At 38.1% G+C, this 57,382-nt stretch carries 59 protein-coding genes and 1 tRNA gene (2 of these 60 only partly in view); 29 read left to right on the forward strand and 31 right to left on the reverse strand.

The window, feature by feature from the left end; genetic code table 11:
• Window positions 1-6,221: the 3' portion of an Ig-like domain-containing protein gene (locus AsFPU1_RS16175; RefSeq protein WP_125061137.1), read on the forward strand. Its footprint begins 1,627 nt before the window's first position; the window shows 6,221 of its 7,848 coding nt (coding positions 1,628-7,848); the start codon falls outside the window, past its left edge; its stop codon occupies window positions 6,219-6,221.
• A gap of 332 nt (window positions 6,222-6,553) precedes the next feature.
• Here the strand turns inward: AsFPU1_RS16175 and AsFPU1_RS16180 are convergent, their stop codons facing one another.
• From AsFPU1_RS16180 to petC, 9 genes are all read right to left on the reverse strand, one after another.
• Window positions 6,554-7,216: a Na(+)/H(+) antiporter subunit B gene (locus tag AsFPU1_RS16180; RefSeq protein WP_124977035.1), complete on the reverse strand. Its 663-nt coding sequence runs from the start codon at window positions 7,214-7,216 to the stop codon at window positions 6,554-6,556.
• Complete coding sequence (locus tag AsFPU1_RS16185) at window positions 7,213-7,773, reverse strand: DUF4040 domain-containing protein (RefSeq protein ID WP_124977033.1); 561 nt, start codon at window positions 7,771-7,773, stop codon at window positions 7,213-7,215. The genes AsFPU1_RS16180 and AsFPU1_RS16185 overlap by 4 nt, the downstream gene beginning before the upstream one ends.
• Window positions 7,766-8,044, reverse strand: a complete 279-nt coding sequence (locus AsFPU1_RS16190; RefSeq protein ID WP_124977031.1) for a monovalent cation/H(+) antiporter subunit G — start codon at window positions 8,042-8,044, stop codon at window positions 7,766-7,768. The genes AsFPU1_RS16185 and AsFPU1_RS16190 overlap by 8 nt, the downstream gene beginning before the upstream one ends.
• A 205-nt stretch (window positions 8,045-8,249) precedes the next feature.
• Window positions 8,250-8,501, reverse strand: coding sequence for a hypothetical protein (locus AsFPU1_RS16195; RefSeq protein ID WP_124977029.1), 252 nt, complete (start codon window positions 8,499-8,501; stop codon window positions 8,250-8,252).
• Window positions 8,498-8,887, reverse strand: coding sequence for a Na+/H+ antiporter subunit E (locus AsFPU1_RS16200; RefSeq protein ID WP_124977027.1), 390 nt, complete (start codon window positions 8,885-8,887; stop codon window positions 8,498-8,500). The genes AsFPU1_RS16195 and AsFPU1_RS16200 overlap by 4 nt, the downstream gene beginning before the upstream one ends.
• The gene (locus AsFPU1_RS16205) at window positions 8,884-10,320 is read right to left on the reverse strand and encodes a cation:proton antiporter (protein ID WP_124977024.1); all 1,437 of its coding nucleotides are present in this window, start codon (window positions 10,318-10,320) and stop codon (window positions 8,884-8,886) included. Before AsFPU1_RS16205 ends, AsFPU1_RS16200 begins: the two co-directional genes overlap by 4 nt.
• Window positions 10,317-10,652: a cation:proton antiporter subunit C gene (locus tag AsFPU1_RS16210; RefSeq protein WP_124977022.1), complete on the reverse strand. Its 336-nt coding sequence runs from the start codon at window positions 10,650-10,652 to the stop codon at window positions 10,317-10,319. The genes AsFPU1_RS16205 and AsFPU1_RS16210 overlap by 4 nt, the downstream gene beginning before the upstream one ends.
• 316 nt (window positions 10,653-10,968) lie before the next feature.
• Window positions 10,969-11,958 carry a cytochrome f gene (gene petA, locus AsFPU1_RS16215; RefSeq protein WP_124977020.1) on the reverse strand — a complete coding sequence of 330 codons (990 nt, stop codon included), beginning with the start codon at window positions 11,956-11,958 and terminating at the stop codon, window positions 10,969-10,971.
• 120 nt (window positions 11,959-12,078) lie between these two features.
• Window positions 12,079-12,618, reverse strand: coding sequence for a cytochrome b6-f complex iron-sulfur subunit (petC, locus tag AsFPU1_RS16220; protein ID WP_124977018.1), 540 nt, complete (start codon window positions 12,616-12,618; stop codon window positions 12,079-12,081).
• 260 nt (window positions 12,619-12,878) lie between these two features.
• On the opposite strand from petC, the gene AsFPU1_RS16225 reads away from it, so the two are divergent.
• Window positions 12,879-12,995, forward strand: a complete 117-nt coding sequence (locus AsFPU1_RS16225; RefSeq protein WP_124977015.1) for a photosystem II reaction center protein I — start codon at window positions 12,879-12,881, stop codon at window positions 12,993-12,995.
• Window positions 12,996-13,125: 130 nt separating this feature from the next.
• Window positions 13,126-15,693, forward strand: a complete 2,568-nt coding sequence (locus AsFPU1_RS16230) for a DUF3769 domain-containing protein (RefSeq protein ID WP_125061138.1) — start codon at window positions 13,126-13,128, stop codon at window positions 15,691-15,693.
• Window positions 15,694-15,900: 207 nt separating this feature from the next.
• Here the strand turns inward: AsFPU1_RS16230 and AsFPU1_RS16235 are convergent, their stop codons facing one another.
• Entirely contained in the window at window positions 15,901-16,068 is a 168-nt protein-coding gene (locus AsFPU1_RS16235) for an antitoxin family protein (RefSeq protein ID WP_124972933.1), read from the reverse strand.
• 72 nt (window positions 16,069-16,140) lie between these two features.
• Window positions 16,141-18,411 (reverse strand): hypothetical protein, encoded by a 2,271-nt coding sequence (locus AsFPU1_RS16240; RefSeq protein ID WP_124972935.1) that lies wholly within the window; start codon window positions 18,409-18,411, stop codon window positions 16,141-16,143.
• A 121-nt stretch (window positions 18,412-18,532) separates the two neighbouring features.
• On the opposite strand from AsFPU1_RS16240, the gene AsFPU1_RS16245 reads away from it, so the two are divergent.
• Together AsFPU1_RS16245 and AsFPU1_RS16250 are read left to right on the forward strand one after the other, a co-directional pair.
• On the forward strand, window positions 18,533-18,811 hold the full coding sequence (locus tag AsFPU1_RS16245; protein ID WP_124972937.1) for a BrnT family toxin: 279 nt from the start codon (window positions 18,533-18,535) through the stop codon (window positions 18,809-18,811).
• The gene (locus AsFPU1_RS16250) at window positions 18,792-19,025 is read left to right on the forward strand and encodes a hypothetical protein (RefSeq protein WP_124972939.1); all 234 of its coding nucleotides are present in this window, start codon (window positions 18,792-18,794) and stop codon (window positions 19,023-19,025) included. The genes AsFPU1_RS16245 and AsFPU1_RS16250 overlap by 20 nt, the downstream gene beginning before the upstream one ends.
• Window positions 19,026-19,062: 37 nt before the next feature.
• On the opposite strand, the gene AsFPU1_RS16255 is transcribed toward AsFPU1_RS16250, so the two are convergent.
• Together AsFPU1_RS16255 and AsFPU1_RS16260 are read right to left on the reverse strand one after the other, a co-directional pair.
• The gene (locus tag AsFPU1_RS16255; protein ID WP_124972941.1) at window positions 19,063-19,287 is read right to left on the reverse strand and encodes a hypothetical protein; all 225 of its coding nucleotides are present in this window, start codon (window positions 19,285-19,287) and stop codon (window positions 19,063-19,065) included.
• Between the two features lie 23 nt (window positions 19,288-19,310).
• Window positions 19,311-19,874, reverse strand: coding sequence for an NUDIX hydrolase (locus AsFPU1_RS16260; RefSeq protein WP_124972943.1), 564 nt, complete (start codon window positions 19,872-19,874; stop codon window positions 19,311-19,313).
• Window positions 19,875-20,031: 157 nt separating this feature from the next.
• On the opposite strand from AsFPU1_RS16260, the gene argZ reads away from it, so the two are divergent.
• The 4 genes from argZ to arsC all read left to right on the forward strand — a co-directional run bounded on the left by argZ (window position 20,032) and on the right by arsC (window position 24,564).
• Window positions 20,032-22,143 (forward strand): bifunctional arginine dihydrolase/ornithine cyclodeaminase, encoded by a 2,112-nt coding sequence (gene argZ / locus AsFPU1_RS16265; RefSeq protein ID WP_124972945.1) that lies wholly within the window; start codon window positions 20,032-20,034, stop codon window positions 22,141-22,143.
• A 147-nt stretch (window positions 22,144-22,290) separates the two neighbouring features.
• Window positions 22,291-23,442, forward strand: a complete 1,152-nt coding sequence (gene arsB, locus AsFPU1_RS16270; protein ID WP_124972947.1) for an ACR3 family arsenite efflux transporter — start codon at window positions 22,291-22,293, stop codon at window positions 23,440-23,442.
• 12 nt (window positions 23,443-23,454) lie between these two features.
• The gene (gene arsH, locus AsFPU1_RS16275) at window positions 23,455-24,090 is read left to right on the forward strand and encodes an arsenical resistance protein ArsH (RefSeq protein WP_124972949.1); all 636 of its coding nucleotides are present in this window, start codon (window positions 23,455-23,457) and stop codon (window positions 24,088-24,090) included.
• A gap of 75 nt (window positions 24,091-24,165) precedes the next feature.
• A complete protein-coding gene (gene arsC, locus AsFPU1_RS16280; protein ID WP_124972951.1) occupies window positions 24,166-24,564 on the forward strand; it encodes an arsenate reductase, glutathione/glutaredoxin type in 399 nt (132 codons plus the stop codon).
• A 310-nt stretch (window positions 24,565-24,874) separates the two neighbouring features.
• On the opposite strand, the gene AsFPU1_RS16285 is transcribed toward arsC, so the two are convergent.
• Together AsFPU1_RS16285 and AsFPU1_RS16290 are read right to left on the reverse strand one after the other, a co-directional pair.
• Window positions 24,875-24,948, reverse strand: a tRNA-Pro gene (locus tag AsFPU1_RS16285).
• Window positions 24,949-25,331: 383 nt separating this feature from the next.
• Window positions 25,332-25,853: a GNAT family N-acetyltransferase gene (locus tag AsFPU1_RS16290; protein WP_124972953.1), complete on the reverse strand. Its 522-nt coding sequence runs from the start codon at window positions 25,851-25,853 to the stop codon at window positions 25,332-25,334.
• 123 nt (window positions 25,854-25,976) lie between these two features.
• On the opposite strand from AsFPU1_RS16290, the gene AsFPU1_RS16295 reads away from it, so the two are divergent.
• From AsFPU1_RS16295 to AsFPU1_RS16325, 7 genes are all read left to right on the forward strand, one after another.
• Window positions 25,977-26,900: an alpha/beta fold hydrolase gene (locus AsFPU1_RS16295; RefSeq protein ID WP_124972955.1), complete on the forward strand. Its 924-nt coding sequence runs from the start codon at window positions 25,977-25,979 to the stop codon at window positions 26,898-26,900.
• An 11-nt stretch (window positions 26,901-26,911) separates the two neighbouring features.
• Entirely contained in the window at window positions 26,912-28,120 is a 1,209-nt protein-coding gene (locus tag AsFPU1_RS16300; RefSeq protein ID WP_124972957.1) for a glycosyltransferase family 4 protein, read from the forward strand.
• Between the two features lie 163 nt (window positions 28,121-28,283).
• The gene (rodA, locus tag AsFPU1_RS16305) at window positions 28,284-29,537 is read left to right on the forward strand and encodes a rod shape-determining protein RodA (RefSeq protein WP_124972959.1); all 1,254 of its coding nucleotides are present in this window, start codon (window positions 28,284-28,286) and stop codon (window positions 29,535-29,537) included.
• 155 nt (window positions 29,538-29,692) lie between these two features.
• Window positions 29,693-29,959: a DUF4258 domain-containing protein gene (locus AsFPU1_RS16310; protein ID WP_124972961.1), complete on the forward strand. Its 267-nt coding sequence runs from the start codon at window positions 29,693-29,695 to the stop codon at window positions 29,957-29,959.
• A complete protein-coding gene (locus AsFPU1_RS16315) occupies window positions 29,949-30,152 on the forward strand; it encodes a DUF2283 domain-containing protein (RefSeq protein ID WP_124972963.1) in 204 nt (67 codons plus the stop codon). The genes AsFPU1_RS16310 and AsFPU1_RS16315 overlap by 11 nt, the downstream gene beginning before the upstream one ends.
• 143 nt (window positions 30,153-30,295) lie before the next feature.
• Window positions 30,296-30,532 (forward strand): DUF433 domain-containing protein, encoded by a 237-nt coding sequence (locus AsFPU1_RS16320; protein ID WP_124972965.1) that lies wholly within the window; start codon window positions 30,296-30,298, stop codon window positions 30,530-30,532.
• Window positions 30,529-30,882, forward strand: a complete 354-nt coding sequence (locus AsFPU1_RS16325; protein WP_124972967.1) for a DUF5615 family PIN-like protein — start codon at window positions 30,529-30,531, stop codon at window positions 30,880-30,882. Before AsFPU1_RS16320 ends, AsFPU1_RS16325 begins: the two co-directional genes overlap by 4 nt.
• 244 nt (window positions 30,883-31,126) lie before the next feature.
• Here the strand turns inward: AsFPU1_RS16325 and AsFPU1_RS16330 are convergent, their stop codons facing one another.
• The 5 genes from AsFPU1_RS16330 to AsFPU1_RS16350 form a co-directional block, all read right to left on the reverse strand.
• Window positions 31,127-31,921 (reverse strand): MlaE family lipid ABC transporter permease subunit, encoded by a 795-nt coding sequence (locus tag AsFPU1_RS16330; protein ID WP_124972969.1) that lies wholly within the window; start codon window positions 31,919-31,921, stop codon window positions 31,127-31,129.
• 60 nt (window positions 31,922-31,981) lie between these two features.
• Window positions 31,982-34,726 carry a methyl-accepting chemotaxis protein gene (locus AsFPU1_RS16335; RefSeq protein WP_124972971.1) on the reverse strand — a complete coding sequence of 915 codons (2,745 nt, stop codon included), beginning with the start codon at window positions 34,724-34,726 and terminating at the stop codon, window positions 31,982-31,984.
• Window positions 34,727-34,811: 85 nt separating this feature from the next.
• Window positions 34,812-35,342 (reverse strand): chemotaxis protein CheW, encoded by a 531-nt coding sequence (locus AsFPU1_RS16340; protein WP_124972973.1) that lies wholly within the window; start codon window positions 35,340-35,342, stop codon window positions 34,812-34,814.
• Between the two features lie 32 nt (window positions 35,343-35,374).
• Window positions 35,375-35,740: a response regulator transcription factor gene (locus AsFPU1_RS16345; RefSeq protein WP_124972975.1), complete on the reverse strand. Its 366-nt coding sequence runs from the start codon at window positions 35,738-35,740 to the stop codon at window positions 35,375-35,377.
• Window positions 35,741-36,003: 263 nt separating this feature from the next.
• A complete protein-coding gene (locus AsFPU1_RS16350) occupies window positions 36,004-37,209 on the reverse strand; it encodes a response regulator (protein ID WP_124972977.1) in 1,206 nt (401 codons plus the stop codon).
• 449 nt (window positions 37,210-37,658) lie between these two features.
• On the opposite strand from AsFPU1_RS16350, the gene hmpF reads away from it, so the two are divergent.
• On the forward strand, window positions 37,659-39,263 hold the full coding sequence (hmpF, locus tag AsFPU1_RS16355) for a pilus motility taxis protein HmpF (protein ID WP_124972979.1): 1,605 nt from the start codon (window positions 37,659-37,661) through the stop codon (window positions 39,261-39,263).
• Window positions 39,264-39,577: 314 nt separating this feature from the next.
• On the opposite strand, the gene cbiB is transcribed toward hmpF, so the two are convergent.
• From cbiB to AsFPU1_RS16370, 3 genes are read right to left on the reverse strand one after another with little or no spacing between them, the layout of a single operon-like run.
• Window positions 39,578-40,549, reverse strand: coding sequence for an adenosylcobinamide-phosphate synthase CbiB (gene cbiB / locus AsFPU1_RS16360; protein WP_124972981.1), 972 nt, complete (start codon window positions 40,547-40,549; stop codon window positions 39,578-39,580).
• Window positions 40,550-40,579: 30 nt separating this feature from the next.
• Window positions 40,580-40,978: a GFA family protein gene (locus tag AsFPU1_RS16365; protein WP_227873428.1), complete on the reverse strand. Its 399-nt coding sequence runs from the start codon at window positions 40,976-40,978 to the stop codon at window positions 40,580-40,582.
• A gap of 19 nt (window positions 40,979-40,997) precedes the next feature.
• A complete protein-coding gene (locus tag AsFPU1_RS16370; RefSeq protein WP_124972985.1) occupies window positions 40,998-41,441 on the reverse strand; it encodes an Rrf2 family transcriptional regulator in 444 nt (147 codons plus the stop codon).
• A gap of 312 nt (window positions 41,442-41,753) precedes the next feature.
• Here AsFPU1_RS16370 and AsFPU1_RS16375 point away from each other — a divergent pair, with 312 nt between their 5' ends.
• Entirely contained in the window at window positions 41,754-42,137 is a 384-nt protein-coding gene (locus AsFPU1_RS16375) for an AbrB family transcriptional regulator (protein WP_124972988.1), read from the forward strand.
• A 353-nt stretch (window positions 42,138-42,490) separates the two neighbouring features.
• On the opposite strand, the gene AsFPU1_RS16380 is transcribed toward AsFPU1_RS16375, so the two are convergent.
• Together AsFPU1_RS16380 and AsFPU1_RS16385 are read right to left on the reverse strand one after the other, a co-directional pair.
• A complete protein-coding gene (locus AsFPU1_RS16380; protein WP_124972990.1) occupies window positions 42,491-42,763 on the reverse strand; it encodes a DUF3143 domain-containing protein in 273 nt (90 codons plus the stop codon).
• A 129-nt stretch (window positions 42,764-42,892) separates the two neighbouring features.
• Window positions 42,893-43,432 carry a J domain-containing protein gene (locus AsFPU1_RS16385; RefSeq protein WP_124972992.1) on the reverse strand — a complete coding sequence of 180 codons (540 nt, stop codon included), beginning with the start codon at window positions 43,430-43,432 and terminating at the stop codon, window positions 42,893-42,895.
• Window positions 43,433-43,494: 62 nt separating this feature from the next.
• On the opposite strand from AsFPU1_RS16385, the gene AsFPU1_RS16390 reads away from it, so the two are divergent.
• The 9 genes from AsFPU1_RS16390 to ftsH3 all read left to right on the forward strand — a co-directional run bounded on the left by AsFPU1_RS16390 (window position 43,495) and on the right by ftsH3 (window position 52,765).
• Window positions 43,495-44,091 carry a thylakoid membrane photosystem I accumulation factor gene (locus AsFPU1_RS16390; RefSeq protein ID WP_124972994.1) on the forward strand — a complete coding sequence of 199 codons (597 nt, stop codon included), beginning with the start codon at window positions 43,495-43,497 and terminating at the stop codon, window positions 44,089-44,091.
• A 764-nt stretch (window positions 44,092-44,855) separates the two neighbouring features.
• Window positions 44,856-45,320, forward strand: a complete 465-nt coding sequence (locus AsFPU1_RS16395) for a DNA phosphorothioation-associated protein 4 (RefSeq protein ID WP_124972996.1) — start codon at window positions 44,856-44,858, stop codon at window positions 45,318-45,320.
• 13 nt (window positions 45,321-45,333) lie between these two features.
• On the forward strand, window positions 45,334-45,900 hold the full coding sequence (locus AsFPU1_RS16400) for a 5-formyltetrahydrofolate cyclo-ligase (protein ID WP_124972998.1): 567 nt from the start codon (window positions 45,334-45,336) through the stop codon (window positions 45,898-45,900).
• Between the two features lie 147 nt (window positions 45,901-46,047).
• Complete coding sequence (locus AsFPU1_RS16405) at window positions 46,048-46,368, forward strand: slr1957 family protein (RefSeq protein ID WP_124973000.1); 321 nt, start codon at window positions 46,048-46,050, stop codon at window positions 46,366-46,368.
• Between the two features lie 341 nt (window positions 46,369-46,709).
• The gene (locus AsFPU1_RS16410; protein WP_124973002.1) at window positions 46,710-47,723 is read left to right on the forward strand and encodes an aldo/keto reductase; all 1,014 of its coding nucleotides are present in this window, start codon (window positions 46,710-46,712) and stop codon (window positions 47,721-47,723) included.
• A 102-nt stretch (window positions 47,724-47,825) separates the two neighbouring features.
• A complete protein-coding gene (gene ccmS / locus AsFPU1_RS16415) occupies window positions 47,826-48,254 on the forward strand; it encodes a beta-carboxysome assembly chaperone CcmS (protein WP_172957468.1) in 429 nt (142 codons plus the stop codon).
• A 102-nt stretch (window positions 48,255-48,356) separates the two neighbouring features.
• The gene (locus AsFPU1_RS16420; protein ID WP_124973006.1) at window positions 48,357-49,187 is read left to right on the forward strand and encodes an EI24 domain-containing protein; all 831 of its coding nucleotides are present in this window, start codon (window positions 48,357-48,359) and stop codon (window positions 49,185-49,187) included.
• A gap of 36 nt (window positions 49,188-49,223) precedes the next feature.
• Window positions 49,224-50,795, forward strand: coding sequence for a bifunctional aminoglycoside phosphotransferase/ATP-binding protein (locus AsFPU1_RS16425; protein ID WP_124973008.1), 1,572 nt, complete (start codon window positions 49,224-49,226; stop codon window positions 50,793-50,795).
• Window positions 50,796-50,917: 122 nt separating this feature from the next.
• Window positions 50,918-52,765 carry an ATP-dependent zinc metalloprotease FtsH3 gene (gene ftsH3 / locus AsFPU1_RS16430; RefSeq protein ID WP_124973010.1) on the forward strand — a complete coding sequence of 616 codons (1,848 nt, stop codon included), beginning with the start codon at window positions 50,918-50,920 and terminating at the stop codon, window positions 52,763-52,765.
• Between the two features lie 88 nt (window positions 52,766-52,853).
• On the opposite strand, the gene AsFPU1_RS23450 is transcribed toward ftsH3, so the two are convergent.
• Together AsFPU1_RS23450 and AsFPU1_RS16440 are read right to left on the reverse strand one after the other, a co-directional pair.
• Window positions 52,854-53,018, reverse strand: coding sequence for a type II toxin-antitoxin system VapC family toxin (locus AsFPU1_RS23450; RefSeq protein ID WP_368665961.1), 165 nt, complete (start codon window positions 53,016-53,018; stop codon window positions 52,854-52,856).
• 218 nt (window positions 53,019-53,236) lie between these two features.
• Window positions 53,237-53,464 (reverse strand): type II toxin-antitoxin system Phd/YefM family antitoxin, encoded by a 228-nt coding sequence (locus AsFPU1_RS16440; RefSeq protein ID WP_124973177.1) that lies wholly within the window; start codon window positions 53,462-53,464, stop codon window positions 53,237-53,239.
• A gap of 147 nt (window positions 53,465-53,611) precedes the next feature.
• Between AsFPU1_RS16440 and AsFPU1_RS16445 the strand changes: the two genes are divergently transcribed.
• Entirely contained in the window at window positions 53,612-53,884 is a 273-nt protein-coding gene (locus AsFPU1_RS16445; RefSeq protein ID WP_227873430.1) for a DUF2442 domain-containing protein, read from the forward strand.
• Between the two features lie 294 nt (window positions 53,885-54,178).
• Here the strand turns inward: AsFPU1_RS16445 and AsFPU1_RS16450 are convergent, their stop codons facing one another.
• The gene (locus AsFPU1_RS16450; RefSeq protein WP_227873431.1) at window positions 54,179-55,297 is read right to left on the reverse strand and encodes an RNA-guided endonuclease InsQ/TnpB family protein; all 1,119 of its coding nucleotides are present in this window, start codon (window positions 55,295-55,297) and stop codon (window positions 54,179-54,181) included.
• A gap of 52 nt (window positions 55,298-55,349) precedes the next feature.
• On the opposite strand from AsFPU1_RS16450, the gene tnpA reads away from it, so the two are divergent.
• Complete coding sequence (gene tnpA, locus AsFPU1_RS16455; protein ID WP_124973012.1) at window positions 55,350-55,766, forward strand: IS200/IS605 family transposase; 417 nt, start codon at window positions 55,350-55,352, stop codon at window positions 55,764-55,766.
• Window positions 55,767-56,253: 487 nt separating this feature from the next.
• Here tnpA and AsFPU1_RS16460 read toward each other — a convergent pair whose 3' ends face one another.
• The 3 genes from AsFPU1_RS16460 to AsFPU1_RS16470 form a co-directional block, all read right to left on the reverse strand.
• A complete protein-coding gene (locus tag AsFPU1_RS16460) occupies window positions 56,254-56,640 on the reverse strand; it encodes a type II toxin-antitoxin system VapC family toxin (protein ID WP_124973014.1) in 387 nt (128 codons plus the stop codon).
• Window positions 56,627-56,872 (reverse strand): AbrB/MazE/SpoVT family DNA-binding domain-containing protein, encoded by a 246-nt coding sequence (locus AsFPU1_RS16465; RefSeq protein ID WP_124973016.1) that lies wholly within the window; start codon window positions 56,870-56,872, stop codon window positions 56,627-56,629. Before AsFPU1_RS16465 ends, AsFPU1_RS16460 begins: the two co-directional genes overlap by 14 nt.
• Before the next feature lie 234 nt (window positions 56,873-57,106).
• A protein-coding gene (locus AsFPU1_RS16470; protein ID WP_124973018.1) for a hypothetical protein crosses the window boundary here: on the reverse strand, window positions 57,107-57,382 show its end. The gene runs 444 nt beyond the window's last position; only the last 276 of its 720 coding nucleotides appear in the window; its start codon lies off the right edge, out of view — the gene reads right to left on this strand; its stop codon occupies window positions 57,107-57,109.

Raw genomic sequence — 57,382 nt, forward strand, 5'->3', positions numbered from 1 at the left:
CAGACCTATACCAGTTTACAGCAACAGCAGGACAACTACTATTTTTCGATGGCTTCGGGATTGAATATAATAGTTCTATCTCTATTTATGGGCCAAGTAATCAACAGATTATTAGAATTGATCTGATTTATAATAACCCTTTGAATGTAAAGGCAACAGGCACTTATTTATTAGCAGTACAGGATTCTGGTTATAATAATACTCCTGTAAATTACAGTTTCCGTATCGTTGATCCTCGAACTATTAAGATTCCCTTAAACTTGGAAGAAGGTGGCTATGGCGGCGAGGTTACTTTCTCTGAACAATCATATGTGAATTTTTATAGCTTTGAAGCAACGGCGAATCAGCGATTATTCTTGGACGTTTCAGAGGATGCTTCCAACATTTACTACACTATATACGGGCCAAATAATCAACAACTTGTCCTTAATAGAAACATTAGCACCTATTTTGACACCAGCACACATGGAATTTATGTACTGACAGCAACAGGTTATGAAACTGATGTAGAGTATTCTTTCGGTATCTACAATCCCGAAACCCTAATCAGGAGTAGCCCCTTAACTTTGGGAGAAACGGTTGATGATAGTTTATATTACCCGATAGATACGAGAATTTACACCTTTACAGGTACGGTAGGACAGCGACTCTACTTTCAGAACTTAGAGAGTTACGTTATCCTTAATGGTAATTTATTGTCTCCCAGTGGTAATGGTGTCTCATTTGATACTTCGACATCTTCTGATATTCCTCCCTTTACTTTAACTGAAGCAGGAACCTATCAACTGAAAATTTCTGTTGTTTATGGTTATGAGTATGATGAGGATGATGAGATGGTGGGTTACCGTTTCCGCTTATTAGATCTCGCAGATGCTGAAGTTCTCACCTTAGATACAACGATTACCCAAACCATTGATTCTGTACAAGACGTAGATGTCTTTACCTTTGAGGGAACGGCTAATCAGCGATTGTTCTTTAATGATCTTTACGAGTCGTTTGACGGCCCTAACTACTATCTCTACGGGCCAAATAATGAATTGGTCAGTTTTTCTGCTTTTGGTGATTACTCTATTACTCTATCTCAAAACGGTACCTATGTTTTGATAGCACAAAATGTTTTGATAGCACAAAATTTGAACGAGTATGGTTTCCGCCTAGAAACGGTCGATATTACCGAGGCAACCCTGACAATAGGTAATACAGTCAATGGTTCAATTGACAACCCAGGGGATCAAATTCGCTATGCTTTCACGGGAACCGCAGGACAAGGATTGATTTTTGACGGACTCGATACTAACGTTAGCTTTAAGGCTACTTTAATTAGTCCCAGTGGTTCAGAAGTTTCTCTGTTTGGCAAATTAACTAATTTTAATAGTAATCCCTTTAGTCTCATAGAAACGGGAACTTACGTGTTAATTATTGATGAAGAATTTAGTAGTACAGGAAATTTCAGTTTCCGACTGTTAGATTTAGCAAACGCAACAGATATCACTTTAGGGTCAACCGTCAACGGTAGTCTCGATCCTAGCAAGGAAACCGACCTCTATCAACTCAATCTACAAGCAGGACAGAAGATTCTGATCGATGGTTTAGGAACAGATTCTAGGGGTTCTTTTATCCTTTATCAACCCAATAATCGGTTCTTTGGTTCTCAACGAATTGACCTTGACCGAGAATACACCATAAACGGGGATGGCATTTATGCCTTATTCGTACAAGGTACTTATTTTGATAACTTCCCTGTTGACTATAGTTTCCAAGTGTCTGAGGTATCGTTTAATATGGTGAATCCTTTAACTATAGGAGAAACCGTTAGCAGTAACTTGAGTGAAGTGGGAGAAACAGACATTTACAGCTTTACAGGAACAGCAAGACAACGATTATTCTTGGATGGTTTAGGCACTCAATTTGGCGGTTCTATTGTCGTTTACGATACGAATAATCAATTCATTACTTCTCAAACTATTGGCTTTGATCGTGATTTCACCCTACCTACAGATGGAACCTATCTATTAGCGGTACAAAGCCGCTCAAGCGTTAATACCATTAACTACAGTTTCCGTCTGATTAATTCTGAGACTATCAGCAATCGACTAACCCTTGGCGAAACCGTCAGCAGTGACTTGAGTGAACTGGGTGAAACAGACATCTACACCTTTACGGGAACAGTGGGTCAACGTCTCTATTTTGATGGCTTAGATAGTAACTTTGCAACTAATGCTCAGTTATTTAGTCCCACTCGTAATAATGTCTTCTTTAACAGTTCGACATCTTCTGATAGCAATCCCTTTACTTTAACTGAAGCAGGAACCTATCAACTACGGCTGACTGGCAATATAGGAGCTTACAATTTCCGTCTGTTAGACTTGAATAGTGCTAGTAATCTGGCATTTGATACTGTCACCAATGGTACGCTCAATCCTGGACAGCAAACCGATGTCTTCAAGTTTACGGGAACTGCGGGACAAAGACTATTCTTTGATGGTTTAGGCACTCAATCTGGCGGTTCTTTCATCGTCTACGGACCTAACAATCAAGTCCTTAACTCCACAAATCTTACGTCCGATAGAGAAATCACCCTGACATCTGATGGTACTTACTTCTTAGTGGCTGCTGGCTCTAATAATACCTCAATCAGTTACAGTTTTGAGATGGTAACACCTGAAACTAGCACAACGGCCATTAACCTAGGAGAAACCGTCAACGGCAATATTAGTGAACCAGGGGAAATTGATATCTTTACCTTCACTGCCAATGCAGGCCAACGTCTCTATTACGATGGATTGACAGGTAACTCCTTTATTGATGCTAGTTTACTCAGTCCTAGTGGTGCATCCCTCTTTAGCTTCCAAGATTCCAATGGTAATCGCGCTCCCATTACTTTAATCGAAAGTGGCACTTATCAAATACGTCTAGACAGCAGTGATGCAACCACAGGGGCTTATAGTTTCCGTTTGTTAGAGGGGGCAACTGCGCAGAATCTCCCCTTCGATACTACCATTACTCAAACTCTCAACCCTGGTACATCAACTGCCTTATACCAATTTACCGGAACCAAGAATCAAACCCTATTCCTGGATAGTTTAGGGACTACCGGAGATGGTTCGATTGTTTTCTACCGTCCTGATGGTAAAATTTTCACCTCTAAGACCCTTGATTTTGACGGGGAGATAATTCTTCCTGGCAATGGTACTTATTTAGTTGCGGTTGAAGGAACTAATGCTAGTAACCCTGTTAACTACCGTTTCCGACTCTTTAATTCAGCAACTGTACCAACGCCACCAGAAGCACCGATTCTAGATTTAGTGGCGAGTAGTGATACAGGGGTCAGTAATACCGATAATTTAACCAAGGATATAACACCGACTCTACAAATAACGGCAGAAGCAGGAAGTACGGTTAAATTATTCCAAAATGGCATAGAAATAAGAGAAACCATAGCAAATGAGCTAGGATTAGCTGAATTTACCTTAGAAACTTTAGCCTATGGCAGTTATCATTTCACAGCAACAGCGACTGATGTGGCAGGAAATACCAGTAGTTTATCTTCCGTTCTAACGGTAAGAATTGATATCACTGAGGCGTTAAACTTTGGTGCTACAGTTAACGGTAATTTGGGTGAACCTGGAGAACAAAACATTTACACCTTTACGGGAACCTCTGGACAACGACTATTTTTTGATGGACTCGATAGTAACTCAGGTATTTCGGCTCGCTTAATCAATCCCTTTGGTAATAATGCCTTGTTTAGCACTTCAACATCTTCTGATAGTAATCCCTTTACTTTAACTGAAGCAGGAACCTATCAACTACGGCTGACTGGCAATATAGGAGCTTACAATTTCCGTCTGTTAGACTTGAATAGTGCTAGTAATCTGGCATTTGATACTGTCACCAATGGTACTCTCAATCCTGGACGGGAAACTGACTTGTTCGAGTTTACCGGAACTGCAGGACAACGATTATTCTTGGATGGTTTAGGCACTCAATCTGGCGGTTCTTTCATCGTCTACGGGCCTAACAATCAATTAATTAACTCCACAAATCTTACGTCGGATATGGACATCACCCTGACATCTGATGGTACTTATTTCTTACTGGCTGCTGGGTCTAATAATACCTCAGTCAGTTACAGTTTCGAGATGGTGACACCTCAAACCAGCACAACGGCCATTAACTTAGGAGAAACCGTCAACGGCAATATTAGTGAACGAGGGGAACTCGATATCTTTACCTTCACTGCTAATGCAGGACAACGTCTCTATTTCAATGGCTTAGATAGTAACTTTACTACTATAGCGAACTTATTGAGTCCCACTGGTAATAATGCCTTCTTTAGAACATCTACATCTTCTGATAGTAGTCCCTTTACCCTAACTGAAGTCGGGAACTATCAATTGAGAATTACTGGTAATACAGGAGACTATAGCTTCCGCTTATTAAATCTTGCGGATGCTGAAGTTCTCACCTTAGATACAACAATTACCAGAACACTTGATCCTAAAAAACAGACAGATATCTTTACCTTTAAAGGAACGGCGAATCAGCGATTATTCTTAGATGTTTTAGGGGATACTTCAGCTTCCTACTCTATATACGAGCCAAATAATCAATTGATTACTTTTAAAACTATTTTTGATAGTGATTTCACCCTACCTACAGATGGAACCTATCTATTAGCGGTACAAGGCTCAAGCGTTGAGACCATTAACTACAGTTTCCGCCTGTTAGACTTGAATGATGTAACTGATCTCGCTGTTGATACTGTCACCAATGGTACTCTCAATCCTGGACGGGAAACTGACTTGTTCGAGTTTACCGGAACTGCAGGACAACGATTATTCTTGGATGGTTTAGGCACTCAATTTGGCGGTTCTATTGTCGTTTACGGACCGAATGGTCAATTCATTGCTTCTCGAACTAGTGGCTTTGATGGTTATTTCACCCTACCTACAGATGGAACCTATCTATTAGCGGTACGAGGCTCAAGCGTTGAGACCATTAACTACAGTTTCCGTCTGACTCATTTTGAGACTATCAACAATCCACTAACCCTTGGCGAAACCGTCAGCAGTAACTTGAGTAAACTGGGTGAAACAGACATTTACACCTTTACGGGAACGGTGGGTCAACGTCTCTATTTCGATGGACTTGATAGTAACTTAGAACATAATATTAAATTATTTAGTCCCACTCGTAATAATGTCTTCTTTAACAGTTCGACATCTTCTGATAGCAATCCCTTTACTTTAACTGAAGCAGGAACCTATCAACTACGGCTGACTGGCAATATAGGAGCTTACAATTTCCGTCTGTTAGACTTGAATAGTGCTAGTAATCTGGCATTTGATACTGTCACCAATGGTACGCTCAATCCTGGACAGCAAACCGATGTCTTCAAGTTTACGGGAACTGCGGGACAAAGACTATTCTTTGATGGTTTAGGCACTCAATCTGGCGGTTCTTTCATCGTCTACGGACCTAACAATCAAGTCCTTAACTCCACAAATCTTACGTCCGATAGAGAAATCACCCTGACATCTGATGGTACTTACTTCTTAGTGGCTGCTGGCTCTAATAATACCTCAATCAGTTACAGTTTTGAGATGGTAACACCTGAAACTAGCACAACGGCCATTAACCTAGGAGAAACCGTCAACGGCAATATTAGTGAACCAGGGGAAATTGATATCTTTACCTTCACTGCCAATGCAGGCCAACGTCTCTATTACGATGGATTGACAGGTAACTCCTTTATTGATGCTAGTTTACTCAGTCCTAGTGGTGCATCCCTCTTTAGCTTCCAAGATTCCAATGGTAATCGCGCTCCCATTACTTTAATCGAAAGTGGCACTTATCAAATACGTCTAGACAGCAGTGATGCAACCACAGGGGCTTATAGTTTCCGTTTGTTAGAGGGGGCAACTGCGCAGAATCTCCCCTTCGATACTACCATTACTCAAACTCTCAACCCTGGTACATCAACTGCCTTATACCAATTTACCGGAACCAAGAATCAAACCCTATTCCTGGATAGTTTAGGGACTACCGGAGATGGTTCGATCGTTTTCTACCGTCCTGATGGTAAAATTTTCACCTCTAAGACCCTTGATTTTGACGGGGAGATAATTCTTCGTCGCAATGGTACTTATTTAGTTACGGTTGAAGGAACTAATGCTAGTAACCCTGTTAACTACAGTTTCCGACTCAATGAGCCATAATTTACCACTATTCCTTTAACTGTCGGAAATACTATCAATGGCAGTATTGCTGAACCTGGAGCGCAAGTCACTTAACTATTCACTATTTATGTCAATTATTTTGATTTGGGCATGGCATTTTGAAAATTTTGGTTTTATCAACAGGTTATCATTGCCATGCCCCTACATTTATTCTCTGATTTGGCCATGGCATGGTGTTGATAATCTATTGTTTTAATTGTCTTTATTTGTGTTTTCTAACAGCACCCTACAGGCGCACATATTCTCCATTATCTATATAATATCATGTCAAGTCAACCTAGTCAAGCAAAATTTTGCTCAAAAATACCGACCTATAATAACCCCCGATAACGAATAAACACTAAAATAACCGCCCAAGATCCCAAGGCGACTTTGATAGCAACTAAGATATTCAGTAAGGGGATCATCCCACCACTGAACAATGCGCCCAATTCTCCATGAGGTAATTCTAATCCAGTTAAAGTAATAACTGATAGTACAATAAAAACCAGCACTGAAATCTTCTCCCAAGCGGCCGCATTCCAACGTTGATAAATGCCTTGCATCCATTCTGAAGGTGAGGTAATGGCAATCAGTCCGATGGCAGTTCCTCCGGCCACTCCGGCCGCGAACCCCCCACCAGGACTAAGATGCCCCCTAATGGCTAGTTCAATACTCACCAAAGCCGAAATGGTCGCCCCTAGTCTTGCTAAGACGATAGAAGGTTGGTCATTAAATTGATAAATCAGAGTTAGGGGTTTATCATTGGCTAATAAAAAACGAGCCCCCATAATAGCAATTGTAAACACAACTACCTCAAAAATTGTGTCATAGAGGCGATTTCTCAAAATAATGCCTGATACTGCATTGGGAATACCAGTCTCTTGCACTATAGTTTCTACAATTGAAAAATCGGGTAACTCCACCCCAGGATTAGGAACTACCAGCATTTTTACATAAAAGGCGATTCCTGCCACAAGATAAACCCATTTCATGACTGTTTCTCCTTAGTATCAAGATAAGTAAAACGAGTTACCGATGAGGAAATTTCCGGTTTCATGATCTCATAAAGACGTTGAACCCTAGTAACAGTGTGATAGGGTTGTTCTGTTAAGTTGCGATCGCTTTCTAAATCGGGTTCACAAGTGCCATGAATTTCCTGATTTAGTAATGCTTGCTGTAAGTCTTGTTGATCAGCATAAGAAACTAATTCTAAGCGTAGATGATGTTTATTTAAGACAGTTCTCAAACCATCGATCAATTTTTGAAAATTGGTTTTATCTGCTTCTGTTGTCTGATTTTCAACTATTCCCAGACGCATAACCATTGATGAACGCACTGCCACTCCGTAAAGAGTAATAGCTAACATGGTTCCCACTAATGCTTCCGTTAAAGCCACATCTGCTGCCCCAAACATAGTATAAGTTAAGGCGGCCAATGCCCCTAAAATGCCACGAATGACTAAAGCATGGTAAGGGTTGACTTGTAAAACCACCAAAGCAGCAGATAACGGTAATAAGGCAGCTATGACATAGACGTAGATATCATTCATGATTGGCCTCACTACTAGAACAATAAGCTAATACGTACCCTAAGACTGTGTTCCAAATGGCTAAGGAAATTAGGGCTAAAATGAGCAAGGGCCATTCACTGGGGATTTTTAGCAGTAATCCCACCATAATACTCATTGAACCCAAGGTATCAGCCACAGAGAGAGTATGGAGTTTAAATAATACTGAGCGATCGCCTATTAGGGGCCAAGTTCCCCAAAACCAGAAGACGATTCCTAAACTAATCAAAGCATAACTTAAAAAATTGATCATATCGTTGTTTTTGTTTTTTATCTGTGTGTAGGGACTTAATATTATTGGCTAAATTAATAATGAATAAAAGGCTAAAGCCTTATGCTATATAAACAAAGTCCGCCTTCGCGGACTAAATTCTAGGTTGCGTAGGCAACCTTTGTTTGTATAGCTTAACTCTTTAGAGTTAAAGTCCATTATTTGTAAAATTAATTTCGTGTACTTACTAGACATTTTTCATCCGTTTTAAAATTTGCGCTAATAACATTAAAGAGGCATTACCTACACTGAGGATAATCACTCCTACCACACCGATCATCCAATCATCTCGTAGGACAGAGATAACCAAAATCAGCACCGATGTTTTTGTGGCAATGCTGGCAAAAGCTAACATTTTTTGCCAAATATCCTCATCTTGCCAAGCTTCATAAATGGGTATAAGTAAAGCGAAAATCATGGTGATTAGTATCCAGTTCATGGCTTTTTCCTCGGTTCAATACGGTGGACTTCATACCATCCTGCTTCGTGATATTTCAAGACAATGGTTTTTGGGGTAAAGGTAATTAAAAAGATATCTAAAAAGATCAAGCCAGGACTTCGTTGAGGTTTAACTCTTTCCATTGTCACTACTTCCTCATCATGGGGACGAAACATGATTTGAAATGCTTCAAAATAGGCTTGAGGAATGGCGATTAAGACTTCAAATAAAGCCTTTAACCAATCTTTTAACCTCCCTGGGGAGGTAAGTTTACGGGGCAACAAAAAGGCGATAATGACCCCAATAATAATATTAGCCAAACTGAGATCAGAGGTTAACAAAAACCAGATAGTCAGGCGTAAAATTAAGTCTAAATAGCCAATCATGAGAACACCATCCAAAAGAGTAGAATTAACATCAGACTCATACCTCCGATCAAATGTTCAAACTGTTCGATCACACGGGGCAACTTGATAATAGATCGTTGAAAAATTAAGAAATAAGCTACCCATCCCAAGAAAATCGTAGCTAAGGGTTTAATGCTATTCGTAACCGTATAAGCTTGGGTATAGAAGACATTAGCCACCACTAAACCACCTAAAAGCAGAGCCATAGCTGCCCAAAATCCTGATTGAACCTTTGCTTTTCCAGTTTGGGAATCATGGGGTAAAAAAAAGAATTTTGCAAAGGAAATAGCTGTGCCAAAAGCTGCTAAGTTCATACCGATCTCTTGCCAAGATAAAATATTTTTCATGGTTAATACTTTGGCACCAAAACCCGATAATAAAGGAAAACCAGAAATGGATAAACTGGCAACTACTAAGGCGATCCAAATCGGGGTATTTATAGGCTGATCTTTGAGTTCCTTTAAGTTACGACTGGGTAATACCCCGGAAATGAGAAATAAAGCCGATTTGACTAACCCGTGAGTCAAGGCATAAAAGCCTCCCACTTTTGGTGCTGCAAGGATAAACCCTAACTGGGAAACGGTGTGAAAGGCTAACATCCGTTTACTATCTTTTTCAAAGATGGCATAACCTACTCCTAAAAGGGCTGTTCCCATGCCAAAAAGACGAATGATCGGGTCAAGTTCTTCTATCATCAAAGCACAACGGACAAGGGGAAATACCCCGGCTTTCACCACCACCCCTGATAACATGGCAGAGACGGGGGTTTCCGCTTCAGAATGGGTTAGAGGTAGCCACAAACCTGATATAAAAATGCCCCCTTTGGTTAAAAGTCCCAAAAAAATGAGCGCGATCGCTTCTGGTGGTGATCCTTTAAGTCCTGCAAACCCAAAGGAATGATGAGTCTGATAGACTAATATTGCTCCCACCAGATAAAATAACATGGCTGTGTTACTAACAAATAAATAACGCAGGGCAACCCAAATAGAGCGATCGCTGCGAGGATAGGCAATAAGCAGAAAAGCCGCAATACCAATCACTTCTAAAGCAACATATAAACTAATGAAATCAGCACAAACAAAAACTGCGTTAACACTGCCATGTAAGATGATCAGTTGAGTATAAAAAAATGCTGTTTTTTCAAGATTCCAACAGTAAAAAATGACGGCTGCTGTGACTATTGAATTGGTTAAAATGAAAAAACTGCTCAGGCGATCAGCAACTAAAATTACCCCAAAATTATCTAATAAATTTAGGTTTATAGGAGATGAATAGTTAAAGATTTGTAAAGCATATACCCCCGAAATAATACATACTCCTAAAGCCAGGTAACGGTCAAATTGTGGGAGTAAATAAATATTAAATCCAATAAAAAAAGGGATTGCTATCCAGATAATAGTTAGGGTATTCATGGTGTGTTATTTTTCTCGATTTCACGGGTTTCTAAAGTAGGATTATTCTTAGCTAATTTCATAGCTCCGACTAACATTAAAGATTGAATCGATAAACCAATAACAATGGCGGTTAAAATGACCGATTGAGGCACAGGATCGGCATAAGAAATATTGTCTTTGTTACCAATAATGGGAGTAAATAAACCATTTTTTGAAGCCAATAACACATAATAGGAAATTACTCCTGTACTCATAACATCCATTGATACAATTTTCATTACCAGATTTTGTTTAAAGATGATGCCGAAAAATCCGATCAATATGGTGGCAAAAATGAATGATTCTAACACGATATTTTTAGTAAATTAAAACTTTAGTTTTCTTGTATGTGTTTGAGGGATTTGATTTCCACAGTGTCCAAGCCATCAATCACATTTTTCACCAGTTGTTCATAGAGTTATATCTATTTTTTTAAATTAAACCATAATTTAATCTCTATACCACTTTACAATTAAAGACTAGGTTTCGTCAACCCCTTTGTGCTAATGGATAATAAATAATTGATAGATGTATAAGTTTTTTTTATCACCACAAGTTTGGTTAAGCATAAAAAAACAGACAGGAAAACACCTGTCTGCAATGTTTTAAATTTAGGGAAAAAGGAACTTAAAAGTTCATTTCAGCCGCTTGAACCCGTTCGATCTGTTTCTTCTTAATAACTAACAGAATTTGGGCTAACATAATACCAGCCAAGAAGACAATTAAGCCCTTGATGCGGCCAGGACTTTGTAAGACAACTTCCGTATCTTTTTGTCCGAAACCGCCCACATTGGGGTTACTGGTGAGGAAATCTCCAGCTTGAACAGATTGACCTTCAGCGATAATTAATTCAGGACCAGGTGGGATTGTGTCGACCACTTCTTGATTATCAGAAGTCGTAATGGTGACAGTATAACCGCCCTCTTCTTGTTCACTAATAGCCGTAATGGTTCCAGGTTGAGACGCTTTGAAAGCATTATTATTGCTTAGTTCTCCAGTAGGATATAGCTGACCACGGCCACGATTAGCCCCTAAATGAACCGAATATTTGCCAAATTTAGCATTTTTATCGGTAGCGGGGTTAGGAGACAAAACTGGAAAAACAATTTCTTGATATTGATCTCCAGGTAAAGGGCCAACAATAACCACATTCTCTTGATCTTCTCGATAGGTTTGGAAATACAGACCTTCGATTTTTTCTTGCAGTTCTTCAGAAATACGCTCAGGAGGGGCAATTTTGAAGCCTTCAGGTAACATGAGGACAGCCCCCACATTCAGACCCCCTTTAGACCCATCTCCTAAAACTTGTTGAGCATTGAGGTCGTAGGGAACTTTAACCACAGCTTCAAACACTGTATCAGGGAGAACCGACTGAGGAATCTCTACTTCAGAAGGTTTAGCCGCTAAATGACAGTTAGCACAAACAATTCTTCCCGTCGCTTCCCGTGGGGTTTCTGGAGCAGTTTGTTGGGCCCAAAAAGGATAAGCGGCTGCGCTTTGAGGGGCAGCAAACCCATTGAAAAGGAAAACAGCAAGCGTGGCAAAACCTATCAAAAGTGTCCGTCCTAGAATTTGCTTTCCTGTTGACCAAATTGCCGAAAAATCGGATGTTCTCATTGCTAAGTCAAACTATGTAAATATTAAAGGTGACAATCACGAAGGATGGAGGAAATTGACTCGCGCAATGCGAGTTACGCCCAGGCACTGCCGTACAACGGCAGTGTACCGCATGACCAATTATGACCACCAGGGGTTTTCATCGGTACGGAAATCGGTTTCTGTCCAGGTAGTAAAAACAACTTTATCACTATCTGTTACCTCAGCATGAGCAAGGGCCAGAGATAAAGGTGCGGGCCCGCGAACCACTTTACCCTCACCGTTATACTGAGAACCGTGACAGGGACAGATAAATTTTTCTTCACTAGCGTTCCAAGGAACCACACAGCCTAAGTGAGTACAAACTGCGTTAATTCCGTAGTTAGACAAGGTTTTATCCCCTTGAACCACTAAGTAGGTGGGATCTCCTTTTAAACCTTGAGCCAGAACGCGATCGCCAGCACTGTGACTATTCAAAAATTCACTGACAATCACATCATTACCGAGAGCATCTTTAGCGGTGACACCACCACCAGCACCCCCACTAGAAGGAGGGATAAAATATTTCACCACGGGATACAAAGCACCGGCCGCTACTCCGGTAATCGTACCAAAGGTGAGTAAATTCATGAATTGGCGACGCCCCATATCAGGAACATCGGAACCAGATACTTGAGTCATAACTAATCGTTTATGGGTCTAGGTTGGTCAATTCTTCTGAAATCACCCCAGAAGTCATTGGTTTATTGGGAATCGAAAGAGTATAATTGCAACGTTTTTCGATTTTTATATTGCGGATCATGTTAAATTATGGCAGAAATTCGTTAACAAAATTCAGTTAAATTTGAGAGATTGGTTTCGATGCCAAAATGCGATAAAGTAAGCAAACGAGAACTTTTAACCTATGACTGGGGTCTACCCTGATAAGGAGATTCAATAAAATGCTAACACTCAAAATCGTTGTCTATATTGTGGTCGGTTTCTTCCTGTCTCTGTTTATTTTTGGCTTACTATCGAGCGATCCTACCCGTAACCCTGGACGGAAAGACTTCGAGTAAGGTCAAATCAGCTTGTGTTAACTTGGGTGAGTAAAACGACCGGAGCGAGATACGGCTCGTCCCCGACTTTATCTACTGAGTCACGCTACAGGTAGCCATTAAACCTTCGAGCCTGATTTTTATCTAAAAGATGCCCCCATTCGTTCCACCACCTAGTCCACCTGCTCAAATTCAACTTGTCGTCTCTAAACTTCCTCAAGATGTTTTAGGGACGTTTATTGGGGGGCCATCATTATGGATGAACCCCTATACTTTGATCTCTCAGATGCCTTCTGGGGTCAAAGAGCCACTTTTACTTAGTCAATCAACGACTCAGGATAATGCTCCTGCACCAGCCGTTGTTGAGTTTTATTTGTCTAATCCTCAAGAAATTCCTAATCCGACTTTATCCCCTCTACCACCATCAGGGGACGGAACGGCTAATTTACTGGGTAATCCTATTTCTGTCGGGGGATCTTCTCAAAATAATTCCCCTGCTATACCTCCTTTGCAGTCAGAGGGGGTTGATCCCTCTCAATCTGTGTCATCAGAAGGGTCAAATTCTGCTTCTGAAGTGATTCTAGGACTAACTCAGGCTAAAATTGCTAATCCTAATCAATCTCATCGTCTTGTTGCCCGAAAACGAGGGGGTAAAGCACGTCAATTTATTCTTTCGGCCCCTCCAACGGATATTAAGTCACCGTCTCAAGTTTCTCAAAGACAGTTTGAGATTTTTCCTGACACTCCCACCCCGTCTGAGGGAACCCCAACCCCTGAACAAAATGTAGGCATTGTGGAATTAATTGCCGACCGTCAAGAGTACGATTCTGTGCAAAAGGTGGTCTATGCTGAGGGAAATGTGGTCATGCGCTTTGCTAATGGGGTACTTTTAGCTGATCGTCTGCGGGTCAATCTTCCGGATCAATTTGCGGTGGCTGAGGGTAAAGTCGTTTTAGAACGAGGGGAGCAAATCCTACGAGGGGAAAGGTTTGAGTATTTTTTTGTGCAAGATAGTGGAGTAATTTTTAATGCTAATGGGGAAATTTATCAACCCACTACGGGCAGAGATTTTGCCCCAATTTTACCCAATGATACGGAAACCGGACGCATTCCTAATTTAACCCTAAACGAACGATTGGCTAATAATCAGCCCCTACAACGCATTGTAACTACTCAAGGGGTAAGTTTTGGCACTTCTTTTGGCATTGGGGAAGACTCTCAACCAGGAGGCCCTATCCCCCAACTTCCAGGTACTTCTGCTCCACCTAAAGGGGGACAAATTAACCGTATTCGCTTCCAAGCGGAACGAATGGAGTTTGATGCAGATGGATGGCGTGCCACTAATGCTCGTTTAACTAATGATCCTTTTTCTCCCCCTGAGTTAGAAATTAAAGCAGAAACGGCCACTTATCGCAATATTGCCCCTTTAGTCGATGAAGTTAAACTAACCAATTCACGAGTGGTACTTGATCAAGAAAATTCTTTTCCCACTCAAGATAGATTGATTTTAGATAGACGCGATCGCCAACCAGGAGTAGTGTCTTTTGGTTATGATGATCGCGATCGCGGGGGATTATTTGTTGAACGGGGTTTTAAGGTTATTGATACGCTTCCAGTCAGTTGGGAAATTAAGCCTCAATATTACATACAAAAAGGCATTTTTCCTGACAGTATAACCACTGATGACTCTAATACTGATTTATTTGAGACAAATAAGGACGATATTGATCCGGTGAGTCCTCCTACTTTTGGATTTACCAGTCAGTTAGAGGCCTCATTTAACGAACGAACTAGCTTTTTTGCTCGTACTTCCTTAAGCACTCTGGAGTTGAGCGATTTTGAAGATGCTTTTCGGGCTAAAACTTTTGTCCAGCATCGCATCGGAGATCTTGACCGTCCCCACGATCTACGGTTTGAATATAACTATCGAGAACGGTTATTTAATGGTTCTTTGGGCTTTCAAACAGTACGAAATAGTGTGGGTGCGATTATAGTTTCTCCCCCTATTTATTTACAAGATTCAGGATTACAATTAAGTTATCAAGCGTCTTTTCAGAATGTGAATGCTGATACAGATCGGGCGAGTTTATTAAGTCCTAATAGAGATAATAATCGTGTTACTTTATTTCGTTCTCAAGGGGCGGCCTCTTTGAGTCGGGGGTTTTGGCTTTGGGTGGGTGAAACCCTTCCCCCAACCCCAGAGGAGGGACTTAAATATACTTCAACTCCTGTCCAACCCTTTTTACAGTTTTCTACTGGTGTCACTGCGGTAGGTAGTATCTATGGCAATGGTAGTTCTCAACCCTCTATCTCAGGCAGTCTTGGCTTATTAGGTCAATTTGGTAATTTTTCCCGTCCATTTTTTGATTATACAGGGTTTAATCTCACTTTTAGCCAAGCTTTACGGGGTGATCCTTCTCCTTTTCTGTTTGATCGTTTTGCCGATCTTAAAGTCATATCTTGGGGATTGACTCAACAACTTTATGGGCCAGTACGATTTGGTGTACAAAGTGCTTATAATATTGATACAGATGAGGAAATTAACACCGATTTATTCTTAGAATATAGTCGTCGTACTTATAGTATTCTCTTGCGTTATAATACGGTTCTCAAAGTAGGATCTATTAGTTTACGCATTAGTGATTTTAACTGGGGTGGTAATCCTGGTCCCTTTGATGGAACTGGTATTCGTCCTGTAATTCAAGGGATTCCTCGATAAATTATGAATTATGAATTATGAATTATGAATTATGAATTATGAATTATGAATTATGAATTATGAATTATGAATTATGAATAGGTTCTAAAGTTCTAAGTAGTCGGACATAAATAAGCAGCACTATGTTAATTTATATTACAAAATTAGAAGCGAACGCCACAAACAGACCCCAAAGTGTGTTAATAGGGTTAGTCGTAAAAACTCTGATTAACTAACAATAACAGTATTTAAGGACATTTGACTGATTTCTGTCCAAAATTCCCTCTCCGATTCCGGTAATAAAGTTACTATAACTTTTGTTCCTTCGGGAAGTTCAATAGGTTCTAAAGGTTCAATTTTTCCTTGTCTTACTGTTGCTAAAATTGTTTGTAACATCTTGTTATTTAAGTTCCAATTACACCTAATTATATTATATAGCATTTATATCTCAATTGTAAATAATATAAACTATTTTTTACTAGATGAAGATTTTGCCCAATCTTTAGCTAAGACTCTTAATAAAGTTTTTAATCCTAAAATAAACGGCGGTTCAAAGCGAATTTCTTCAGATTTTCCTTTCATTTCTTTGATTAAGATATCCTCTAAAGCACGCTGTGTTCTCTTCCACAGTTCAGAATTATCTTTAGTATCTGGACTCGTTTTGTAGTCTTTTAAAGCGGAAATTTCCTCAATATTTAACTCCTTCAATACTTTATGAAATTCATAGAGAAACTCAGGTATTTCTATCAATTTAGGAATTTTAAAGTCATTTATTTCTTGTTCATTCTGTTGTTTAATACGAGAATAAGCATCAATTTTCTGTCCATTAATTAAACAATTTTCTCCTGGAATAAAATAATTTTGTTCTGTTTCACTAATTCCCTTAATACTTGTATCATTTAATACTAATCCACAAGCAATTTCATCGCCAATATATTTACTTAAATGGGTATCTTGAGGATAATCATTAAATCCTGAACTCTTAATTAATAAGCGACTGAATATTTTATTAATTTCCGAATCATGAGAAAATTCTCCTCGGTCATCTAACCAGTTTAATAGATGAGAACCTCTACCACCAATATAGACAGGTGTGGTTTTTCCTCGTTCATATATTCCTTGTTGATGTAGTACCTTAAGCACAATGCCAATATAATAATATAATCCAGCAACTCCAATAGACATTATTGTTATTAATCCTCTCATGTCTTCTTCATCTGCTATTTGTTCTCTTTCTTTTTTTAGCCAATTTTCACTTTCCAGACGTAACCACAAATCTAACTTAGTATTAAATGCGTATGTATGTAAATTGTCCCAACCTCCAAAATTATATTTTAATCTGTCTTTGATAAATCTAGGATTTTCTTGTAAAATCTCATGCAATAAATCTTTTACACCAAAATCTATTGTGTATTGATAAATTTGTTTTCCACTGTCCCAAACAGAAATATCTGAAGTAGACTCTAAGAAATAAATACAGGATGTATAAATCAAATCTTCTCGTTCTCTGCCATTAAAATATTGAGCAAAGGCTACACTTTCTGAGCGATAATGATCAGTATCTTTATAATCAGGACAAATATGTTTAATTCCTGTTGTTACTTTTAATTCTTGAGTAATATCTTGCCATAATTTAGCATATGTTCTTTTAGTTTTCTTGTCAAAAGTTGATGGATAAGATATACACCATTGAATTTCTTCGATTTCTTGTTCTACTACTAAAGCACTAATATGTAAGGCTAAATGTTTAAGAAATAATTCAACATATTCTCTGTTTGATGATGTCCAAGATAGATTAGTTTTTATATGTTCTTCCTGTGGTTTAAATGTTTTATTATTAGGAATATACATTCTTCCATCAAAAATAGGAAGTTTATAGTTATGATTTGGATTAGCTCCTAGAGTGGTTAAAACACTGTCTATTTGTGGTTTATCTTGAGGTATAAAATTTTCAGGTATGAAGTTTTCAAATAAAGCATTTAAGAGCGTAAATGATGCAACCGTTGTTATCTGAAGCTGTAAATTTTTAAGTTTTAAAGGTTCAGGATAACTATTATTATGCTGAATATAAATATTGGTAAATTTTGTATTAAAATCTACCCCTATTTTACACTTTTTATGAGGGCGTATTATGTTAGGAGATTTCAAGAGAATTATTCCTATGGGGTTTCTTTGACTATCAACACAATTAATATGAGTAGGAAAGTCTTCTAAACGGATGATTGTATATTTGCCAAATCCTAACTTAAAGTCGCAAGAATCTTTATCATTATAAACACTTACATCAAAAGTTCTAATTCCTAATTCTGAATCATAATAAAACACATAATAGTCCTGCCATTTGTCGGCTCGAAAATTAGGCCAAAGTTGTAATACAGGTAATTGTTCTCCTAGACAATTTTCTTCTTTTAGGTCATAGTCTTTATACAATGTATAAGATTTTTGTTTTAGATCAACACCAGTCAGAGGTAAATCTAAAATGAGACGAACTTGTCCGCTATTTTGCATTTTAAATTTAATCTGCTTGACTAATACTCCTGGGGTGAAATAGTCAAGCAAAACAGAATTCAGAGGTATTAAAGGAGTGACTGGTTTCTTCTGATACCCGATAAACGTGATAACATCACTTTCTTCTTGATCGGGTAATAATCCTCCAGGTAAACCTTTTTCTAATTCGATAAAGTATAATTTAGGTAAGAATAATGAATTTTTGATACGGGATAAATCATCTAGGTTCATAATTAATAAAATGTTTGATTGTTTAGCTTTAGTTTAAATATTATTATAGTATATGGCTAAGAGCAAGGATTTAAAATTATTGTTAAATGGGCATAAATTATAATTTATATGGTAGAATAATATGAGTATCACTTTCGATTGGGATAGTCAAAGAGAAGCTGACAATAAAGCTAAACATGGCGTGGACTTTGAAACTGCTCAATATGCCTTTTTTGATCCACATCGTTTGATTGTCCATGATGCCAAACATAGCGACTCAGAGGAACGTTGGTTTTGTATTGGCAAAGTAAAAGATCGTGTTTTAACGGTGCGTTTTACTTATCGTGGTGAAGTGATTCGTATATTTGGGGCTTCTCAATGGCGCAAATGGAGGAAATTCTATGAAGAACACAACCCCTGATCCCGCAGAACCGATTGGTAATGTGACAATTGTAGAAGATTTTTTACCACCACCAGAGCAGTTAATTCCCAAAAAGAATACTGTACTGGTAACAATGGAATTTACCAAAGAAAGTATTGAATTTTTTCAACAGGAAGCTAAACTTAATAATGCTTCATATCAAACTATGATTCGTAATTTAGTAGATGCTTATGTTAGACAACAACAGCACTGAATCTAACCAGATGCTTAATATCATTAAGCCCTAATATTTATTGTTGAGGAATAGCAGATATTATCGCTCGGAGTGCTTTGTTCACATCTTCAGAAGTCTTGAAAACTTTGGCCACATCTGATTCTAAAGTAACAGTTATTTTAGTTTCATTTATTTGAGTAGCAAAACGATTAGGATGAGCCTTAGTATAATCAAAATTATATTCAGAAAGTAGGTCTTCTTCTAAGTTTTGGTTAGTTTCAGAATTGGGTGTATTGTTCATAGTCTTGACATTCCACAAATTAATTAACGCTTGCTCAAAAATTCCAACCCCATAAAAATTGTTGCAATAGTTCCCGCCACACAAATTTTACCAGACATAATTTGACTAATAACATCATTTATAGGAACTAAAACTACTTCTATTTCTTCCGTAATATCTAAATGTTTATGACCTGTATTCGTAACATTTAAACCTAAATAAATATGAATCTTATTATCATCTTTGACTGGATTATCATAAATCGTTGTCATAAAAATTAATTCCTGAGCAATATAACCTGTTTCTTCCTCTAACTCTCGTTTAGCTGCACTTAAACTATCCTCAACTTTTGGATCAAAAGTCCCTGCTGGAAGTTCCAATAAAATATCTTGTATTCCATGACGATATTGACAAACAAAAACAATCTCATTATCAGGAGTAATCGGTAAAATTAAAGCAATGTCAGGACGAACATTGACAAAATAATCATCAATAACCGTTCCATCAGGTAACTCAACTTGATCTTGTCGAACTTGACACCATTGATTATTAATGACAAACTTAGACTTAAGAATTTTCCACTTTTTGAGATTAGTTTCAAAGTTCATTGTTAGAAAAGATACAGTATAAGGTAAAATAATAAATCGGTCTAATCAAACCCTGAAGCTTATCAGAAAACGGAGTGAGGCGTTGTCAATTGATCCTAGCTAAAGTAAATTGACCATAAAGTGATGGCGACGTTTAATCTTAACTTTTGTACTTATTATGACTGAAGCAATTCGTATTCTCATGTGCGCCCCTGACCATTATGATGTGGATTATGTTATAAATCCTTGGATGGAGGGGAATATACACAAATCTAGCCGTGATCGCTCTGTAGAGCAATGGCAGAAACTCTATCATATTATTAAAGAATGGGCAATCGTCGATTTAGTTGCCCCCGAAAAAGGATGGCCCGATATGGTATTTACCGCCAATGCTGGGTTAGTCTTAGGAGATAATGTGGTACTCAGTCGCTTCTTTCACAAAGAACGGCAAGGAGAAGAACCTTACTTTAAAAAATGGTTTGAAGATAATGGCTTCACCGTCTACGAATTACCCAAGGATTTGCCCTTTGAAGGGGCAGGAGATGCCCTGTTTGACCGTGAAGGACGCTGGCTATGGGCGGGCTATGGTTTTCGCTCAGAACTCGATTCTCACCCCTATATTGCTAAATGGTTAGATACAGAGGTTTTATCCTTACGTCTAACAGATGAAAGATTTTATCACTTAGACACCTGTTTCTGTCCTTTGACTGGGGGCTATTTACTGTATTATCCTCCCGCCTTCGATTCCTATTCTAACCGTTTGATAGAAATGCGTATTCCGGCGGAAAAACGGATTATTGTTGAAGAACCAGACGCAGTAAAATTCGCCTGTAACGCCGTTAATATCAACCAAATCATCATTATGAATCAGGTGAGTGAAAGTCTGCAACAACGACTTACTCAGGTTGGTTTTGAAGTGGTACAAACTCCTTTATCTGAATTTCTTAAAGCAGGAGGGGCGGCCAAATGTTTAACCCTTCGGGTGACAGAATCAGTTTTAGAAGATGTTCATGCTAATATTGCCCTAGAAAGCCGTATTATGCACTTGCAAGGGCATTTATTAGACGCGGGTATTATGAATAAAGCCCTCGATTTAATTGTGGACAATGGCGGTAGTTTTAAAGTGCTTAACTTCAATTTAGGCACAGAACGTCAAAGTACGTCAGCAGCAGAAGTAAGAGTTTCTGCACCTTCTCCACAAGTGATGGAGGAAATTATTAGTCAGTTGATTGATTTAGGGGCCGTTGCACCCCCTCAAGAAATTTGTGACATCAACGTAGAATTGGTTAATAAAGAGGGAGTAGCCCCCGATGACTTCTACGTTAGCACCATTTATCCTACAGAAGTACGGGTTAATTGTGAATGGGTCAGAGTCAGCAATCAACGCATGGATGCCGCCATTGTGGTTGATCCTCAAACTATGACTGCCGAGTGTAAATTATTACGAGATCTCAAAATTGGCGATCGCGTGATGGTGGGAGTCAACGGCATCCGTAAAATAGGTCAAGTAGACGCTAGAGAACCTCGCAGTGGCAAACAAGAATTCACCTTTATGGGTTCTGGTGTATCCAGTGAACGGCGAGTTGAATTATTAGTAGAACAAATAGCCTGGGAAATGCGCCAAATTAAGGATCAGGGTGGCAAAATCATTGTAACTGCTGGTCCGGTAGTCATTCATACCGGAGGGGCCCAACATTTAGCTAAACTAATTCGGGAAGGCTATGTTCATGGTTTATTAGCTGGCAATGCGATCGCCGTTCATGACATAGAACAAGCGTTAATGGGAACCTCTTTAGGGGTAGATATGCAGCGAGGAGTTCCTGTTAGTGGGGGTCATCGTCATCATCTCAAGGTCATTAATACTATTCGTCGTTATGGTAGCATCGCCGAAGCAGTCCAACAAGGAGTCATTACCAAAGGGGTGATGTATGAATGTGTGAAAAATCAAGTTCCTTTTGTGTTAGCTGGTTCTATTCGAGATGATGGCCCCTTACCTGATACAGAAATGGATTTAATTAAGGCGCAAACTCAATATGGAGAACTGTTACAGGGAACCGATATGATTTTGATGCTTTCTACTATGTTGCACTCTATTGGGGTGGGAAATATGACTCCTGCAGGGGTGAAAATGGTCTGTGTGGACATTAATCCAGCCGTGGTGACGAAATTGAGCGATCGCGGTTCAGTGGAGTCTGTGGGCATTGTCACTGATGTGGGGTTATTCCTCAGTTTATTACTTCAACAGTTAGATAAGCTAACTCATCCTTATCCTGTTCTGGGGACAGTTTAATATTTAGGGGGTAGGAATGCCTACCCCTGATGATTTTTATTAGGCAGAAGAATAATTTTTCGTACTCATACACGGGATTTGCCCCAGGGCTTGACACATCAAGTTTATTTGATATAAACTTAACTCATCAAATAAACTTGATATATTATGACTATTCGTACCAACCCCAAAGCGGTCAAAGCAGGGGGAACCCTCAATGTGTTTGAAAAATACCTGACAATTTGGGTATTTTTATGTATTGTAGTCGGTATTTTCTTAGGTAGAGTGTTTCCTGGAGTAGCACAAACATTAGATGCTATGAGTATCTATAATGTGTCTATTCCCATTGCTATTTGTTTATTTTTTATGATGTATCCCATCATGGTAAAAATAGACTTTTCCCAAGCAATGCAAGCCGCTAAAACCCCCAAGCCTGTTATTTTAACATTAGTGGTTAACTGGCTAATTAAACCCTTTACAATGGTCATATTTGCTCAGTTTTTCTTGGGCTGGTTATTTGCTCCTTTATTAAGTGCAACTGAAGTCATTAGAGGACAAGAAATTACATTAGCTAACTCTTATATTGCCGGATGTATTTTATTAGGAATTGCTCCTTGTACTGCGATGGTTTTAATGTGGGGTTATCTTTCTTATAGTAACCAAGGTCATACTTTAGTTATGGTTGCTGTTAATTCCTTAGCCATGCTTTTTCTTTATGCACCATTAGGAAAATGGTTACTATCAGCTAATAATTTAATTGTTCCTTGGCAAACAATAGTTTTCTCTGTTTTAATTTATGTGGGGCTACCTTTAGCGGCAGGAATTTATAGCCGTTATTGGATTTTTAAACATAAAGGACGGCCCTGGTTTGAAAGAGAATTTATGCAATATTTAAGTCCAGTTGCGGTTAGTGCTTTATTAATAACATTGGTCTTATTATTTGCTTTCAAAGGAGAATTAATTGTTAACAACCCCTTGCATATTTTGTTAATTGCTATTCCTTTATTTATTCAAACTAATTTTATTTTTTTAATTAGTTATGTGATAGGATTGAAACTGAATTTAACCTATGAAGATGCCGCCCCTGCCGCCTTAATTGGTGCTAGTAATCATTTTGAGGTTGCTATTGCTACTGCGGTCATGTTATTTGGCTTAAATTCTGGGGCAGCTTTGGCAACTGTTGTCGGAGTATTAATTGAAGTTCCGGTGATGTTGATGTTAGTAGAAGTTTGCAAAAAAACAGCCCCTTGGTTTCCCCGTGAACCAGAAAAAGCTACTTTACCAGATCCTCGTTGTCTTGATTCTTTGCAGTATAAATAAGCGAAAAATTCAATGAATAATGTTGATCATCCTCCCCGTATTTTATTCCTTTACGGTTCATTAAGAGAGCGTTCTTACAGTCGTTTGGTTGCTGAAGAAGCAGCCAGAATTATTGAACATATGGGGGCAGAAGTTAAATTTTTTCATCCTCATGAATTACCCTTAAGAGGACAAGTAGACGAGTCTCATCCGAAAGTTCAAGAATTACGAGAATTAAGTCAATGGTCAGAAGGACAAGTTTGGTCATCTCCAGAAATGCACGGTAATATTACAGGTATTTTCAAGAATCAAATTGACTGGATACCTTTAAATATTGGGTCAGTTCGTCCCACTCAAGGAAAAACCTTAGCGGTGATGCAAGTAAGTGGAGGTTCTCAGTCTTTTAATGCGGTAAATACCTTACGAATTTTAGGAAGATGGATGCGAATGTTTACTATTCCAAATCAGTCTTCTGTGGCTAAAGCTTATCAAGAATTTCATGAAGATGGAACCATGAAAGACTCAGCTTATCGTGATAGAGTTGTTGATGTTATGGAGGAACTTTATAAGTTTACTTTGTTATTACGGGATAAGGTTGATTATTTAACTGACCGCTATAGTGAACGTAAAGAAAAAGAACAGGAGTTACAAAATATTCCTAAAAATTAACTATATTCGTAGAGTAAATTAATGAATTTACTTTATAAGTAAAGCTACTAAATAACTTAAATTATGGAAAAAATAATGAAAAGAGTAATGTTTGTTTGTCAGAGGAATTCTTGTCGTTCCCAAATGGCAGAAGGGTTTGCCAAAACATTGGGAAAAGGTAAAATTGAAGTCACAAGTTCTGGATTAGAATCTAGTCGTGTTCATCCCACTGCTATACAAGTAATGAAAGAAATTGAAATAGATATTACTGATCAAACTTCTAACCCCTTAAGTGAGTTTAAAGCAGAAGATTATGATGTGGTAATTTCTCTGTGTGGATGTGGAGTTAATTTGCCTCAAGATTGGGTTTTAAGAGAGGTTTTTGAAGATTGGCAATTAGATGATCCCGATGGACAACCTTTAGAAACTTTTCATCGGGTAAGAGATGAAGTTAAAGACAGAGTTGAGTCATTAATTGCAAAATTAGAGGGTTAACTTTAAACCCAAAATTTAGGTATTGAGATAAAATTCCAAGTCCTGAAAGTTGCGATCGCAAACCCTAATTAAGTTTTTAAAAACTGAAAGGGTATTTTATATTTCTCATACCCCCTTTGAAAATGAGAACCCCTTTGCGTTTGGTAGGGGTCAAGGGCCGTTGACCCCTGCATTAACACAAAAACGGCGATCGCAAACCCTGATTAAGATTTTAAAACTTAATATGTTAGTCGTTATAGTTGAGTAAACAGAGCGATTTTAGCGGGATATCAAAGGCATAAATCCAGTCTGATTGATGATATTAATTTAATCGGGATGACAGGATTTGAACCTGCGACCCTCGCATCCCAAATGCGATGCGCTACCAAGCTGCGCTACATCCCGTTGCCGTCGTGTTCTATTCTATGACAATTCGCACATAAAACAACACACTTTTGAATTTCTTTATTAATTCTAGCTAATGATGCGCCTTTAGACACAAAATCTGCCACCGCAAAATCTTTATCATTAGGGTTAAGATGATGAAAATCCAAAGCACAATAATCAGCAAATCCACATCTAAAACAGGATAAAGTCTGTTTATATTGAGCAATCGAGAGATATACTTGCTCTCTACGCTTATTTTGTTGAATTTGCTTACAACTTCGACATTTTAACCGTTTATAAACTTTTCCTTTAACGACACTAGCTACCTCAAAATTTTCTTGGCGGATATTCAGTTTGACAATATTTACAAAACTTTAACATTTGTCCCCATAAAACCAGACTTAATCAGGATACCAAAACATTCCCTTAATACCTTCAGGATCTAGGACAAACCCCAAACGACGGTAAAAATCAATCACATGAGGATCAGCAAAAAGAGTAATGTTACTAATATCCTCATTTCTGAGTTGACGAATCATATACTTGATCATCGATTTTCCGAGGCCCTGACTTTGGAACTTCGGATGAATAACTACATCCCAAATAGTGGCATTAAAAGCGTGATCAGAGGTTGCGCGGGCAAATCCAATCAAACGGCGTTTATTTCCTCGGACTTCCCACATAGAGACGACCAAGAAACTATAACTAAGCGCGCGCTTAACTTTACGTAGAGGACGACGGGCCCAACCTACAGCATCGCACAATTCTTCGAGTTCGTAGAGATCGATTTCTCTTTCGGTACTAAAAAAAATGCGCGAAGGATTTTCGCTTGGGGCCGTAACTTCAACAAGTTCCCCATCGAACTGGGGGATCTCACTAGAGTTAGGTGAATCAGGGTTAAACAATCGTTTCCAAAAAACCATGCCAATCAGGCTCAGCTTTGATGTGCTGTTTAATTTATACTGGACTTAGATAATTTTAGGGGTAAATGTCCATTAAATCATTGTATCGAGCAAATGGTTTTTCCCATCGGCTAGGATAAAAATATGCCCAACATCGATATTTTAGGGGTTCCTCACGCTTACGAGCTAATATCCCCCTCTTCCAAACCATCCACACCTGTTTTAATTTTTATTCATGGCTGGTTATTGAGTCGTCAATATTGGCATCCGTTAATTGAGCAATTATCCCCTGATTATCCTTGTTTGATCTATGATCTTAGAGGGTTTGGGGATTCTCAACCAGTAGGGGAAACCCCCCCTTTAGTCCTGGATGTTCACTCAGACCAACCATCACCAGAAAAAAATTACAAGTTTTGCCGGGAAACTCCTTATAGTTTAGGCAGTTATGCCCAAGATTTAAGTATTTTACTGCAAAAATTAAACATTGAACGAGCTTGGCTCATTGGCCATTCTTTGGGTGGTGGTATTGCCCTTTGGGGGGCGGATATTTGTCCTCAAACTGTTCAAGGGGTTATTTGTCTTAATGCAGGTGGCGGAATTTATTTAAAAGAGGAGTTTGAACGGTTTCGTTCAGCAGGAGAACAGTTAGTTAAACGTCGTCCTGGTTGGTTGTCTTATGTGCCTTTTCTTGATATTCTTTTCTCTAGAATTATGGTAGCCAGTCCCCTAGAAAAACGATGGGGAAGACAACGACTATTAGATTTAATGAGAGCCGATACAAAAGCGGCTTTAGGCTCCTTATTAGATTCTACAACAGAAACAGAAGTTCATTTACTACCTCAAATTGTCTCCCGTTTACAACAACCAGTTTACTTTTTTGCTGGAGAAAAAGATAAAGTTATGGAACCTAAATATGTTTGTTATTTAGCCAGTTTTCATCAACTTTTTGATGCTCAGGGAAACAATGTCATTGAACTGCCGAATTGTGGTCATATGTCTATGGTGGAAAAAACAGAAATTTTAGGAGAAAAAATGTTAACTATTCTCATGAATCATGAATTAATTTAACTCTAAATTCTATGAAAATTCTCTTTTTACATCCTAATTTTCCGGCTCAATTTCGCCATGTGGCTACAGTTTTGGCAAAAAATCCTAAAAATCAAGTTTTCTTTGGCACAAAGCGCAAAGAAGTCGAAATTCCAGGGGTTTCTAAAGTCATATACACCCCCTCCCGTGAAGCCCGTAGGGAAACTCATCATTATGTTCGACCTCTAGAAAACGCTGTTTTACAAGGACAAGCGGTATATCGTATAGCCGAACAACTCAAAGCGCAAGGGGTTGTTCCTGATGTTGTTTATGGACATTCGGGATGGGGGCCTACCCTATTTATTAAAGATATTTTTCCTAAAGCGGAACTTTTATGCTTTTTTGAATGGTTTTATCATGCTCATGGAACTGATGCTGATTTTGATCCTAAAGAACCTTTAAATGCTGATGATGAAGCCCGCATTCGGATTAAAAATAGTCCCATTTTAATTGATTTATATAGTTGCGATCGCGGTTTATCTCCAACTTATTGGCAAAGGCAACAATTTCCATCAGAATATCATGCTAAAATTACGGTACGTCATGATGGTGTAGATACTAACTATTTTCAACCTATACCAGGAGCAAAATTAATCCTGCAAAATATCAATTTAGACTTATCTGAAGTAGATGAAATTGTTACTTATGTAGGGCGAGGAATGGAACCTTATCGGGGCTTTCCTCAGTTTATGGAAGCGGTTTCTATCTTATTAAAAAGACGACCTACTTGTCATGTGGTTGTGGTAGGTGATGATCGGGTAGCTTATGGACGATCTCTCCCTGACGGAAAGACCTATAAACAATTAATGTTAGAGACGTTTTCTTATGATTTATCCCGTCTTCATTTTACCGGATCATTACCTTATTCTGAGTATTTAAAAGTCTTACAAGCTTCTTCTGTTCATGTTTATTTAACTCGTCCTTTTGTGTTATCTTGGTCAATGTTAGAAGCTATGTCTACCGGATGTATTATTTTGGGGTCAAATACGCCTCCGGTTAAGGAAGTTATTGAAGATGGAGTTAATGGATTATTAGTAGATTTTTTTGCTCCAGAATTAATCGCCGAACGCATTGAAGAAGTGTTAAATCATCCGAACAAAATGGCGGATTTACGAATCAAAGCTAGAGAAACTGTCCAAGAAACCTATGATTTAGCTAAATTATTACCAGAACATATTGAATGGATAAATTGTAAATTATAAATTGTAAATTGTAAATTATAATTTATAAACAATAGGAAATAAGGATAAGAATTAGGGAACGGCGTATTTGGCAACAGAGGGTAAATAGGGAATACCTCATGAGTCCAAGAAATACTATATAATCTATAATTCATAATTCATAATTCATAATTCATAATTTATCATGATTTCAAGGGCTATAAAAAGACACCGTTTACCCCTGTGGTTATCCTCCTTACCTCAAGTAGATTGGTTATTACTCATCCTGGTGGTAGGGTTGATGAGTTTAGGGGGTTTGATGATTCGGAGTACAGAACTCCATGAAACTTCGGTTGATTGGTGGCAACATTGGCTATTTGGGGGGATTGGAGTCATTATTGCTGTATTTTTAGCCCGTTTTCGTTATGAAACTTTTTTACAATGGCATTGGGTCACTTATACTATTACCAATCTTTCCCTGATTGCGGTAATTATCATTGGGGTAGCAGCAAACGGGGCCCAAAGTTGGATTGAAATTGGGGGTTTTAATATTCAACCCTCAGAATTTGCCAAAGTTGGTTTGATTATTACTTTAGCTGCCTTATTACATCAAAAAGAAGCCACTACTATTTCCGTTTTATTAAGGGTTTTGGGGATAACGGCTGTTCCTTGGGTATTAATTATGTTACAGCCTGATTTGGGAACGGGGTTAGTTTTTGGGGCGATAACTTTAGGGATGTTGTATTGGGCAAATATGCCGGCCGGATGGTTAGTTTTGTTGATATCTCCTATTATTTCAGCCATTTTGTTTAATATTTTCTTTCCTGGTTGGATTGTTTGGGCGATAATTATGGGAGTTATTGGCTGGTTTACTTTGCCGTTGCGTTTTGTATCAACTATTGGGGCGATGGCGGTCAATTTTGCGGCAGGAAAACTAAGCGGTATTTTGTGGGGATTATTAAAAAGTTATCAAAAAGATCGATTAACTTTATTTTTAGAACCGGAAAAAAATCCTTTGGGTGGGGGTTATCAATTAATTCAATCTCGTATTGCTATTGGTTCAGGAGAATTGTGGGGACGGGGATTATTTGAAGGGACTCAAACTCAACTTAATTTTATTCCTGAACAACATACAGATTTTATTTTTTCGGCAGTAGGCGAGGAGTTTGGTTTTGTTGGTGGAATGTTAGTTTTAATTGCTTTTTGGTTAATTTGTTTTCGCTTAGTCATGATTGCTTGTCAAGCTAAAGAGAATTTTGGTTCTTTATTGGCTATTGGAATGTTGTCAATGGTGGCGTTTCAGGTGGTGGTTAATATTTGTATGACGGTTGGTTTAGCACCAATTACGGGTATTCCTTTACCTTGGTTAAGTTATGGAAGATCTGCTTTATTGACTAACTTTATTGCTTTGGGTTTAGTAGAATCTGTAGCAAATTATCGACCGAAAAAACGATTCTAAGTTATGTTTTAATATAATAGTAGAAAACCATTTTACATTTGTAGGGGCATGGCGTTAACAAATTATGATACATTACATTAAATTATAAAATGCCATGCCCATTAACCAATTATGATACATGCCATCCCATTATTAAACTTGAGGAGAAAGAATGAATGGAAATAGTTTGGACACACCATGCAGAAGAAAGACAAAAGCAGTGGCAATCAAAATTAGGAATTACACGGGAGGAAGTCGAAAATGTATTAAATAATCCGCAACAGATTATAATTGAAAATGAAGTCTTTGTTGCCCAAGCTAAAAAAGGCAACGGTTTATTAAGAATAGTATTTGTAAACATCGGCAACAGTAAGCGAATTTTAACGTTATATTGGACAAATCAAATTAACCGATATTGGCAGGAGAACAACTATGAAAGTTAAATACGATCCAGAATCAGATATTTTAATATTTATCATGAAAGATATTCCCCCATCTAATGCTATTTCAGAAGCAGGAGGAATTATTATTAGTTATGATGAAACAGGAGAACCCATTAGCATTGAATTTCTGAATGCTTCCCAAAGAAAATTAATTAATCCCCAAGAAACAGCCTTAGTCATCGGTAAACAATAAAAAATCCATATTGAAACCTCGGTAGATTTTTTAAAACCCAGTATTGAGATTTAGACTGCGATTGCAACATGATGAATTATGATGAAATGTAGGGTTTTAACAATGTTAAACCCATCCCCTTGTTAAATTTGAGGATTAATAACATGAACAATAATTTATTAGAACGTATTACCCATAATCCTGATATTTGTCATGGGAAACCCTGTATTAGAGGATTACGTTATCCAGTAGAATTCATTTTAGAATTACTTAGTTCAGGAATGACTACAGAAGAAATATTGTTAGATTATGATGACTTAGAAACAGAAGATATACAAGCAGTTTTGCTTTTTGCTGCAAGAATTAGCCAAATTAAAAGTATACATAAAATTGCTTCATGAAGTTTCTAGTTGATGCTCAATTACCCATTCGTTTAGCCAGATTTTTAGAAGCTACTGGCTATGATACTCTACATACTAAGGACTTACCGCAACAAAATGCAACCTCTGATACTGTAATTAATGAGGTTTCAATGCAGCAAAAGCGCATTGTCATTACCAAAGATTCAAATTTTGTAGATTCTTTTATGACAGTTCAAAAACCGTATAAACTGCTTTTGATTACAACAGGTAATATTAAAAATAGCGAACTTGAGAAATTATTTAGCAATAATCTCTTAATGCTTATTGATTTTTTTAAGTATCATGATTATATTGAACTGAGTCGTGATACAATTATTATTCATCAGTAAGAAAAGAAAGAAAAGTTAAATACGATGATCGCAAGAGAAAATTAGGGCTCTCCCGTACCTGTGGTGATAAGTAAAGCTTATAATTCGTAGGGTGGGTTAGATGCGGCTATGATTTTGATCAAAAACTAATAAGTTTTAAGGCGCGTCGTAACCCACCATCTTGAATATTGTAGCTGATTATACATTTTATACCAAGATGTCGGGAGAGCCAATAAGCGTAACCCCAAGTATCTAAAAATTAAAATTATCCAATAGAAGCAGAACCAGTGCCTTGAAACATCAACCAAGAGAGGAAAAAATTAATCACAAAAACAGCTAATAAAGAAGTCACAACTGCAGTTGTAGTAGACTGTCCTACCCCTTTAGCCCCCCCTGATGTTGTCAGTCCCCAACTACAACCAATAATCGCAATTAACGCCCCAAAAGCAATAGATTTAATAACCGAAGTTAAGAGATCCCAAAGTTCCAAAAAATTCTGTGCTGAAGTCAAAAAAACGTGAGGAGAAATACCATAAAATCCATCTGAAATTAACAGTCCCCCGGCCATTCCAGTGAGGAGGGAGAGCAAATTTAAAATAGGTAACATAAAACAACAAGCTAACACACGAGGGACAACTAAATAATCAATCGGATCAGTTTTGAGCATATAAAGTGCATCAATTTGTTCCGTTACCCGCATCGTGCCAATTTCTGCCGCAAATGCCGACCCCACTCGTCCTGCAACTACTACCGCCGTCAGTACAGGAGATAATTCTCTGGTCAAAGCGATCGCCAACACTCCCCCTACGGTAGTTGCTGCCCCAAAATGGATAAATTCTCTAGCAACCTGAATGGTAAAAACCATGCCCACAAACCCTGCTGTGACTAAAGCAATCGTCACAGATTCTGGGCCAACAATACTCATTTGTTCGAGAGTATTACGACGGTGTATTCTCGTTTTTAGGAGATGAAAAAATACCTGACCTCCTAAGAGGACAGCAGCTAACAACCTTTCAAACCAGATACCTAGTCCTCGTCGGTTAGCATTTGAGTTACTCATAATATGGGTTTTTGGTTATAGATAATGTTTCTTCATTATTAACCCAGACACCAAATAAGACTATTTTTCTTCCTTATCGACACGGAATTTTTCCACAGACGTAAGTAAGTCACGGGAAATGCCCACCAGATTTTGTAGGGAACCCGCAACCCGTTGAGATTCTTGAGAAGTTTCTTGGGCCGTTAATTCCACCGACTGCATAACTTGGGCCACAGCGCGGGAATTTTCTCGTTGTTGCACCGTATCTGTACCAATAGATCGCACTAAGCCATTAATCCGGTTAGATACCTCAATAATATCTTCTAAAGAACGTTTAGCCTGTTCTGATTTATCAGCTACGTCAATAACCTGTTGGATACCTTCTTCCATAGCTGTCATAACAGACCCCGTTTCACTTTGAATTTGTAACACAATTTGTTCAATTTCTTTAAGAGACTTGGCCGAACGATCAGCTAACTGACGTACTTCATCTGCGACGATCGCAAATCCTCGGCCCGCTTCTCCTGCCCTTGCTGCTTGAATAGAGGCATTAAGAGCAAGTAAATTGGTACGAGAGGCAATTTGGGAAATTAAAGCCACAATTTTAGAAATTTCTTGGGACGCTTCTGCTAGTCTTTTTACTTTGCGGGCAGTTTCCGATACTGTTTCGCGAATTTGCAGAATACCCGCAACCGTTCGTTCTACCGCTTCACCCCCTTTAAGAGCAGTTACGGAGGAGGTATGAGCCACTTCTTCGGCTTCACGGGCATTTTCTGCCACCCGTTGAATAGATTCGGTCATAACTTGGACTGAGTTAAGGGTAACGGCTAATTCCTCAGCCATACGCAAAGAATCACTCGAATTATTCCGAGCAAATAATTCACTATCTGTCGAGCCTTTATTGACTTGTTTCGCCGTTCTTTTGACTTGTCCGACAATTTCTCGCAAATTTTGAATAGTTAAGTTAAAAGCATCAGCGACTGCCCCTAAAACATCCGCCGTGACTTCGGCTTCAACCGTCAAATCTCCTCTAGCGGCCCCTTCCACATCATCTAAAAGACGAATCACTTGACGTTGTAACTCTTCCCTAGCTTTTTCCATTTCCGCCGCCCGTTGTTGAGCATCTCTAGTAGTCGTTAAAATGACCCGTGACACCTGGTTAAAACTAGCGGATAATTGACCTAATTCATCTTGAGAATAAACCGTCGCTTTGACATTAAAATCCCCCGCGTACATAGCATCAAACTGATTTTGTAGATTTTCTACCGTACGCTTAATTTGTTGGGCCATCAACAAACCGAATAAGAGAGTAGTGCTAAAACTAGCTAACCCAGCAAATAAAGCTAGTAAAAGTACCGGAATTCCTGATTTAACAGGTTTTTGACTATTAGGTTGAGACTGTTGGGAACTAGCCGCTTTATCTGTGGAAGGTTTCTGATAATTTTCTGCTGAAGAAGCCTTAGAGCCAGGTTTTTCAGGATTAGCCACTTGTTCTGAGGTATTAGAAGCAGATGGAGTTGGTTTAGGTTTAGGAGACAATATCGAGGTAAAACCACTGATCAATAACACCGCCAAAAAAGAGGCCATTCCCGTAGTTCCGGCCACTATCCAGGCTTTTGATTTCACCGAAGCATTGAGAAAGACAGCCAAACGTCCTTGAGAGATCTCAACCGTTGGTTTGACTAAAGCACTTGAAGTATCAGGAAGATCACTGATCAGGGAATCATCAGGTTTCATCCAACTGACATTTCCTATTGTGCCAGTGCCAGCCATAAGATCAGAAGTAGATAAACCCAGATTACCCATGAGATGTTCCGAACCCTGAGTAAATAGATCAGCGTCTGGTAACTCATTGCCCATCTCGGTAAAATCTAAATTAGACAAGTTATCTAAATCATGATCATTAAATGCCTCTAAGTTATCTAAGAAACTATCTTCTCCCTCAAGTTGGCTAGAGAGATTAGGATTAACTTGAATAATACTTTCATCCTGTGACGGATCATTAGACCAACTACCCCCAGATTTTTGTCTGTTGGGATTGGTTGAAGGAGTAGAAGTATAAACATCCTCATCAGGAGATCTTACCGAAGGGGCCAAGGAAGAAGAAACAACAAAAGTATTCTCACCTCCAGGAGCAACTGAACTGGTTTCCGTTTTAAGATCATCATCCTCAAAGGAAAAATCACCCAGATCATTATCAAGATCAAGCCAAGATTGTGCATCGTCTAGATCAGCCTCTTGAAACGTCTGGGAACCTAAAAGCGCAGGGTCTCCCATGGGTGTCATACTAAAAGATGTTTGTCCGTTATTGTCGAAGGGATTATCATCAGATAGGGGTTGTCCTAAAGTGGGTTGCTCAAAATCATCCTCATTAAAGACCGCACTATCCCAATCTAGGCCATCCATCCCAAAATCCTTATCCCAGTTTTCCTCCTCAGAATCCTCTTGCCACTGGTCAAATTTTCCATCGTCTTCTACCTGATAAGCAGTGTCTTTTTGCGGGGTCATAAACTGACTTGGGGACTGAGAAACCGTAGGACTTTGACTTTGAGCCAATAATTGTTGAGCTTGCTCTAAACCTTGGCGGGCGCAATCGAGTAAATCTTTGCGATCAGTTAATTCTGATACTGCTTGATATTGTTGACAAGCTCCTTGATACTGCCCCAAACTAAAATAAATATGGCCCCGCAACAGCAGAACGTTGGGATCTTCAGGGAAAGCCTCCGCCATTGGTTCAATAAGGGTAGCTGCTTCCTCATAATTGGCTTGTCCGTAAGCCACATAAGCTTGATTGTATAATTTAGCGTAATCTGTCCCTAATACCATTGCCTATCTCCTAATCTTATCAGTTATTAGCGTTAATTTATGAGTAATGAATGAAATAACTCTTAGAACCTTTTATAAGAAACAATTAAGTAGCCCATCGGGCTGACCGTAAAATAGCGATATGATCAAGTAAACGTAATACTTGTTTAGAATGTTGTGTAAATACCCATTCTCCTTGGACATAAGGAGCGATGTTGTCAGAAACATTACTGGGCATTTGTAATTGTTCGATATCGAGCCATTCCATATCCCCTAACTGATGAATAGCTAACCCTAAAATGGTTTCTTGTTCTTCAATGGCAATGACAGGGATTTCTGAGCGATCAGTTTTTAAGGGAGTGGAATCACCTAAAAACTGTCCTAAATCCGCAACCCAAATGATCTGACCCCGTAAATTAAGGGTTCCCAACAGCAAGGGAGAAGCATTAGGTATGCGGGTAATGCGATCGGGGGTTTGCTGCATCACTTCTCGAATGGCGGTGGCAGGAAGGGCAAATTCGTCATGAGAAGGGAGATTAAAGCGTAAATGCAATTCTCCTTCAGGAGTTTGTAAGGTCTGAATTTCAGACGATATTTCTTGACCGTTTCCCGTTACTAATTCTGGATTTCCAACCATGTTGTTTATTCGTGATCTCAATAATGGTGTATTTATTGGCGTAAAAGTTGTTTAATGGTTCCCACTAGTTCAATATCTTCAAAAGGTTTAGCAATGTAGGCATCTGCTCCCTGTTTCATGCCCCAATAACGATCAAATTCTTCCCCTTTAGAAGAACACATAACAACGGGGACATTTTGCGTTTTTGGGTCAGATTTGAGACGACGACACACTTCATAACCATTTATTCCAGGCATGACAATATCTAAGACAATGAGGTCGGGACTCCCTTTTTGAAGGCTTTCTAGGGCCTCAAACCCATCATTAGCAACAATTACGCGCCATCCATTTTTTTTGAGGATACGTGAAATCATTGCTTGTTGCGCTGGACTGTCTTCTACCAATAAAACGGCTCTCATAACTATTTCCTTAGAGGGTTTTAATAAAATATAAGTTTGAGCTACGCAGCACTTAATAGACTAGGGGTAGTTATAATCATAGGATATCGATATTTAATAGGACTTAGTTTAGGCATTTTGACTACAACTCAATACTTCAAGGTATATATTTAATTTGCCCAAATTTGAAGGTAAAACAACACAGTCCCGCAGAAAAATTTTTCAGTTGTTCTCTTGCTCCCTTTTCTTACCTCTTGCCCCCGAAATACTGCATTATGCCTCTTTCAAGGCTTTCCATATTTTTCTAAGAGCAGGAGTAACTCTTGTTCGCCAAAGGGTTTGGTTAAATAATCTGTAGATCCTACCATTCTTGCTCTAATGCGATCAGTAAATCCCTCTTTCCCTGTCAGCATTATTATCGGTGTATGTCGAAAAGTACTCGAATGCCTCAACATGGTGCAAATTTCGTAACCATCTAATTTTGGCATAGCAATGTCACACAAAATTACATCGGGTTTAAGTTCAAACACTTGACTTAAGGCTTGCAGGGGATCACTGATGATAGAACTACGATAATTGTTATGAGTTAGGATGGATTCGACTTTTTTGCCGATGGTGAGATCGTCATCAATACAGACAATATGAGGGGTTTGTCTGGTTTGAGTCCATTCCCAGGTAGATGTACTTCCTAAAGGCCTATCATCAGAGTTTTCCCCTAAATGTAGCCATCCCCGTTCCACATAAGGATAAATACCTTTAGCTAAGGGAACTAAATCTCGTTGTAGATAGCGTGAGATTTGACGTAGAGAGGTTTTTTTCTTGGCCCAACCTGATAATTGTTCATAAGCTTTTTCGGGTAAGGCTTTTTGCAGTTTTACTCCATCAGTGATCACTAAATATTGGTTGGAACTCTGAATATGAGGATGTAACTGTTTCCACTGTCGTACCTCTTTCATTATCTGAGTTACCAGGGGAGAAATTTCTAGATTAGTTAACAGAGGATCGAAGGCCATACCCATCTCAAAAATAAAAGCACCTTGAGATAAACTCAACACATCAAATAATGTTTCATGTACCATTGAATGAATGAGGTTACGACCCTGATCAGGGGTCAATAAATTGCTTTCTATTAATTGCCACAGATAAGCATATTCAAGATCATTATTGGTTTCGAGAGTAGAATTCCCTAATTTATTTAAAGGTATCTCTGCTCTATAGCGATAGAGATAATCCCGTAAACGACTACCCTGATGACTACTACCCTCGACAGTATAGACGATTTGACCATTGACAAAGAAAATTAACCAAAACTCTCCCGAACTCCCAGAAGCAATAGGAGTAACCGAGTTTCCGCCAGAAGTTTGATCCCCTTGAATATACTCTAAGGGAGAGGTTCCATAAGCTTCTACTAATAGTTCCCCTGTGCGCTGTCCGAGTTCAATCAGTTGCAGGATACTACGAAGATCTATTTCATTTAGGGTTCCCTGCATAATCGGTTAAGCCATTGTTTAAAAATTATTTGCAATTTTTGTTGATTATCTCAGTTAATCTGGAATTCAAGAGGAATAGAGGGTTTTTCTCACATCATACCAAATTCCTAGGGAAAACTCCCTTTAACTCAGGCAAAATTCTCGGTTAGATACAACAAGGATGATGGAGATCGCTATAATTACTGCTAGGATCAAAAAAGATAAATATTAGGGTAAAAGGTTGAGAATGACTTGCTTAATCGCTTTGGCTTTTTCATGGCATCCCAAGGAATCTCTCTATTTTGTCAAATCCAAATCCATAAAATTTGAAATTAAGTGAAATTTGCTCAATTTTTATGAATCCTTTCTTTAGGATTTACTATTATGTCAAAATGATTAATCAAGGCGATGAGACTAGGAAATTAATTTTACTATCACAGGCAACAGCAATATCGAGAGGATTGTAGTTCGTGCTATACCTTGCAGAAGTAAAAAAGCAGACTAGAGCATTTATGAGTAGCTCTCGCACAGAAATCAAACTGTTGGCTTGTCAACACAATGATCAAACGTGGAGTGCTGTCCCAGGAGAGGAAATAGTATCTCTTGAAGAGCTTGACCAACTTGGGGAAGGGGCTTTACTCATGCTCAACTTGGGCAATAATCGACAAATTCAAGGCCGGCCTGAATTGGCTGGCCCTGAATTAGTTCGTCAATTACAAAAATTATCCCGTCTTTCGGAAAAATTAAAGGATCAACAAGAAGAAATTGAACAATGGAAACAATCTCTGACTATCCAAAGTCAGGAGTTGAGCCGTCGAGAAATGGAAATGGAGGCACGCTTTGAACAGTTAGAAGATGTAGAAAAAGATCTAGCCCAAATTGAACGTCGTCGTCAAGAGGCTAACTTGCCTTGGGATAAAATCCAACAAACTCAGCAAGGTGTTCAAGCTTTTCAATCTCGTTTTGGCACAATGCTCAATTTGGCTCCAGAACAGGAGCAAAAACTCGAACAGTTGATGAACCGTTTAGCTGACAGTGGCCAAGGAACAGATGCTTTGGATCAACCCCTAAAACTGACTTTAGAAGCAATTGAGACTCAGCAGCAAATTCTCAATGGGTTTTGGCGACAACTTGAAACTCTCAAAACTCAAGTAGGCCAACAGCAACAACAATTGGCCCATCAAGGAGAACGGCTAAACCAACGTCTTGAGGAATTAGAAGGGACTCGTATTTCTTTAGAACAGTCTAAAATTCAATTTGCCCTAGAACAACATATCCTCAATCATAAGCAGGAACTCCTCGGAAAAATTACCCTAGATTTACAAACTAATCAAGATCTACAAGATACTTTAGAACAGATAACCAGTGGCACAGGAGACGTTCAAGTAGATTTGAAAGTGGATTTAGTGGCTTTGGAGAATATGCCTTTAAGGGAGTTAGAAACTATTATTAATAGTCTGCAAGCGGAGTTAGATAAATTAGTCCAATTTGTCAATGATCAAGAAGAAGAATTAACTGTACAATGTGAAGCGGTTCAAGCCTTAAAAGAAAACTTGGCTAAGGCCGGGGCCTATGATCGGATTACTATTGAAAATGAATTAACTGAAGAACAAGAAAGGAAAGAGTTTTTGGATGAAACTTTAGTCGGTCAACGCCGTAATCTTAAGGAACGGCAAGGAATTCTTTGGGAACACTTACGAGTTTTACGTCGCCGTCAAGGGGTGATAGATTTTGATGGCGGTTCTTCTACGGTTAATGTAGAGCCTGTTTTACTTCAGTTACAGGAAATGCAAGATAATACGAAGCAAGAGCGTCAAAAATTAGAATCAGAAATTCAGCCCTTAAAAGAGAGTCTTCAGCAAATTCAACGGATGATTAATCAGCTTGATGACGAACAAAATCGTAAAACTCAACAACTCAAAACTGAACAAGAAAATTGGCAACAGGCTCAAATTAAGGTTGCTCAAATGCAAATGAGTCTAGGTCTCTATGAGGAAGCTTTACAACCTTTACAAAATCAATTAGATGACATGAAACATCATTTAGGTATCTTAGCTCAATGGCTCAATCCTTAAATTATGAATTATGAATTATGAATTATGAATTATAAATTATGAATTATGAATTATAAATTATGAATTATGAATTATGAATTATGAATTATGACGTTTTAAAATGAGAACAGACACAAAAAAAATGTAGGGACACGACATTAGAAATTAAATAATTGAACCATAATTTTCCTGTCGTCGTGTCCCCTTCCAAATGTATCATGATTGGTTAATGCCATGCCCCTACATTATTCAATTCAATTTGATTATTGAATTCATAATTTATAATTTATAATTCATAATTCATAATTCATAATTCATAATTCATAATTCATAATTCATAATTCATAATTTAGACCCACCATACCTAAAATTAACCACAGTAGAAAACATAGGCGAGTCAATTGTAAAGCTTGCTCAATAGTTTTTATTGTAATGGGATATTGAGGATTTCCCAGTAACGGTTTTTGTTTAATAATCCCTTGATAAGTATTAATACCTCCTAATTGAACTCCCAAAATAGCAGCATAAACACACTCACTCCAACCAGAATTAGGGCTAGGATCTTGAGGAGCATCTCGACGACAAATTGATAAAATAGATCGGGGTCGTCCTGACATTAATGCTAAAGTTAGAACCGTAAGACGACAGGGAAACCAAGTCAAAAAGTCTTCGCATTTGGCACTAAACCATCCCAAATCTGTAAAAGGTTCTTTATAATATCCAATGGTCGAATCTAGGGTACTGGCTGCTTTATAAGCCAAAGCTAACGGTACACTCCCTACTGGCGGAAAAAATGCACCCGCGATCGCATAAAATAAAGGGGCTGTTACCCCATCCGTTGCATTTTCTGACACCGTTTCTAACACCGCTCGCAATATTTCTGTTTCCGAGAGATTTTCTGTATCCCTTCCCACATATTGACTTAATTTAATCTTAGCTTGGTCAATATTTCCCTTTATTAAGGGTTCTAGAACATCTTGAGCAGCTAAGCGTAAACTTTTAAGGGCAAAACAACTAGCCAAGAGGATAGTTTGGGTACCAATACCTAAAATCAGGTGAAAATTCCGGGCTACTTCAACGATTCCCCATCCCACTATTCCACTGCCAATAATTAACCCTAACCCTAGCACAATTCCCGCCCAACGACGTTGCCATTTTCCCTGACAGGTAGATAAAATAAACTGGCTAGATCTAGAGATAACCCAACCCATCACCTGTACAGGGTGTAACCAGCCCCAAGGATCACCAATTATATAGTCAAGAATCGCAGCCAGAGCTAAAATGATTGGGGTAACAATCGTGTTCACACTGCCTCTATTCTCTTGAGAGATTTATTGCTAACTCCCTGACTCAAGAGTTGTAATATTTTCCACATTTTCTTCCCAATGTACCCCATCAAAGGGGATAATTTTAAACTTTGATAACAGATCACCATCTAAACAACGAATATTAACATCAATCCAATCAGGATGGGAACGAGGATGATAAAAAGAATGAATACCACAGACAGAACAAAAAGTATGTTTAGCTATTTTGGTATTAAACGTATAAGTCGTCAACTGATCAGATCCCTGAAGTAAGGTAAATTGTTCCGGCCGAACCAGCAAATGTAAAAACCCTTTTTTTCCGCAAATTGAGCAGTTACAATCCAGGGCTTCATAAATATTAACCTCCAGGCGAAAGCGCACTGCACCGCAATGACAGCCCCCTTCATATGTAATACATTGTTGCATCATTGTCAATAAAATTATCTCCTTAAACAACAAAACTTGTTGCTTCTCCAAGAGAGGCTTGCCAACTGCGAGCATCATAATAAAGATCAGCCAGAGTAATCTTATAAAGAGCTTCTTTTAGTTTCTCATGAAGTCGCTTCCATAAACTAAATGTAACCCAATCTGAGCCTTGATCCCTATTAGGATGATAGTAAGGTAAAGGTTCAATAGTTTCTCCCACTGCCTCCAGAATTTGCCCTAAAGAAATTTGACTAGGTTGACGGGCTAATTGATAGCCTCCTTGGGAACCCCGCAGAGAGTTTACTAACCCAAAGCGACGCATTTCAATCAGTAATTTTTCTAAGTAAGGGGCGGGTAAATCTTGTCGCCTTGCGATCGCTTTTACTGAAGTTGGACCATAGTTAGGCTGTAAACTCAGATCTAGTAAGGCTTTAACACTATAATGACTACGAGTTGTTAACTTCATTTCCTTTATTTTTGAGCCAATTTGTGACAAAAGATTGAGAACTGTTCACAAGTCTCTAGTTAAATTTATAATACTCCCTTCCCTAGTTAAAGCAGAAAATTCAAACATTTGTAAATTCTCTGACCATTCTTTTCTAAAGATCGAGAACAATGAATTAAGATTGATCTAGTCAGAAGGTGGATAAATTTCACTTGTTGTGTGTAAGATAGGGATAGAGACAGTTAGCAAACCGCAAATTTCTTTGTGTTGCTGCTATGCCGACTCAATTCTTAATCCGTCCATCCTTTTATTCATTAGTTACTGTTTAAGTTAATGACACAAAACACTCCCCTAATCGGTACCGCCTTAGTTGATAAAGTCAAAGAGCTAGGAAACCTCAGTAAAGAGGAAAAAGCCAGAGCTTGTGGCTACTATACTCAAACAAAAAATGGGATAGAACGAGTCAACATGATGAAATTCCTCAATGCCTTAATTGATGCTGAAGGAATTGAATTAGATAGCACCTCAGAAGGAATAGGAAGAGGTGGACGTTCCGCTAGCTATCGTATTAGTGTACAGTCTAATGGTAATCTTCTGATTGGCTCTGCTTACACAAAAAAAATGGGCTTAGAATCAGGAGATGAATTTGAAATTACTTTAGGTCGTAAACATATTCATCTCAAACAAGTAGGTGCATTTGATGAGGATGAAGAATAATGCACAGAGTTAATTGTTTAAACTTGAAGGTTCAAAAGCCAAAAAAATGGCGTTGTTTAGGCTCTAACTAAACAACGCTAACTAGATGAGTAAACTTGATAAATCTCCAGTGACGGGCTACTATTCTCCTGAGAATAGTAGCCTCCTTGTACTTTATTGTAGACCCAAACTACTCTTTTCGCCTAGATCCGATCCAATATTCTTCGGTTAAGACAGAAAATTTGATGGGATGGGAGATGTGGGTGTAGGGGCGGGTTTATTTAACATACTGATTAGAAGCTTAAATTTTTGCGAAAAACCCGCCCGTACGGGGAATGTGAGAAGACAATTTTCCCATCACCCCATCACCCCCTCTAGGGTCCCGAAAAAATTGCCGCCTCAATATCCTTACGACTCAAAGAATATTTAAACGAGCGATTAATATTAAGTCCGCCTTCTGCGGCATGGAGATAACATACGGCTAATTCTTCAAATTCTAAGCTCAGTTGAGCGTGCCAACTGGGATATTTAACCATCCAACAGTTAAGATTTTCTGGATCTTGTTGACAACCCAACTCCGATAGCCATTGTTCAATGTCAGGAAGGGGATGGTTATACAGAGGAGTGTCTGAGGGAGGAAGTGTCATTTCAGTTACCAGTTACCAGTTATCAGTTATCAGTTACTACCGCCAACAAGTCGGTAGCTTAAAACAAGCAATATTTTTATTTCTATCCCCTTGAAAGAGGAGGTTTGAAACCTCTTTTTTGGGTAAATTTTACCGAAAAATTAAGGAGGTTTGAATTGATAAATAAGTTTGAGGTAAAGCACTTGGGGGAATAATTTCATCCCCTCGCCAAAGTCCAATGGCGATCGCCAAGAGCAAACATCCCACAAATGTCAGTCCAAGAATAAACAGGGCAAAAATTTCACCGGCCGATAGAGGACGATCATTAGCATCAAGATAAGCTGAATTAGAGGTAGGATACCCAGAAGCAGACGAATCATTCTCCGTAGGAGATTGAATCACATTCCAACGGGAATACCCAATTTTAAGATCATACAGCGATCGCCGCTCTGGATTACTCAGAGTTCCATAAGCTTCATTTAACCGTTGAAATTTAGCGATCGCCAATTCTGAGGGCAAATTAGTCGTATCAGGATGGTAAAGTTTACTTAACTCCCGATAAGCGCGTCGAATTTCCATAACGGAAGCGGACGGATGAAGCCGTAGAATAGCATAGTAGCTACTGGCAAACCGTGTCTGAGCGGGAATCTTCCGTGAGGTTGATTGTGCTGTAGTCTGCTGCTGAGTCACAAGATTTTCTCAACTATCTTTTGTGCTGTCTATTGTAACGAAAGTCCACAACAAAGGTATCAATGTTCATAGATTTAATGCAATCTCACCCCAAATCTGTTTGGAAACCCTTACTTAAAGGATGTATCGCTTGTTTACTAACGCTATGGTTCAGTTTAGGGCTGTGGGGAATGGTTCCTGCTGCGGCTAGTATCGATGATGATCGCCTTGATGGCAATATTTTTGTCGTTTATGCGGGTAACGGTTCTCTGGTTCCGGCTAAATTGACTTTAAGTGATTCTTTGGCACGAAAAATGCCCACTATTCTAGTGTATTATCTTGATGACAGTAGCGATTGTAAGCAATTTGCGATTGTTGTTAATCGATGGCAAGAATTTTACGGCCGTGCGGCGAATATTATTCCTATTAGTGTGGATGGAATTCCTATTAAGGATAATTATACCCCTCAAGAAGCTGGCTACTATTACAAAGGAATTATTCCCCAAACAGTTGTTTTAAATCAAGAGGGCAAAGTTGTCTTTGATGGTCAAGGACAAGTTCAATATGAGGCGGTTGATAAGGTTTTACGAGAAGTGTTTGATTTATTACCCCGTGAGGCATCTGTAGAATTAAAACGCCGTAGCTTTAATGAATTTAACACTGAATTAGTTGAAGAATAAGTTCATTATTGATTAGCCGTAAACCCAACAAATCCGGATCAGGTTGTTGGGTTTTATTCCATCAAACTCAAATAATATGATTCAATTTGGTGCAAAGACCCAAAGAAAAACCCAAAGATAAGTAAAATCATTATTTTATAAAGTAAATCTTAAGATTGAAGCAAAAGTTACCATTACATGACAGACTAAACTCAGGTTAAAACTTAATTTCTACTTAACCCAAGGGCGGTCATTCCTTTTTTGACTTATTTTTGGGGCTTTTAGACTAAATTGTTAACGATAGTTAAGGAACTTATAGTCCGATATTGAACAAATAATATTCTTTGTTCCATTTTAAGTAGGTAGATAAAATTAATTACACAAAATTTGTAGTAGGGGCGGGTTTTTTACATCAATCAATTACTCTGACAAAAAAACTAGATAAACCCGCCCTGGGTTTTTTACATCAATCAATTACTCTGACAAAAAAACCAGATAAACCCGCCCCTACTACCTTTCTTACTCAACCATTACGACTATATCAAAACCCGCGCCGGAGGCTGTGCAATTAATTTTGCTTCGGTACTTATTAGTAAAGAAGAAGTTGTCAGCATTTCCAACACTACCAAAGTTAACGATGATTTATGATTAATTTTTATTGAGTGTATTAAAAAACATGAGTAAAATAAATGCTATTATCTAAAATAATGGAACTTTTTTAAATTCTTTCTCTCTTATTTCTTGAAATTACTCCTAATCAACACACTCAATTATTGAGGATAAATATGGCATTTAATCGTGTTAGAATCGCTAAAGATAAAGCAGAATTAGTTCAATCCTTAGTTGAGGGAAACGGAAATACTGGTGTATTTCAGACCTACGCTGATGTCATGACCTTTGCTGCTACCTTGGGAGCTAAATCCAAAAAGCGTGTTCCCTTAAATATTATATCTAAAGAACCAGCCCCAATCAGTTTAGAAATTTTTGTTTCTAGGGGATATGATCCCGTGATTAAATTATTAGCAGTTTCCGAAACAAACGATCCTAAAATTCTCTCAGTTTATGATGCAGAATCTGAAAGTGAGCGAATTCATATTTTTGAAGAATATGCTAATGGTGGATTAGAAAAACTGCGAGAAGAATTAAGAGGCTCAGTAGATTATACTGAACGATTATTATTAATTCTTAGTGCGGAAAGATTCTCTCATCATTCCTCTGATGAAGAATTTGATCTTAGTAGATTTTTGTAGTTAATAATTCTTAATTACTTTGGTATCTAGTAAAAGACAATTACGTCAAAAAATATTACAACAACGTCAATCTTTAACCCAAGAAACTTGGCAGGAAAAAAGCTTACAACTTTGTCAAGTCCTTGAATCTTGTTCTTATTTTCAAGCAGCTAAAACTATTTTAGCTTACTTTCCTTTTCGTCAAGAACCTGATCTAAATTCTATGTTTAAAAGTGATCATCGTTGGGGTTTTTCTCGTTGTGTTGATGGTTCATTAATTTGGCATCATTGGACACCTGGAAATAGATTAAATGAGGGAACTTATGGCATTTTAGAACCCCATTTTCAGTCTCCTATTTTAACCCCTTCAGAAGTAGATTTAATCCTAGTTCCGGCCGTTGCTTGTGACAAGAGAGGCTATCGTTTAGGATATGGGGGGGGCTTTTATGATCGTCTCTTAAGTTCTCCTCAATGGCAAAATATTCCTACTATTGGCATTATTTTTGACTTTGCTTATCTTCCCATCCTTCCAGTTGATTCTTGGGATAAACCTTTAGAAGCAATTTGTACAGAATCTCAGATTATAAGTATCTATGCTTAAGGCTATAAATGGATTGGTTTGATTATTAAGATTTATGAATTACAGAAGAAAACCTGAAATAGGTTTGTTAGGATGAAATCTCACATGACTTGTATTAAGTGTGAGTTTTTGGTGAAAACCCATCAAGATTAGATTATTGGACGAGCTATGAAACATTTCTGTGATGACTGGATTAGAGAATGGTGTGACGATAATGGATGGACAGATTTAGTTATAGAACGTTACAACAATTATTGGGCATTTCCTCCTGGTGCAGTCATGCCGGAACCGATTCCATCCGATGTGTTACGATTGATTAAGGTCAATAAGGGATTTTGTTCAGAGGAAAAAAGCTGGGTACTTTGGGCGGTAATGGTGTCAACGATCGCGGTGATGCTGAGTTATGTCTTCAAGACTCCTATGCCGATAGTTTTCGCCTTTGCCTTTGATGCTATTACTGCGGCTAAATTGGAAGTAGAAGAAATATAAAATTCCTTCAGAAATATAAAAGTTCCTCCAGAAATATAACAATTCCTTCAGCCTATCAGCCTAAAGGCTGAAGCTATATGAACGAAGCCCGCCTTCGCGGGCTTTGTTTTTCTAACTGCACTTTTCAAGGTGTCAGTTGTTGTGTAAAAAATTCCTTCAGCCTAAAGGCTGAGGCTATATGAACGAACCCTGCCTTCGCGGGCTTTGTTTTTCTAACTGCACTTTTCATGAATTTCCTCTACAGGGGATAATTAATAATCTAAAAAAATTAAGTCAAGATAGAGAAATTATTGTCAAAACAGTTATCATCGAATAACTAAATCTTTAAAATTAGTAACTATATGAATGATTTGACGAGGTTTCAGTTAACATCTGACTTAAATATTTGTCGCGTCTTAAATGGGATGTGGCAAGTTTCTGGGGCGCATGGTACAATTAATCCGACCCAAGCCATCGAGAGTATGTTTGCTTATGTGGATGCGGGGTTTACTACTTGGGATATGGCGGATAATTATGGTCCGGCCGAAGACTTTATCGGACAATTTCGTCGTCAATGGTTAATTCGTCGCGGTGGGGAGGGGTTAGATAACCTACAATGTTTTACTAAATGGGTTCCTCGTCCGATTAAAATAACGCGAGATATTGTTGAAAAAAATATTGATATTTCTTTGACTAGAATGGGGGTAGAAACTCTTGATTTATTACAATTCCATTGGTGGGATTATAGTAATGAAAGTTATTTAGATGCCTTACAATATTTAAGTCAATTACAACAAGCTGGAAAGATTAAACATTTAGGATTAACTAATTTCGATACAGAACATTTAAAAATTATTGTTGAATCTGGTATTAAAATTGTCTCAAACCAAGTTCAGTTTTCTTTAATTGATCGTCGTCCTTTGCTTGAAATGGTTCCTTTTTGTCAACAACATGATATTAAATTGTTGACTTATGGAACCCTTGATGGAGGTTTATTAAGTGAAAAATATTTGAGACATCCTGACCCCATATTATCAAGTTTAAATACTGCTAGTTTACGGAAATATAAAAATATGATTGATATTTGGGGAGGATGGCATTTATTCCAAGAACTTTTAGGGGTTCTAAGAACAATTGGGAATAAACATAAGGTTAGTATTGCTAATGTCGCTGCTGCTTATATTTTAGAACAACCTATGGTAGCGGGGGTAATTATTGGGGTAAGATTGGGCATTTCTGAACATATTGAAGCCACTAAAAAAGTGTTTAATATTCGTTTTAATGCTGAAGATTATCAACAAATTGAAACTGTCTTACAAAAATCTACAAATTTATATCAATTGATCGGAGATTGTGGCGATGAATATAGACGTTAAAGAAGGCAGAAGAAAAGATTTTTAGTTAATAGTAAAGTCTTTTTTATTTTTGAATAGATGTTATTTTAAATAATAATAAGGAGTTTTAGGGGATAAATTATGATGAAATTTGGAACTGTTCCACCGGATGATCAAGCTAACCAATGGCGATATCAACTTGATAAGTTTGTTCAAGACAATCAACAATCTTTAGCTGCATTAGCTTGGGGCTTAAAGTTAGAATGGGGAGAAAATAAAGATGTATTAGGAATTGATTTAAAACCCCAACCCCATTTTATTTGTTGTTCTAGACAAGCTATTGAAGATCTTAACAAAAAAGTAGATCGACAAATTCAAGAAGTTTTAGGTATTTTAGATGGTTATAATCCTCAAGAAGAAGTTGCTATTATTGGTATTGGGACGGGACAGATTAAACTAATTCATTTTAAATCTAATCCTTCTCCTCCTCTTTGTTTTGAACAAATACCTAACAATTTAGACGAATTAATTCAAAAGCTTGAACAGTTTATGATTGAACAAATTAAACTTTAAGGATTTTGAAGGAAAACTAATAAGTTTTAGGGCGCGTCGTATTAATCCTCTTGAAGCTTATGATATATTAAGTGATAAATAAAGCAACTCAAGGAACAAACAATGCAAAAAATAATCAGTGGATTTGGTTTTTTTTTAGGGGCAACTTACCCTTTTCGTCTTCTTCTTTTTTTTTACTCTCATCCCAGTCTTTGGTCTTATATTATTGTTCCTATTCTCCTTAATGTAATTCTGGCTATTATTTTCTATCTAGGGTTAGTTATTTGGGGTTGGCAAATTAGTCAATCTTTAATGGAAATTTTAATTAATAAAATAGATCTAATCTTAAATAATCTTCCTAGTTGGTTAGTGGGATTAGAATATTTAGTAATGGGATTAGGTTTTGTATTACCAATTTTATTAGATATATTATTATTATTTATTACTGGGTTTATTTTACTTCAATTTGGCATTATTTTAGGTGCGCCTTGGTATGGCAAATTATCAGAAGAATTAGAAAGATTACGCATGGGTCAGGTAGAATCGATAGAAATAGGAGTTATTCGAGATATTTGGCGATCTATTCTCTTTGAAATAAAAAAGATATTATTATTTATTAGTATAGGAATTCCTCTATTTTTACTTAATTTTTTTCCAGGTTTAGGCACATTAGTCTCTACTATTGGGGGAATTATGCTAACAACAACTATTATTTGTCTAGATTTTTTTGATGCTACTCTAGAAAGAAGGCGGCTAAAATTTCGCCAAAAATTAACTATTATTAGAAAAAGTTTACCTGCTAGTGCTGGATTTGGTTTAATCAGTTTATTATTAATTAGTATTCCCTTTGTTAATTTACTCACGATTCCTTTTTGTGTGGGAAGTGGCACTTTATTTATTTGCGATCGCATTCTTGTACTTCAAATCTTACCTAGTAATTCTAATGAGGATTAACTCTCAAATATAATTCTAAAAAAAGGAGCAAAAGTCATGAATCAGTTTAATTTATCGACCCTAATAGAACAACTAAAACAACCACAAGTTTATCCTCATTCCGTACAAATTCCTATTGAAGTTATTCAAACTCATGCTTCTGCTGTATTTTTAACAGGAGATTACGCTTATAAAATCAAAAAATCTGTTAATTTTGGCTTTTTAGATTACTCTACTCTCGAAAAAAGAGAATATTTTTTAACGCAAGAACTATTAATGAATAGAGAAATAGCACCAGATCTTTATTTAGAGGTTTTACCTATTACTCTATCTAATAATTATATAAACTTATCAGGAGAAGGAGAAATTATTGATTACATTTTAAAAATGCGACAATTTCCTCAAGATTGTTTATTCATTAATTTATTTAATCAAGGAAAACTGACATCTAAACATCTAGAAGACTTAGGAAAAATTGTGGCTCACTTTCATAAAACAACTAAAACAAATTCTTATATATCCAGTTTTGGAGAGATTCCTATGCTTAAAAAATCAATTGAAGATAATTATCACTGCACCAAACCCTACATAGGAATAGCTCAAACTCAACAGCAGTATCAAAAAACAAAAGAATTTACAGATAGATTTTTATCCGACAAACCAGACATATTTAAAAATCGTCAACAACAAGATAAAATTAGAGAATGTCATGGAGACTTACACTTAAAAAATATTTGTTTATGGAACAATAAAATTCAACTATTTGATCGAATTGAATTTAATGAAGAATTTCGCTTTGTAGATGTCATCTATGATGTAGCTTTTACCATTATGGATTTAGACGCAAAAAGAAGACAAGACTTAAGCAATATTTTCTTAAATACTTATCTCCAAGAAACCGGAGACTGGGAAGCATTACAAGTATTACCTTTATACCTATGTCGTCAAGCTTATGTAAGAGCAAAAGTCAACTCAATGTTACTTAATGATCCTCAGATTTGTGAACAAGAAAAACAACAAGCATTGACAATAGCTAAAAACTATTATGATTTAGCAGCAAAATATACAAAAAAACGACAATCTTGTATAATATTAATGTCAGGAATGTCAGGATCAGGAAAAAGCACCATTGCCCAATATATAGCCCGACAAATCAACGCCATTCATATTCGCTCCGATGCAGTGCGAAAGCATTTAGGAAATATTTCCTTAAAAGAAACAGGAGCAGATGAACTGTATACTCCATCGATGAACCAAAAAACCTATCATCGCTTATTAGACTTAGGACTAATGGTTGCTCAACAGGGGTTTCCAGTAATATTAGATGCTAAATTTGATCGCCATCAATGGCGAGAAACTATCATTAATTTAGCTCAAGAACAACAAATTCCCCTTCATATTATCTATTGTCAAGCTCCAATTTCTGTGTTATTCGATCGCCTATCTCAACGCACAGGGGACATTTCTGATGCTACCCCCAACTTACTACAACAACAACAAGCTGTCCATGAACCTTTTAATGAAACTGAACAAAAGTTTTTACAGTCTTTTGATACTACAGAAAACTGGCAAACATCCGTAGATGCTTGGCTGAACTCAGAATTGTTTAAATTGGTCAATTGTTCCTGAGAAAGGTTAACATAAGTTAACAAGTATTTTTTTAAGGGTTATCAACACTGATAAATCCTTGATCTTGGTATCCATCCAAATATAACCTGAGCGATATCTTCAAACATTAGGAGACCCATAGCGTGAAAAATAATAAAAAATGGCGAAATGCTGGCTTATACGCCCTATTATTAATAGTGGTTATTGCGTTAGCATCGTCCCTACTCGATAGACAGCCTCAAAGCCGAGAAAATCTAGCTTATAGTGACTTCATTAACAAAATAGAAAATAGACAAGTTAACCGAGTTACCCTAAATGCAGACAAAACTCAAGCCAGAGTACCAAACCCCAATGGAGGGGCCCCTCTGCTGGTTGACTTACCCGATGATCCTGATTTAATCAATATTTTGACTAAAAACGGTGTAGATATTGCGGTTCAACCCCAAGGTGATGAAAGTATCTGGTTCCGAGTTGCTAGTAGTTTATTCTTGCCCATTTTATTGCTGGTAGGACTGTTTTTCTTATTAAGACGGGCCCAAAGTGGCCCCGGTTCTCAAGCGATGAACTTTGGCAAGTCTAAAGCGCGGGTACAAATGGAACCACAAACTCAAGTCACCTTTGGGGATGTAGCAGGTATTGAACAAGCCAAATTAGAATTAACCGAAGTAGTAGACTTCCTGAAAAATGCCGATCGTTTTACAGCTATTGGTGCCAAAATTCCCAAAGGAGTCTTATTAGTTGGGCCTCCAGGAACAGGTAAAACCCTATTGGCCCGTGCAGTAGCTGGAGAAGCAGGAGTGCCTTTCTTCTCTATTTCTGGATCAGAATTTGTGGAAATGTTCGTCGGTGTTGGTGCATCTCGTGTGCGAGATCTCTTTGAACAAGCTAAAGCGAACGCCCCTTGTATCGTCTTCATCGATGAAATAGATGCAGTTGGTCGTCAACGGGGTGCTGGTTTAGGAGGAGGTAACGACGAACGGGAACAAACTCTGAACCAATTACTGACAGAAATGGACGGATTTGAGGGAAATACAGGCATTATTCTCATTGCTGCCACAAACCGTCCCGATGTCCTCGATGCTGCCTTATTACGTCCGGGTCGTTTTGATCGTCAAGTAGTGGTTGATCGTCCCGACTATGCGGGTCGTCAAGAAATACTGAAAGTTCATGCCCGTGGCAAAACCTTATCCCAAGATGTGGATCTTGATAAAATTGCCCGTCGGACTCCTGGGTTTACTGGGGCTGATCTGTCCAACCTATTAAACGAAGCCGCTATTCTGGCAGCCCGTCGTAACCTGACCGAAATTTCTATGGATGAAATTAATGATGCTATCGATCGCGTTTTAGCCGGGCCAGAGAAGAAAAACCGGGTAATGAGTGAGAAGCGTAAAACCTTAGTTGCTTATCATGAGGCTGGTCATGCCTTAGTTGGGGCCTTAATGCCTGATTATGATCCAGTACAAAAAATCAGTATTATTCCCCGTGGCCGGGCCGGTGGCTTAACCTGGTTTACTCCCAGTGAAGATCGTATGGAGTCAGGGTTATATTCTCGCGCTTACCTGCAAAATCAAATGGCTGTGGCTTTAGGCGGTCGGGTTGCCGAAGAAATCATCTTTGGAGAAGAAGAAGTGACCACAGGGGCCTCTAATGACTTACAACAGGTAGCACGAGTGGCCCGTCAGATGATAACTCGTTTTGGTATGAGCGATCGCTTAGGACCTGTTGCCTTAGGACGGCAAAACGGCGGAGTCTTCTTAGGTCGGGACATTGCCTCAGATCGAGATTTTTCTAATCAAACTGCTTCCGCCATTGACGAAGAAGTGCGTAAATTAGTAGATCATGCCTACCAACGGGCTAAAGATGTATTAGTCAATAATCGTCAGATCTTAGATCAAGTAGCAGAAATGTTGGTAGAAAAAGAGACTGTCGATGCGGAAGAGTTACAAGAAATTTTGACCCGCAATGATGTTAAAATGGCTGCTCTAGCCTAAAGATTATCTTAGTAGGGGTGTGATAACTGCGCCTCTACTAAGTAGTTAGTTATAAATAAAAAAATGTTTGTTCACAACGGCGATCGCACTACCAAAGACGTTGAATGCCATACTGATCCAAGGCAGTATCTACACTAATAATAGGAATTTTTTCAACAATTGCTTGAGCAACCAGTAGGCGGTCGAAAGGGTCTTTATGATAAAAAGGAAGGGTTGTTATCGCATCCGTGTGTTCTGGTGTGATGGCAAGGATATTAAATTAATGTTGGTTCAGGCATACTGCTATAAAATCTTTGTAAGGTCGGCATAGAACCAATTTACTAATACTGATTTTGATGGCAATTTCCCAATAGGATGCTGGACTGATTAATATTTTGTTATTTTGGTTAATAATTAGCTGGTGGGCGGTGCCACTGAGTTGGGATTCGTTGAGTGTGTACCAAAGCAGAGTATGAGTATCGATTATGTATTTCAAGGCAGATACTCCGCAAAGTCTTGCAAGTGTTCTTCATCATCAGCTACGATGGTGATCATTCCTTTACACAGGCCAGGGCCTGGACGTTGGGATGGTGTGGGTGTTTGCCCGATCAATTTGGCAAGTGGGCGATTATTGTCGGTAATTAACAATTCTTCCCCTGGTTTGAGATTGTAAATCAGTTCGGGTAGTTTGGCTTGTGCTTCTTCGAGAGAGATGATCATTATTTTACTGCAAGCGCGAGGATGAAAAGAATTTCTGGGCTGGTAACGTCTCAATTCTAAGTGAATGGGAGCAGGGAATGGATAAGCTCTCCTGATGACTGATCGGGTTAGTTTATCAAAATCAAGTTCTTTTAAGGAGTGCTTATCGTGATTTCCACAACCGTTAATCCCATGATGACTATTGAACCTGTCGCCATTCGAGCCTGGGCAGACAAACGAATGATATATGTTGAACTCAGTGATGGACGTATTATCGGTTTTCCTGGCGATCGCTTCCGCATCTTGAAACAAGCTACAAATGAGCAATTGGCGGCGGTTAAGGTTGAGGTAAACGGTTATGCTCTAAGGTGGGAAGAATTAGATGAGGATATTACTGTTCCTGGGATTATTGCGGGTCATTTCCAGTTACCTCCTTGCTAATCCGTTTTGACAGAAACCGTAGGATAAGTTTGCGAAGTGTAACGCAGATAATAAGTCAATAAAGATCAAAAGGCACGTTATATTAACGTACCCTACAAAAGCGGCGATCGGACTACTCAACCGAGAATATAAGGCGATCGCAATTTAATTCAAGATTCAAAAAAGCGATCGCAGTTTAACTCAACTTGACACTCTCGCCGCTAACCGCTTGGGCGGTGTAGCGGGAGATTCCTGATTCAACGAGCGATGCTTTCTAATACAAGTACCAGCGAGTCTTATTCACTCTCCACAGGCTTAAAATTCCGTCTGTCCGGCGGTATTTATTGACAGTATTCTTAATCCTTCTGCTCTGATATTTTTAGCTGCGTTTTCGTCTCGGTCATGGTGAGTTTGACAATTAGGACAAACCCAATCTCTGATGCTTAAATTTATCAAATTATTTTTGAATCCGCAGCAAGAACAGGTTTTTGTACTTGGATAAAATCTGTCAACTTGAACAAGTTTCCCCCCCTCTCTTTCTAGCTTGTAGCTTAAGAAGTTTAGTAACATACCAAATCCAGCATCAAGTATTGATTTAGCTAATTTGGTACGCGCTAATCCTTTTATACAAAGGTTTTCTGCTACAATGACTTGGTTTTCGTCAACGAGCTTTCTTGAGAGTTTGTGGAGAAAATCTTGTCTAGTATTAGTAATTTTTTCGTGAACAAGAGCGACTTCTTTAATCGCTTTTCTACGGTTGTTAGAACCCTTGGTTCTACGAGATAATTTCTGTTGTCTCCTTTTTAATCGTTTGGCATATTTTCTAGTTGGTTTAATTGGGTCAACCTTATAAGTTGTTTCACCATCAAAGACTGTCACTAGGCTAGATAAGCCTAAATCAATTCCTGAGACTTTAGAGGTTTTATTGATGATTAAATCGTCAGATTCAAATAAAATAGAGGCAAAATATTTACCTGTACTTGTTTTTGAAACTGTCACTGACTTAATCTTTCCTAAAATCTCTTTTGAAAGTTTAGCTTTAACAATCCCCAGTTTTGGGAGCTTTAAACCGTTGTTATTAAGAGAACAACCTTCAGGGTAACGGATTGATTGTTGTTTATATTTACTCTTAAACTTAGGAAATTTAGCCCTTTTAGAAAAGAAATTTTTAAAAGCAGCTTCTAAGTTTTTGAGTGCCTGTTGTAAGGTGGCAGCCGTTGATTCTTGCAACCATTCAAAATCAGGGAGCTTTTTTAGCTGAGTTAGGTCTTTTGCCATTTGGCAATAAGTCATCCCAATCCCAGTTTCTTGATACTGATTGTTAGTCTTATTTAAGTAAAAATTATACACAAATCTTGCACAGCCTAAATTTCGATTTAAGGCAATTTCTTGTGGCTGATTTGGATAAATTCTGACTTTTAAGACATTTAACACGGCTTTCGACCTGTTGTGTTACATTAGCCAGTGTAACACTTAACGCTTTAATATGTCAAACGCTTACAATCATGGATTTAGATCGGTCTACAGACTTAACGCTCATATTGTTTTTGTCGTTAAATACAGAAAACAGGCTATCAGTGAACCTATACTGTCTAGACTTCAAGAAATCTTTAAAGACACTTTAAATAAATGGGATTGTGAATTACTAGAATTTAATGGCGAGTCCGACCATGTTCATTTGCTCATTGACTACAAACCCGATAAACCTTTATCTACTTTAATCGGTAATTTAAAAACTGTTAGTAGTAGGTTGATACGAAAAGAAAACCCTGACTTGTCTAAGAAATACTTTTATGGAAAACCTTATTTTTGGACAGGCTCTTATTTTGTGGCAAGTTGTGGTGGCGTAACTGTTGAACAACTTAAAAATTATGTTGAAAACCAAAATTCCCCTAAGAAATAAGGACTCCCTACGGTCGGTTTATTTGTTGGCAAAAATTCATCTCACCGCTAACCGCTTAGGCGGTGTAGCGGGAGTCCTCTTTTTGCATTTTAGATAGAGAAAAGCGATCGCAAATTAGTTGAAGACACACAAAAGCGATCGCACTGTAATTATAGTTTAGAAGGTGCGTTACATTGGATTAACGCACCCTACTGGACTGTTTCATCTAATTTGGTGTATTAGAATTCGGTTTTGTTGGGTTGAGGCACGAAACCCAACCTACAATCTAAGTAGTCGGACATAAATAAACAATACTATGTTAAGAAATGTAACTAGGTTGTAACCCCTCTCCGGCGCTCCGGCGCTCCGGCGCTCCCCTGCTCACTTCACCGTAACGTTTATTTTTGTCCAGTTACTTATTGCCCTATTTTAAGGGAATGGATAAGCTCTTTTTAGAAGCATTTTTAGCCATTGTTGACAAGCAAAAGGAAGTCCTTTGTTGAAGTAATCATAAACAATGGAATCCGTTCTCATTGTTGAGTTTACAGTCAAAAGTAACTGTATGAACTGCACCTGCTTGTAGAGACAGCGCACCAATGAGATAATCGGAAAAATCTGCTTTTCCTTGTTTCGTCCGTTGTAAAGCCATATAAAATGCTGAACGATTCTCAAATTCAAAGATTCCACAAGTAAGCATAGCTTCTAATGTGTTAACTATCTCCTGTTTGCTATACCTATAAGTTTCTCCTTTTAAAACCCAAACGATTTCACACAGAACAATATTAGCAACAAAGCACTGTTGTCCACTTTCAATCAATTGCTTTGCTTGTTGCCATTGTTGTTCATCATCTTTGGTAAGATAACGGATGAGAATATTTGTGTCAAGTCCAATCATTTGCTCCCTTGCTGATAGCTTTTTCCATATCTTCTAGTGTGATCGCTTTTTTTTCCTGACGCTCTAATATTCCTGATAAAGTCTTAACAGGTGTATTAAGCGGTATGATTTTGACTTCTCCATTTTCGAGAATCACAAAATCCACTTTAGTTCCAGTATCTAGTTTAAGATGCTCGATAATTTCTTGGGGAATGGTCACTTGTCCTTTAGGGGTAATTATTGCACTCGCCATTGCTTGAACCTCTTACCTTATACTCTTTACTTGATTATAAGAAATGTTCCTTAGCTTTTCCCATTTGAATGGTTGAATACAAAAGCGATCGCTTATCTGGTTAAGAAAAATGCGATCACAATTTAGTTCAAGACATAGAAAAGCAATGTGTAATTATAGTTTAGAAGGTGCGTTACATTGCATTAACGCACCCTACACTCTCCTACTGCAAAAGTGACAAGCTCCCCATCGAACTCAGGTTATCAATATGGCTCTAAGCTCCGTATTCTGCCTGTATTGGGTGACTCTTGGATCATTAAATGTCCATCCTTGTTGCAGTGAATAAGTAACATTCGGTGAGGGTGTCGGGTTCTCTGACAAATCAATAACAATGCAAGCCGAGTTAAGGGTAGTAACTGCCATATTTATCTTAATGCTATTGTTTGGCATAATTGCTAATAAGATTTTGCTGCCTGGAGTGAGTTGCAATGGTAATGTTTTATAAAGTAATTGCGCGTTAATTCCTCGGTA

Source organism: Aphanothece sacrum FPU1, from assembly GCF_003864295.1.
GTDB lineage: Bacteria > Cyanobacteriota > Cyanobacteriia > Cyanobacteriales > Microcystaceae > Aphanothece_B > Aphanothece_B sacrum.

Excerpts from the sequence above, each read along its gene's own strand:
- AsFPU1_RS16180 (WP_124977035.1), bottom strand. The coding sequence starts at position 7,216 with ATGAAATGGGTTTATCTTGTGGCAGGAATCGCCTTTTATGTAAAAATG.
- AsFPU1_RS16185 (WP_124977033.1), bottom strand. The coding sequence starts at position 7,773 with ATGAATGATATCTACGTCTATGTCATAGCTGCCTTATTACCGTTATCT.
- AsFPU1_RS16190 (WP_124977031.1), bottom strand. The coding sequence starts at position 8,044 with ATGATCAATTTTTTAAGTTATGCTTTGATTAGTTTAGGAATCGTCTTC.
- AsFPU1_RS16195 (WP_124977029.1), bottom strand. The coding sequence starts at position 8,501 with ATGAACTGGATACTAATCACCATGATTTTCGCTTTACTTATACCCATT.
- AsFPU1_RS16200 (WP_124977027.1), bottom strand. The coding sequence starts at position 8,887 with ATGATTGGCTATTTAGACTTAATTTTACGCCTGACTATCTGGTTTTTG.
- AsFPU1_RS16205 (WP_124977024.1), bottom strand. The coding sequence starts at position 10,320 with ATGAATACCCTAACTATTATCTGGATAGCAATCCCTTTTTTTATTGGA.
- petA (WP_124977020.1), bottom strand. The coding sequence starts at position 11,958 with ATGAGAACATCCGATTTTTCGGCAATTTGGTCAACAGGAAAGCAAATT.
- petC (WP_124977018.1), bottom strand. The coding sequence starts at position 12,618 with ATGACTCAAGTATCTGGTTCCGATGTTCCTGATATGGGGCGTCGCCAA.
- AsFPU1_RS16225 (WP_124977015.1), top strand. The coding sequence starts at position 12,879 with ATGCTAACACTCAAAATCGTTGTCTATATTGTGGTCGGTTTCTTCCTG.
- AsFPU1_RS16230 (WP_125061138.1), top strand. The coding sequence starts at position 13,126 with ATGCCCCCATTCGTTCCACCACCTAGTCCACCTGCTCAAATTCAACTT.
- AsFPU1_RS16235 (WP_124972933.1), bottom strand. The coding sequence starts at position 16,068 with ATGTTACAAACAATTTTAGCAACAGTAAGACAAGGAAAAATTGAACCT.
- AsFPU1_RS16240 (WP_124972935.1), bottom strand. The coding sequence starts at position 18,411 with ATGAACCTAGATGATTTATCCCGTATCAAAAATTCATTATTCTTACCT.
- AsFPU1_RS16245 (WP_124972937.1), top strand. The coding sequence starts at position 18,533 with ATGAGTATCACTTTCGATTGGGATAGTCAAAGAGAAGCTGACAATAAA.
- AsFPU1_RS16250 (WP_124972939.1), top strand. The coding sequence starts at position 18,792 with ATGAAGAACACAACCCCTGATCCCGCAGAACCGATTGGTAATGTGACA.
- AsFPU1_RS16255 (WP_124972941.1), bottom strand. The coding sequence starts at position 19,287 with ATGAACAATACACCCAATTCTGAAACTAACCAAAACTTAGAAGAAGAC.
- AsFPU1_RS16260 (WP_124972943.1), bottom strand. The coding sequence starts at position 19,874 with ATGAACTTTGAAACTAATCTCAAAAAGTGGAAAATTCTTAAGTCTAAG.
- argZ (WP_124972945.1), top strand. The coding sequence starts at position 20,032 with ATGACTGAAGCAATTCGTATTCTCATGTGCGCCCCTGACCATTATGAT.
- arsB (WP_124972947.1), top strand. The coding sequence starts at position 22,291 with ATGACTATTCGTACCAACCCCAAAGCGGTCAAAGCAGGGGGAACCCTC.
- arsH (WP_124972949.1), top strand. The coding sequence starts at position 23,455 with ATGAATAATGTTGATCATCCTCCCCGTATTTTATTCCTTTACGGTTCA.
- arsC (WP_124972951.1), top strand. The coding sequence starts at position 24,166 with ATGAAAAGAGTAATGTTTGTTTGTCAGAGGAATTCTTGTCGTTCCCAA.
- AsFPU1_RS16290 (WP_124972953.1), bottom strand. The coding sequence starts at position 25,853 with ATGGTTTTTTGGAAACGATTGTTTAACCCTGATTCACCTAACTCTAGT.
- AsFPU1_RS16295 (WP_124972955.1), top strand. The coding sequence starts at position 25,977 with ATGCCCAACATCGATATTTTAGGGGTTCCTCACGCTTACGAGCTAATA.
- AsFPU1_RS16300 (WP_124972957.1), top strand. The coding sequence starts at position 26,912 with ATGAAAATTCTCTTTTTACATCCTAATTTTCCGGCTCAATTTCGCCAT.
- rodA (WP_124972959.1), top strand. The coding sequence starts at position 28,284 with ATGATTTCAAGGGCTATAAAAAGACACCGTTTACCCCTGTGGTTATCC.
- AsFPU1_RS16310 (WP_124972961.1), top strand. The coding sequence starts at position 29,693 with ATGGAAATAGTTTGGACACACCATGCAGAAGAAAGACAAAAGCAGTGG.
- AsFPU1_RS16315 (WP_124972963.1), top strand. The coding sequence starts at position 29,949 with ATGAAAGTTAAATACGATCCAGAATCAGATATTTTAATATTTATCATG.
- AsFPU1_RS16320 (WP_124972965.1), top strand. The coding sequence starts at position 30,296 with ATGAACAATAATTTATTAGAACGTATTACCCATAATCCTGATATTTGT.
- AsFPU1_RS16325 (WP_124972967.1), top strand. The coding sequence starts at position 30,529 with ATGAAGTTTCTAGTTGATGCTCAATTACCCATTCGTTTAGCCAGATTT.
- AsFPU1_RS16330 (WP_124972969.1), bottom strand. The coding sequence starts at position 31,921 with ATGAGTAACTCAAATGCTAACCGACGAGGACTAGGTATCTGGTTTGAA.
- AsFPU1_RS16335 (WP_124972971.1), bottom strand. The coding sequence starts at position 34,726 with ATGGTATTAGGGACAGATTACGCTAAATTATACAATCAAGCTTATGTG.
- AsFPU1_RS16340 (WP_124972973.1), bottom strand. The coding sequence starts at position 35,342 with ATGGTTGGAAATCCAGAATTAGTAACGGGAAACGGTCAAGAAATATCG.
- AsFPU1_RS16345 (WP_124972975.1), bottom strand. The coding sequence starts at position 35,740 with ATGAGAGCCGTTTTATTGGTAGAAGACAGTCCAGCGCAACAAGCAATG.
- AsFPU1_RS16350 (WP_124972977.1), bottom strand. The coding sequence starts at position 37,209 with ATGCAGGGAACCCTAAATGAAATAGATCTTCGTAGTATCCTGCAACTG.
- AsFPU1_RS16365 (WP_227873428.1), bottom strand. The coding sequence starts at position 40,978 with ATGATGCAACAATGTATTACATATGAAGGGGGCTGTCATTGCGGTGCA.
- AsFPU1_RS16370 (WP_124972985.1), bottom strand. The coding sequence starts at position 41,441 with ATGAAGTTAACAACTCGTAGTCATTATAGTGTTAAAGCCTTACTAGAT.
- AsFPU1_RS16375 (WP_124972988.1), top strand. The coding sequence starts at position 41,754 with ATGACACAAAACACTCCCCTAATCGGTACCGCCTTAGTTGATAAAGTC.
- AsFPU1_RS16380 (WP_124972990.1), bottom strand. The coding sequence starts at position 42,763 with ATGACACTTCCTCCCTCAGACACTCCTCTGTATAACCATCCCCTTCCT.
- AsFPU1_RS16390 (WP_124972994.1), top strand. The coding sequence starts at position 43,495 with ATGTTCATAGATTTAATGCAATCTCACCCCAAATCTGTTTGGAAACCC.
- AsFPU1_RS16395 (WP_124972996.1), top strand. The coding sequence starts at position 44,856 with ATGGCATTTAATCGTGTTAGAATCGCTAAAGATAAAGCAGAATTAGTT.
- AsFPU1_RS16405 (WP_124973000.1), top strand. The coding sequence starts at position 46,048 with ATGAAACATTTCTGTGATGACTGGATTAGAGAATGGTGTGACGATAAT.
- AsFPU1_RS16410 (WP_124973002.1), top strand. The coding sequence starts at position 46,710 with ATGAATGATTTGACGAGGTTTCAGTTAACATCTGACTTAAATATTTGT.
- ccmS (WP_172957468.1), top strand. The coding sequence starts at position 47,826 with ATGAAATTTGGAACTGTTCCACCGGATGATCAAGCTAACCAATGGCGA.
- AsFPU1_RS16420 (WP_124973006.1), top strand. The coding sequence starts at position 48,357 with ATGCAAAAAATAATCAGTGGATTTGGTTTTTTTTTAGGGGCAACTTAC.
- AsFPU1_RS16425 (WP_124973008.1), top strand. The coding sequence starts at position 49,224 with ATGAATCAGTTTAATTTATCGACCCTAATAGAACAACTAAAACAACCA.
- AsFPU1_RS16440 (WP_124973177.1), bottom strand. The coding sequence starts at position 53,464 with ATGATCATCTCTCTCGAAGAAGCACAAGCCAAACTACCCGAACTGATT.
- tnpA (WP_124973012.1), top strand. The coding sequence starts at position 55,350 with ATGTCAAACGCTTACAATCATGGATTTAGATCGGTCTACAGACTTAAC.
- AsFPU1_RS16460 (WP_124973014.1), bottom strand. The coding sequence starts at position 56,640 with ATGATTGGACTTGACACAAATATTCTCATCCGTTATCTTACCAAAGAT.
- AsFPU1_RS16465 (WP_124973016.1), bottom strand. The coding sequence starts at position 56,872 with ATGGCGAGTGCAATAATTACCCCTAAAGGACAAGTGACCATTCCCCAA.